Origin of the sequence: Vibrio sp. L5-1 (assembly GCF_021728315.1) — a bacterium.
Classification (GTDB): domain Bacteria; phylum Pseudomonadota; class Gammaproteobacteria; order Enterobacterales; family Vibrionaceae; genus Vibrio; species Vibrio splendidus_K.
Genome location: NZ_JAKKCQ010000005.1, coordinates 173,015 through 230,685 on the forward strand (window position 1 = coordinate 173,015; position 57,671 = coordinate 230,685).

Below are 57,671 nucleotides of genomic sequence, written 5' to 3' on the forward strand. Positions count from 1 at the left end.
TCAGTGCATTCTCGCTTTCCGTTTTACTCCATTTTCAATCCGAAGCACCAGAAGAAATCTCAATTCAAGTCACCCCTTATAAAGATTTATTAACTCATCAAGAGGGGGCATCAAACTCATATACAGATTCAGATTCAAGCTCAAGAACACTGGTAAAAGTGCATTACTTCGTGAAGGTTGGAGATACGCTCAGCAACATCTTTTCGTCATGGAAACTGCCTTATGAGACAGTTCAAAAAGTGATGGAAGCGGATCTTGAGTCTTTGAAGCTCGATACAATAAAGCCTGGCGATCACCTAGAGTTGCTTTTGGATAGTGACTCTAAACAACTCGTAGAGCTGATTTTCCATGAAAATCTCGTAGAGCAAGCTGTCTTCACTAAAAATGATGACGGAAGCTTTAATTACCAATTTCATGAAATGCCTGGCGAATGGAAAGAAAAGCTCTATACGGGCACCGTTCATGGCAGTTTTTCAACGTCAGCATACAAAGCGGGATTAACAACCGCCCAGATAGCCAATATTACTCGAACGTTGAGAGACAAGATTAACTTCTCAAAGCAGTTAAGAGCGGGCGATGAGTTTAATGTGTTGGTCAATGAGCAATACACAGGCGACCATCTAACAGGAAAAACAGAGGTCCAAGGCATATCGATTACGTTACGAGGTAAGGAGGTGGCCGCGTTTCTTGCTCCGGATGGACGTTTCTACGACAGAGAGGGTAACAGCCTTGAGCAAGCGTTCAATCGCTACCCAATAGACAAACAATTCCGAAGAATTACTTCGCCATTTAACCCGTACCGTAAGCACCCAGTGACCGGACGTATATCTCCGCATAATGGTACTGACTTCGCAACACCCGTAGGGTCGCCAGTTTATTCAACCGGTGATGGTCGAGTTATTGCTATTCGTAACCACCCGTATGCGGGGAAATACATAGTGATTGAACATAACAGTGTTTACAAAACTCGCTATCTGCACTTGAGCCGATTCTTGGTTAAGAAGGGGCAACAGGTTAAGCGTGGGCAGAAAATTGCGTTGTCTGGCACGACTGGTCGCGTAACCGGGCCGCATTTGCATTTTGAAGTACTGGTGCGTGGAAGAGCGGTGGATTCGATGAAAGCGAACTTACCTTTAGCGAGTTCTATCTTACCTGAAAATAAAGGTGCATTCTTGGCGAGAGTTGCCTCGTTTGATGACATGCTCTCAGGGCAAAAGGTTGCACGAGTAACATCAAGCTAAGTATCAGCTTATAACCGTTCTAACCCTCTGGCGGCTATTCATCAAAGGGTTGGAACGAGTTTTCATTAGGCTGCCTGATTGCTCAGTATCCTAATAGATTAAGTGCTCAAGTGCTCAAGTGCTCAAGTGTTGAGATCTTAAGTGACTAAGTGACTAAGTGGCTAAGCGATTGAGCGACTAGGCGATTAAGCGACGACAACCGCCGTGCCGCTCGCCGATACCATTAGCATGCCATTACCCGTTCCTAGTACCTCGTAATCGATATCTACGCCCACAACCGCGTTCGCGCCTGCTTCAATGGCTTTTTGTTCTAGCTCTTTGAAGGCGTAGTTACGTGCTTTCTCTAGCTCTTTTTCATAAGTGCCAGAACGCCCACCAACAAAGTCACGGATTCCTGAAAACATATCTTTGAAAACGTTAACGCCTAGAATGGCCTCTCCGGCGATAACTCCTTTGTAATCGACAATGCGTTTGCCTTCAACAGATTGAGTGGTGGTAATAATCATAATGGCCTCTTGTAAGCTTGATGAGCTTTTACTCGCTGTATGGATTGATAGTTTGGTCTTATTCTTGAATAACATCGCTCAGTGATGTCTCTGAGCGTGTGAACTCATGTCTTAACCATGTTCTCAGTTTTAGCACACTTTCTTGTTTTAATTTGTTTTTTGGGCAAACAAAATAGAAATCTTGGTGTGGATTCGCGACGGGTTCGCCCAACTCCACTAGCATCCCATGGCTGATGTCATCTTTCACAAACAAGCGATGCGTAACCAATACGCCTAACGAACGAATTGCAGCTTGAACCGCTTGAATAGAGACATCAAACGTTAGATTGCTATGGAATGTGGGCATTGGGATTTGGTAATTGTCGCACCAGACTTGCCAGTCGTGTTGTCGCCTGAGGTTAAAAACGCCAATGGTCGGGTTTTGTTTGACGAGTTGCTGGACGTTTAATCCGGTCTGGTTTTTCAATAGAGCAGGGCTGCACACCAAGACCAGGTCATCGTCGCCGAGCTTTTCGCTGTAATATTGTTCCCACTCGTTTGGCTTGCCATGTACGAGGGCAATATCGACACCTTCTTGTTCGATATCGAAAGGGCCGGTTAATGTCGAAATACGGATATCAAGTGAGGGAGCAAATGCTTGGAATTCGGGGACTCGAGGGATCCACCAGTGCATCGCGAGTGAGTTCACCATGTTAAGAGTGATACGGTGATCGTTAGGCGTTCTGGCAAGCTCTTCGGTGGCTTCTATCACTTGCTCAAGTGCGGGCGCGACCTTTCGATAATATCGCTTACCGGCGGCATTAAGAACAACACGACGACCTACTCGCTGAAATAGCGGTTTATTAACCAGTTGCTCTAGTGATTTGATGGCTTGGCTTACTGCAGAATGACTGACAAACAACACTCGAGCAGCGTCGGTCATGCTGCCGGTTTCAGCAACAGCAATGAAAGCATAAACGGATTTAAGCGGGACGAGTTTCTTCATTGGTAAGTTTTCCTTACAGTTATGGTTAATATTACTCGCTATTTTTCATCACGTCACGCTTCTAAAATAGGTGTCATAGGAGGTGATAATTATGTCTGATATTACCAAGGCGACGACTTTCATGTTGTTGTCGACGTTCAGTTTGTCTTTGAGTGGCTTGATGGCCAAGTATCTATCTGAAGTGATGCCAATCTCGTTACTCAGTTTTGTGCGTTTTTTGTTACCCAGTCTGTTCTTATTCTTATTCTTGATGTTCTACAAAATAACGAAACCTTCACTCGATATGTGGAAACCTTTAGTGATGCGGGCGATCTTTATGGTGGCGTGTCAGTGGTGTTTCCTTACTTCACTACAAACCTTAACGCTGGTTGAAGGTGTGGTGTTATTCAGTACGGGGCCTCTGTTTATTCCATTGTTAGAAAAATTAATATTCGGAACCAAGATTCATACAACGACTATCGCATGTTTAGCAATTACATTCTTCGGCGTAGTGATGATGGCAGGGGATTGGTCGCGGTTTGAGTTTGGTTCGGAGTTCTTTAGACCTGCACTATTGCTTGGACTTCTAGCGGGTGTGTTTAATTCTGGCTCGCAAGTGAGTCTGTACCGAGCATCTAAAACCAGCCTGACACCAGCAGAGCTTAACGCATGGACCTTTTTAGTCGCAGCAATACTCGTTATACCTATGCTCGTGTTTACTTCTGTTTCTGCTGTACCAGATATACTTAAGGGGGACAGTGTGTATGGAGCTTTAACGACTTTGCTGTCGTTTGATGGCTTGCGTTGGATTGGACTTGGTGCATTTGGACTCGCACTGTTTACCATCAATACTCAAATTTTCCGCTCCAAGGCTTATAAGCTTGCAGATAGCGGTTCCCAGTTGGCACCACTGATTTTTACTAACATGCTGTTTAGCGCCTTATGGCAGGGTTTGTTCTTTGATGATGTGTTTTCTACTCAGCAGATGATTGGCATTAACCTGATTGTTGTGGCGAGCATTACCAACACGCTATTAGCGAAGAGACACAGCAAAGCAAAAGCCAAGCAAACACCGCGAGTCACAGTGGCTGTAGCGACGGTAGCCACTGTAGTGGACGTTGCGGTGCTGGATTCTGCGGCTAAAAGCTAATCATTGATCTTATAGCCTAAAGACTAAATGGTTAGCTCAAACTTAAAATAATGAGCGTATGTACTCTTTTACTCGGTCGATGTGTTCGTTTGGTTCAATCTCGCAACGCTGCTTAGTCTCTAGGAATCGCTCAGCGTATTTGTCGTAGATTTTGTTTTCTAAGAACAGCAAATACAGCTTGGGATCGATATGACCGCTGGTGGCCATGTCGGTCATGATGTTGAGTGATTCGCTTAGGAGTTTGCCTTTCTTATACGGGCGATCACTAGAGGTGAGCGCTTCAAAGACATCAGCAATGGCCATCGCTCTGGACGGTAGAGGTAATTGGTCTTCGCTTAAGCCTCTAGGGTAGCCCTTGCCGTCGATACGCTCGTGGTGTCCGCTGGCGATATCCGGAATATTCTGGAGGTAAGACGGATAAGGCAGCTTGTTAAGCATGGTGAAGGTTTGAATAATATGATCGTTGATCATGAAACGTTCTTCATCGTTTAACGTGCCACGACGAACTTTCAAGTTGTGCAGTTCACCTTGGTTGTATTTGACTTCTCCTGGCTTAAGCACAAACGCTTCTTGCCATACATCAGCAGGGCTAAAGCCATTGTCCCACGGTATTTTATGCTCAGGCTTATCGGCAAGTAGCGGTTCCATCACCGGTAGTATTTGGTCTTTTCTTGCTGGCTCAGCTTCACTCTTCTCTGTCGTGTCTTGTTGTTCATTAAACCTCTCTTTTTCAGACCATGATAGCCCCAATTGATCATCCAGCGTGCGTTTCCATTGGCGCTTGGCTATTCGGTCTAAGCGTTCTAGTTGTTCGTCCGTCATCGACTCTCCACCAAGGTTGCACTCAGCAACGAAGGCAAATTCTTCATCCAATTCTGACAAGCTTTGTTCGAGGACCTTAAGCTGATCCTCTTGAAGCGCTCCGTTCGCTATGGCTTTCCAGTAGTCGGTTTCCGCTTGTTGCTTTAACAATTCGAAACGCATTCGCACTTCGTGGATTCGGTCGTAAATGGTTTCAAGTTTTGTCGCTTTGTCTACGACATACTCGGGTGTGGTTACCTTGCCGCAGTCATGAAGCCAAGCGGCGAGCATTAACTCTTCCCACTGTTTACTATCCAATGAGAATTGCGGGTAATAACGGTCATCATCAATGGTTGCTTGAGTCAGCCATTTGGTGAGTTCAGGCACTCTCTGGCAATGCCCACCCGTGTAAGGTGATTTGGTATCAATAGCTGATGCAATCAACTCGATAAAGGCATTAAGCATGTCTTTCTGTTGCTGCATTTGGTCAATGTTATCTTTGGCTATTTCTGCAAAGCTGAGCAGTTCTCGTAAGAAGGCGTGCTTGTCTGACTGCATCTTGGTAATCGGTCTTTCATAGCCAATTGCGACGATACCCACCAACAACTTCTCACGATTTAATAGTGGAAACAGGTACAGATCTGAATTGAAGATCGAATCTTGGTAATAGTTGAGAACATTGTCTTCTCGGTTTAAGTGGATGGTTTCTCCAGATTTAAGTTGGCACAGCAACCAAGGCGTGTGCTTGATGAAGTCATTGATGTCGGCCTTAAAGGGAAGAATGGCGAGGTTCGCGGCCGTATCAAACACATCTTTCTCTTTTGATTGAGTGAAGAGGACAATGGTTTCTGCTTTAGTAATTAAATAGCTTTGATGAGCAATATTTTTGGCTAAGATCGAAAATTCCTGATTACCTGCCGTGTCTCGAAGTAGCGTAATAAGATCATGAAGTGTGTGTTCCATCAGCTCAATTGAGTGGGCGAGGTTAGCCACTTCTTGAATCATGCTTTTGGGATAATGAGTTCGCCTGAAGTCAAATCGTGCGATGTTGTCGGTGAGTTGCATCAGCGTATTGAGAGGCTGAGACAGTCTATTAGCAACAAACCATACGATAGCGAAGCAGATGAACAACATCCCAATCGCGACGGCGACTTGCTTGTCACGCATCGAGATAAGATCAGAGAGCAACTCATTGTGTGGCGTAGCCTCTGCCAAATATAAAGTGACATTCTGAGTGAGCTCAACAGGCGTTAGCGTCAATGCCCAAGTGTTTAAGTTGTACTCAACGTTTTTTAGGTTGAGGTTTAATTTCTCTTCGTCGGAGATAAGTGGTGCTATGACGGATGCTTTCAATGCTTCCATCTGTTCACGCTTAGGCACATTAAAAAAGCTTAGGTCTTGTTCACTGCCAGAGAGTTTCCCTGTCGTTTGGTTATTCGTTTTCTCAGTTTTACTTGTGTCATTAGGCTGGGAGGTAAGCTTGGGGATTGATAAATCAAGTTGATGTTGGCCGAGAAGATTGAAATGTTGATCGAACAGAGCGAGTCGGGTTTGTGGAGAGTAAGCCAATTCACTGATCTGGGAAGAGAGAGATTTCAACGTGAAGTCGGCACCAACGACATGCTTGCCATCCAAAGAACGTCTAGAAAGCGTGATGCCATTGGTTTGCAGGAAGTAGAACAGGTAGGGCTCAGAGAGTTGTATTGAGCCGTCAGGCTTTGCGTTACGAAACCAAGGTCGAGTCGTGGGGTTGAACTTACTCTCGGCTTGTCGGGTACTGATCACTTGGTGTGCGCCATCGAGAAAGGTAATAAAGTTTTCACCATCTAGATTGGTGCTGCTGACCATCATGGTCGCTTTAGCGGGAGCGTTGTTATCGGCTCTCTGTTTAATGGAACTCAGAGGGCGAAAGATTCTGAAATCACCATCTTCAGAGCCATAGAACAGAGCGACTAAGTTAGTATTTTGTTTGAAGATGATATCGACCGAAGCAAGCCAAGATTCTTTTTCGACGGAGGAGGTTTGATGAGCAACAAACGGGCTCACTGCCATCACGTTTAAGGTTGTGATGACTGGGGCAATAGCTTGTTTAAATACCGATTCCAACTTATCGCGATGTTCATTACTGACTTCGCGCACGGTGCCTAAAAGCAGTTCTTGAGAGTGCCGATAACTTATCGAAATCAGTACGGTACCGACAAGAGTGGTCAAAATTAAGAAAAGGCTAGTGATGTGGATACTCAGCGGATATCGTCTTCTTCTCATCTAACACTCCAGTTTGTAGACTGGTTTAAGTATTGACGAACTTGGGTAGGTTGCAAAAAATTGGCGTAATTACCGAGTATGTACGATTTTACTTAGATAAGAAAAGCGTTAGTGTCTTCTGGTTAGTCACGTATTATCGTGCTGTGTAAATGAACTCACAAGAAACCCTTATGTTTAGGTGCTAATTGTCACTTTCAGCTGATAAACTGGTCGAATTGTTGCCATTAAGCATTCCTTTTCAGAAGCACTCCTTTTCAGAAAAAGGTGCAGGCACTCCTTTCCAGAAAGAGACTCAGAGTTACTTTCTGAAAAACGTTTTTTGACCAAGCGAAGAGAGCATTGATTCATGGAACTCAAAGTAGATACCCACACCCACACATACGCAAGTGGCCATGCTTACAGCACGCTGATCGAAAACGCTAAATCGGCGAAGCAAAACGGTTTAGCCATGTTTTGTACTACTGATCATTCTGAGTCCATGCCGGGCGCGCCACACTATTGGTTTTTCAGCAATCAGCGTGTGCTCCCTCGTTTTATTGAAGATGTCGCAATTATTCGAGGTGTCGAGTCAAACATCATGAATACACAGGGTGAAATCGACATTCATCCGAGTGTGGATAAGAACTTGGATTGGGTGATCGCGAGTTTTCATGAGCCAGTATTTCGTCCATCGGATGTCGCTACCCATACAGAAGCATTGTTGAATGTGATTAAAGGTGGTCGAATTGATGCACTTGGTCATTTAGGAAACCCAAATTTTGATTTCGATTTTGAAGCTGTGATTCAATGTGCGGCGGAACATAACGTTGCGATCGAAATTAATAACACCACGCTTAAAGGCAATAGTCGCGTTGGCAGTGTTGATCGTTGTTACGAGATCGCAAGAATTGCTAAAGCGAAAGGTGCGTTTATTACGACAGGTAGCGATGCGCATTTCTGCATAGATGTGGGCGGGTTGGATCTCGTGTCTTCACTACTTGATGAGGTGGGCGTGGATTCGAGCAAGGTTATTACCCATTCACCACAGCAATTCTTAGCTTTTTTGGCATTGCGTGGTCGTCAATCGATTGCCGAGTTTTCGGTATTTGAATGATGGTTTGCCTAGTACTTGTCAGTAATTAGCTAGCTAGTTTGCATTTCGACACAATCAATTTTTGTACCCGACGGATTTTTGTATACACTAGCCGAAAATAATAAAGTCGAAGTGCCACAATAACGATGGCGCTATCTTCAAAGACATCGCTTCACCTGGAGAAACAATGAAAACTCGCTCAATCCTTTTATCTGGCTTAATCGCTGCTTCGCTATTGTCTGGCAACGCTTTTGCTAATGTTGACCTTAAGAAAAACATGCAAGAAATGAAGCTTGCGTTCAAACAAGCGGCAGAAGCTCAAAACATTGAAGAGATGCAAAAGCCTATCGTACGTATCGACACGCTAGTTGCTGAGCTCAAAACGGGTGTTTACCCAATTGAGAAAGAAGAACACTTCATGGAAGGTTTCAAAAAGATCAGTGCATCGATTGATAGCATTGAGAAGAAGCTAGACCAAGGTGAATTTGAATCTGCACAGCAAGAGCTTCGTACTATCGATGGCCTTCGTGAAGAGTATCACGAGAAGCGTAATCCAAGCATTTGGAGCAAGATCTTCGGTTAATTTGCTAATCAATTGAGTTTGCTAGATACGTAACAAAGAGCAAAGCCTCAAGATTCGATTTCTAAAACGCTGTCTTACATTACCCTCTCTAGAGGAAGGTGTAAGGCGGCGTTTTTTATTGTCTTTTTTCTAAACAGTTTACTGCTATTTTCTAGACATGTTACTGCTAATAGGTGCGTAACATTCTTTTGGCTCTTTGGTTGTAACCAGTTTTTAACTAAAAAGAGTGTGCGTTAGCTTCAATTTTTTAACCTGATGTTAATCTTTACGTTTACCTATATAACAAGTGCCTCATAATAAGGAAAATTTATAAAGATTAGGAATAATGCGCCGAACTTCGTTCAACTTCTCCATGTTACTTGCTACAGCATTAAGCTGGGTGCTAGTGACATTAATGCCTGTTATCAATGCTCATGGTAATAGTGCGGGAGTATGGGCGTCGTTATGTACGGTCAACGGCTTTGAACTGGTTCAAATTGAGGAAGGCGAGCCCAATACTCACAAAGGAAAGCCGTGTCCATTTAGCCATTTTTCCACGTTTCACCAAGACGAACTTCCAACTACACTACTGACAACTCGACTGAGTTCTATTGTCTCAGACAGCTACGCTTTTTTGGCTCTAAGCGAACGCTACACGAGGCAAGCCCCGCGCGGCCCTCCCTTTGATATTGCTTAAACCTAACCTTCTAAAATAATTAAAAAACAAAGTATTAAGTAAAGTTAAACATGCTCAGATTACTTTCTGATTCTTCAGAAGGTATGTTTGCGTGTGTCAAAGGAAATAATAATGTTGAGAAATGAATCTCAAAGCTCTGCGAAAGCACAAGCGACTTCGCAGTCTACAAGCAGTGCAACAACCGGTTCGAGAACCAATATAAAAAACAAAGACCGCAATAAAACTCTCTACTTCCTCACTTGGCGCTGGCACTTCTATGCCGGGCTATTCGTTATCCCATTCATGTTGATGTTGAGTATTACTGGTTTGGTGATGTTGTTTGATGATGAAATTGAACTCGCTTTCCATCAAGACGCGATTGAAATTGTTGCATCGGGCGAACCGATCAAGGTGTCGCAACAATTAGCTGCCGTACAGCATCAATACCCACAAGGTACGGTGACACAGTTTGTACCGAGTAAAGTCCCTGATCTTGCGAACCGATTTTCTGTATCGCTTGAAGATGGCACTTCCGTTTTCGCCACGGTGAATCAATACACTGGTGAAGTGGTAGGAGAAATCCCGCGCAGCGATAGCCTGTACCAACTGGCGAATGACATTCACGGCACTTTGTTGATTGGTGATTGGGGTGATTACCTAATTGAAGTCGCAATAAGCTTGTCTATTCTGTTACTCATCAGTGGCATTTACTTATGGCTTCCTCGAGATAACGCTAGCCGCGCTGGTTTTCTTAAGCTTCGATTTGGTTCAGGAACGCGTATTTTAATGCGTGATCTGCATGCGAACATCGGTGGAACACTGTCATTCATTCTTCTGTTATTTATTCTTTCGGGATTGTCATGGACAGGTTTTTGGGGCGGTAAGCTAGTGCAAGCATGGAGTACTTTTCCTGCTCAAATGTGGGACGACATTCCTCTGTCTAACGAAACGCATGCTTCTTTAAATCACGGGTCTGAGGAGGAAATGCCTTGGAACCTAGAGCAAACGCCACTGCCTTTGTCTCAAGATAAGCCAGCAGAACACGTCCACCAAGTAGAAGAAGCGTCTGAAGCTCATGATCATTCTAAGATGGGTGAGGATCATTCTCAGCATGTATTATCTGCGAGTAATTTCTCGATTGATGATGTGATAGCAAAAGCTCAATCTCTTGGTTTTACGCAATATAAAGTCAATTTCTCGCGCTCAGAAACGGGCGTTTACACCGTGGCTGCGAATACCATGGGCGGTGACATTATCGATCCAACCCAAGATCGCACGACTCACCTCGACCAATATTCAGGGCGCATCCTAGGAGAGGTGACGTGGCAAGATTACAATTTATTCGCCAAAACCTTAGCCGTGGGTATTTCTCTGCACCAAGGTGATATCAGTATCATCAACAAGCTTCTAAACGCGTTGTTCTGTTTGGCATTCATTTTGGTGTCAGTGACTGGTGGAGTAATGTGGTGGATGCGCAGACCTTCAGGCCAGAGAAAGTTGGGAACGCCACCGAAGTTTGGCGATGCAGGCTTATGGAAAGCGGGTTTAGTGACTGTGGTTATTATTTCGATATTGTTTCCACTCGCGGGTGCAACGATTGTGACTGCCATGCTATTGGATTGGTTACTGTTTTCACGCGTTGAGAAATTCAAGACCGCGTTGAGTTAATTGACATGCAAACGGACTTTCTCGACTTGAGAAAGTCCGTTTTATTAATCAGATGATTGCTTCTTTTGTGAGGGAGGCTTTAGACTTGATTCAGCGCTAGATTTGATAAAGCTTTAGATCTGATAAAGCTCTAGCGGCAGGCCGTCTGGGTCTGCGAAAAACGTAAATGATTTCCCCGTATACTCATCAACTCGAATCGGTTCGACTTCAATACCTTGTTCTTCCAAATAGCTTTTGGCATGTTGAACGTCATCAACACAAAAAGCCAAATGTCTCAGCCCTTGAGCTTCCGGAAAGCTTGGTCTTTCAGGTGCGTCAGGGAAGCTGAATAATTCTATTTGAGCGCCATTAGGCAGTGCCAAGTCAAGTTTGTACGATTGACGCGCTCCACGATAATTCTCCGCAATCACTTCAAGCTTTAAAACTTCTGTATAAAAGCGTTTAGAGACTTCATAGTCTGAGCAAATAATGGCGGCGTGGTGTATTCCTTTCAGCATTAGTTTATTTCTCCTGCCAGCTTGTCACCCAAGTGTTCCATCGCATAATCAATGAACACACGCAATCGGGCAGGCATGTACTTGGTTTGAGCAAACTGCATCGCGATAGCGCCATGGTAGTTACTCTTGATAGTCCAATCTTCCAGTACTTGCACTACAGAACCTTCAGCCAATGCATCTTGAATCACGAAGTCATGGAAAATACCCACGCCAAGCCCTTCTTTAACACCTTTCAATCGCATCTGAGAGTGGTTCACAGCGTAACGTCCGCTGACGGGGACTGTATAAAACTCATCATCTTTAAGGAAGTCCCAAATGTGGTCTTTATCTGTTTCTGCAAGGTATAAGCAGTCGTGCTCAGAAAGCTCGGTAGGGTGGTGAGGGATTCCTTTGGCATCTAAATAGTCGGGGCTCGCACAAAGTACAAGGTTCGTTTTTCCGAGTTCTTTCAATACCAAACTCTCGTCAGGTTTGTCGGTAAGGCGAAAGGCAATGTCGATGCCTTGGCGCAATATGTCGATGTCGCCATCGGCGGCTCTTAATTTGAGTTGAATCTCAGGGTACTGATTCAAGAATGGAACAACGAAAGGCTGTAGCACTGAGTTCAAGAAGGCTTCTGGCGCCGCTACTGTTATTGAGCCAGCAGGTTCAGTATGATCGGAGGTAGACAGCTCAACCGCTTGTTGCGCCGCATTAATCATGACCACGCTTTGGTCGTATACCAATTGACCGGCCTGTGTGATGATCAATGTACGAGTGGTTCGCTCGAACAGCTTTACTGAGAGTGCTTTTTCTAGACGTGTGATCAATTTACTCAACGCTGAAGGTGTCACGCCTAGCTGCTTTGCTGCAGCGGTAAAGCTACCTTCATTCACAACTAAGATAAACGAGGCGAGATCGGGAAGTAGGGCGATGAGTTTTGGGTTAATCATAAGTATCCAGTTAGACTGATTTCAACGGTGGCCATAACCTTGATTGTGAGTGATATCTTCTAATTTGTGAATCAATTTCATCAATTGATACGCGCAATAGTAGTCGTGATAGAAGCCGTTCTTTTGTTGTTCCTATTTCATATTACTCAGTTATTCACATCTCAAGTCAATATGGCGATTCCGTTGCTTCAAATTGGTTGTTAGATGCTTTTGTTATATGAATGTAAATACTTGTGATTGCTTGTTAAATTTAATTTAAACGGTGTTAGTATCCTCCCAACTTGTGCTGAATCGAATCAGCCATATTTCATCGTTCGAAGAGAGCTTTCAACTTCAACTTCGAGTTCGGAAGAGCAAAAACATAATCAGAGGTAAGTATTTTGCAACGTACTGATATCACCCCAACGCAATCTCCCGCGTTAGCCGCGTTAATTAATAACGATTATGAGCTTAATTTCCAAGAGTTTATGGACCAAATACAGCTGGCGAATAAACCCATGTCTCTGGCTTCCATTCGGTTCATATTGGATCACATCGAGCTGAGTAAAGAAGAGATCAAGTCGTTGGCGAGTTTTGATAAAGAAACATACTGTCGACAAAGGCTTTTCAAAAATGACCACTGTGAAGTTTTAATTTTGAGTTGGCTAAATGGACAAAGAAGTAAAATACACGATCATTTGAATACGTCTTGTGGCGTAAAGGTTCTACATGGGCAAGCAACGGAAACCTTGTTTGAAACGGCGGCTAATGGTCACATTTTTGCTTCTCAGTCGACTCATTTCCAAGAGGGGAGTGTGACCGTCAGTAAAGATAATGATATCCATCAGATATCGAATCTACAGGCTGGAGATGAACCGCTCATTACGTTGCACGTGTATTCGCCCCCTTTAAGCCAATTCCATCTCTATCAGCTAGAGAGCGGTAAGTCGGAGTTGCTCGACATACAACAAGAGTGCTGGGCCTACGAGATTTAACATTTATCTGTAGCGACCTGCCTACAAATACCAACCAAGTTCTGGGGGAGTTTTGGTTAAACGAGGTTATGCCCAATGCATCATGTCATAGTAGAGATAAGTAAACTACACTAGTTAAAAAGCTAGGTAAGTGACAGATGAATAAAGACAATTTCCCAATTGAGCTAAAGCGACTTCGTGAATCAGCGTCCATTTCACAGGAAGAATTTTCAGAATTGCTTTCCAATTCTCATCGAGCATTTTTTGGTGTTAATCAAGTAATGGTCAGTCAGTGGGAAAGGGCAAAGACGCTGCCTAGTTTTGTTCGTCGCCTTGGTATCGCGAGTTTCTTTCAGGTCGACTATGATTTTTCGGTAGAAGAAATGGTGCAAGTCAAAGCCGCAACAAAGAATATGGAACGTCCGTCTAATGCCGATATTGGCTACGACTATGAGGTCACAAGCGTAGAGTCATACAACATGGGTTCGCTTCCTGCGAAAAGGCTTAAGTCGATTCAAGGGATGCACCTCAAACTTCACTTCATCGACGTTAAGGCTCATCACCTTACTTATATCAGAATGACCAATACCGAAGTCGTCGATTGAACTTTTTATGCCGAGAGATTGATAACGTTTTATTTGCCCGCAAAGTTGGTCATCTAATTGATCATTTTCACTGAGTTCAAAGGTAAGCTGTTTTGCTTTAAACGACATGTTCCAAAGCAATTCATGAACCTTTTCTACGTTATCAGGGTTGGCGAGCACCTTATTGCTGACATTAACCGCCAAGTTTAAGTGAAAACAGAGAGATTTAATTTCTGTTAAAGACTGTTCGAGAACGCAAGAAAAGATCTTTTCTTCGTAACCCAACGCAAACGCACGATCAATAAACACGCCCGGAGCGAAAACCCCTTCTTCTGGAATATCTAAACGAAACAGTGCTTCGACCCCTGTAACTTTCTTGACACTAGGCTCAACCTTTGGCTGATAAAAACAGGTGTACCAGTCGTTTTCGAAGGCTTCTTGTATGGTGTGATCGGATAGGGTCATGTGCTTGTTTCTCATCTTGTCTCATTTGCATAGCGGCGTAACGGTCGAACATTCTGAGAGAAGCGGAGAATCATCACTATATCGTTCTGAGATGAAAAATTGATATTTGATATGAATTAGAAATAAATATTACATTTTCTGTTATTACCTTTCATATCAATTGGCTAGATATTGTTAGTATTAAAGTGTGATCCTAAGCCAATAAAAGCTCGCATCACATTTTTTTGTAACTGGAGGGATTATTTACAAAATTGGTCATGTTACACTTGTCCCGTTATAGGAGAGTGCCCCATTTATGAAAAATTACAGTGACATCTTAGCTTTAATAGTTGATGACTCCCCAGTTATCTTGTCGAGTATTCGAAGAATGCTGATTAGTTTGGGTTTAAATGATAAGAATATTTATCATGCAAAGGATCCTAAAGCCGCTATATGGCACTGTAAAAAAATGAGCTTTGATCTAATTATTTGCGATTATAATTTTTATACTCGATTAAATGGCAAACAAGTTTTTGAAGAACTGCAACATTATAGCTTAATCAAGCCTAAAAGTAGTTTTATCGTGATAACTGGAGAGTCGTTGTCGAAGATCGTTCGTTCAATAATTGAATTGTCGCCAGATGAATATATTTTGAAACCTTTTAATTCTGTTTATTTTACAAATAAGATAAAAAGGTCACTCGCGAGAAAATCTGCTTTATATAAATTGTACCAGGCAAAAAATCAAAAAAACTATACGATTGGTTTATCATTATGTGATGAGTTGGAATTTAAATACCCGCAATACCATTTTTTAATACAAAAATTTAGAGGAGAGTTCTACGCATTGTTAAACATGTTTAATGAAGCGAAAGAGCTGTATGATTCAATTATTGTTGAGAAAGACGTTGAGTGGGCAAATGCAGGTTTAGCTGATAGTTTAATAGAGCTTGGTGAGTTTGCTAGAGCTCAATCTATTGTCGAAAAAATGCTAGCAAAGGTACCTAACTCGACACAAGCCATGACGTTAAATGCAAAATATGACATTTATAATGGTGATATTCCTAAAGCGATAAAACAGTTTTCTATTATTTCAGAATTGACTCCTGGTAACCCTGAAAGGGAACTAGTTATTGCAAACCTATGTGTTTCTCAAGGTGATTATAGAAACGCTGCTGCAAGGTTTATGATGTATTATGAACTTAATATTGATACATATCGAGACAGCTTAGAGTCACGCTATAATTACATTCGATGTATACTATTTATTTATGACTCAATTGAAAAAAATAGCCTAGTAATAAATGAAGGCCAAATAGAAGAAGACCCTAAAAAATTAAAAATAGAAGCATTAAATGAATTTAGGCAGATATCACTGATTAAGGATAAAAATAATAATCGAACTGATGAGCAACATGATTATCAGCCTAGTTATGATGTTGATCAAGAGCTCATTATGTGTCATTTATCCATTCTTGAAGGTAAGTTGAGTGAGGCAATTACGATACTTAAGCACATTTATTCAAATGACTTAGTGTTAGGATTTTACAATAAATATCACTTTAACTATTTACTATGCTTACTTTCCTTTAATAAGGAGTTTGGTGAATGCATTAGATCAATTAAAGTGTTATTGGATGAGAGTGATTCCAGTCCTATGCTGTTAAAATCACAAGTTGAGTTACTTAAATCCTTGACCCAACAGCATAGAACGCAAACTGATGCTGTTAACACTAATATGGATAAAGTTACTCATTTAATTAAGTCAAAAGAGCTTGTCGCTGCTTTAGATTGTTTGATTGATGTAAGGTCTAAGAATACTTATATTCGAGAAGTTAACTTACAAATCATCGAGTGCTTGACCCAAGCTTGGCCTTCGAATTTCAGAGCAAGGGAAGTGAAAACCTTATTGAAATCATGCTTTAAGGTATGTCGAGAATTGTATAACGAAAAAGAATTAGAAACGTTAAATGTGCTTCGCAACTTTGAGTTGGCTGAAAGCCGAGTTGCGAAACATGCTCTAGATTAACAGTTAAGTATTGTCCAAAATAACTACTGACTTTGATAAACAGTTGTGAAGCTTCTCTAGTGGTATCGGTGCTCCTGTAAAGTAACCTTGGCATTGTTCAAAGCCGAGTTCTTTTAAAATGTTCCAAGTCGCCATATCCTCAACGCCTTCTACAACGGTATTCATCTCAAGAGAGCTGGCTACCTGGAGGAGCATTTTTACTAAGGCTTGATATTTAGGCTTAGAAGGTAAGTCGGTAATAAAGCGCCTATCGACCTTCATTTCAGTAAAGGGTAGATCTAGAAGCTTATCCAACGAGGCATATCCGGTCCCAAAATCGTCTATTGATAGTTTGAACCCGTGTATCCGCAATCTTGCTAGTGTAGCTAGCGCAGTTGGATTGTTTTGGTATGCGTGAGACTCAGTGAGTTCTAATGTTAACTTATGATGCGAAAAGTCATGGAGAGCACAAACATCTATGATTTGGTCACATACATTAGGGATTTCTAGATTGCCTTGTGTCATGTTAATAGATACAGAAATATCATAATGGTAAGCGGCAACTTCTTTTACAGCATTGTTTAGTACGACAAAGAACAATTCATCCATCATGTCATTTTCTTCCATACACTCAATGAAAGATATAGGACTTAATGTACCTAAATCTTCATGCTTGACCCTAGCTAGAGCCTCAACTGCGACGAGTGTATTATTTGAAAATAGAACCTTAGGTTGGTAGTGATTTATAATGTTATTATTTAAAAATGCGCATCTAACATCACTCAGAGTCAGTTGAGGTGGTGTTTGATGATTTTTTTCTTCTTGAATTTGATGGTGAAAGCCATCAATTGATTCTAATAGTTTTGACTTGATATCAGATTTTCTTAGCAACGTATGATATTTGAAATTTAATAGAGAACAGATATTAACGGTTAATTCACTAATGTCGTCCTCAACAGCAGTGACAATAACAACACCAAGAGAATTATCTATTTCTGATAATTGAAGAAGAAATTTGATTCCGTCCATCTTAGGCATATTGATATCACAGAAGATTAAGTCGATCTTTTTTGCTTCAATGAGCTTTAACGCTTCTAATCCATCATTAGCGACATATGTTGTCTTATGACCGAGTAAACTCAAATCAATTTTCAACCTTGTACTTTGGATCAAATCGTCTTCAACGATGAGGATGCTTAACTCATCCATCACACATGAGCCTTAGTTAGAAGGTTTTTTACATCTTTGATTGTTGCTGTCATAGCGAGTTTAAGCCTCTCTATTTTTTCTTTATTCTTCTCTGTGTCTATTTCATTTTGCAACGATTGTGCAAGTTCAGAAACAGAACTGATCCCTAGCATATTCGCAGAGCCTTTGATTTTATGAGCCAAACTTCTAACGTCATCTGTCGTGTCTAAATCCTTTAGGTCTTTAGTCATAGAGCTAATAATAACGTTATAGATCTCAATCTTATTTTCTGCGCTATAGTGAGTGAAATTGTCTTCAATTTCCTCTTGGTTATCAAAACTGGAATCGTCATCTGAACTAATGAGAAATTTTGAGATCTTGTTATGAATTGTTTGAGCATCAAAAGGTTTGAGTATTAGCTCATCAAAATTAGGGAAGTCACCAAGTTGGTAATCGCGCTCACCTGAACTACCTACAATATTGATATAGCCGAACTTTACGATATCTTCTTTGATAGCCTTAGCGAGGCTAGGGCCGCTAAGATTCGGCATATGAATATCTGTTATAATCAAGTCATAACCATCTTTACGATTTTGTAATTGAGATAGAGCCTCATTTCCATCATTGACAACATCACTTGATAGTCCCAGCTCTTTAAGTTGGTTCTTCAGTAATAACTGATTCACAATATCGTCTTCAACGATCAATACGTGTCCAATTAGTTGTTGCATTGATTCTTCCTTTATAATTTCTGTTGATGTCTTATCGACCTGTTCTTTAGGCTTTCTAATCTGTAGAAGTAAAGCACTTAGCTGCGAGTTTATATCGTTGAGGGCATCTTCGCTGTGAGAGTATTCATAAGTATCGCAAGCTTGCTGTAGTCGAGTTGCCCCTAAGTTACCAGCCGTGCCTTTTAATTTGTGGATCTCATCGGCATGTTCCATTATTGCCACAAACTCTTCGTAATCGTTGGCAAAGACATCAAGTAACTTAAGGTAAAGGTTGACGTTGCCGGCACTTACTTTTAAGCCTGATATATGATCAATATGCGGAGCGGATTTCAACCATTCAGGTAAATCAAACTCTGATGTTTCAGTTGGAGGCTGTGATGATGGAGTTTGTCTAGAATCCTGTGAGCTAATGCTGTCAGAAAACCACATTATCATCTTGGAGTACATGTCTTCAGTGTTTAAAGGTTTCGCGATAAGGTCATTCATACCTGATTCGATAGCCTTGTGTTTGTCTTGAGGCATGACATTAGCTGTCATCGCGATAATAGGGAGCGAGAGTTTTAGATCATTACGAATGGATGATGTCGTTTGATATCCGTCCATTACAGGAAGTTGACAATCCATCAACACACCGTCGAACTCTTTCGAACGTAAAAGCAATAAGGCTTGTTCTCCGCTCCCACAAATTTCGAGATCTACAACATGTAACAATAGTTCTTTTACTAACTCTTGATTAATATAGTTATCTTCAACAAGTAGAATTTTTTTGCCGTGTAGTTGATGAATGTTTTTAGGTGATTCTATTTTTATCTCTGAATTGTGGTTGACGGCATCCTGCATAGTTATACAGAATGGTATGTCAAAAGAAAAAGTACTTCCTTTGTTAGGTGTGCTTATAACGTGCAAGCTCCCCCCCATTAACTCTACAAGTTGTTTGCTTATCATTAAACCTAACCCTGTTCCCCCGTATAACCGAGCAGTAGAGTTATCTACTTGAGCGAAAGGCTTAAAAAGAGCGTCGATATCCTGGTCAGATATCCCAATGCCAGTGTCGGTAATCTCAAACAACACTCGAGCACTAGTGCCGTTATTTTCGATGCAACTAACATCCATAGAAACATAGCCACTATCACAAAATTTTATGCCATTACCCACAATGTTTAGTAAAACTTGGTTTAGTCTTAATGAGTCACCATTCACTAATTTGGGGACATTTTCATCGCACTGGTAGTTCAAACTCAACCCTTTGTGATGGGCGTTCACCGACATGAGTTTATGGCAATCGTTTAACAGTTGCTTTAGGTTAAATTGGCTTAACTCAATAGTGAATTTGCCTGACTCTATTTTTGATGTATCAAGAATATCGTTAATGATGTGGATCAGTTGGTTAGATGCAATATCGATGCTCTCAATGTACTTTTGTTGTTTTTCATTTAGGTTAGTCTTTAAAGCTAGCCCTGTCATACCCATAATCGCGTTCATTGGCGTTCGGATTTCATGACTCATATTAGCTAGAAATTGAGACTTTATTTTATTTGATGAGATAGCACTATCGCGAGCATACTTAGCTTCATTTGTTAGCTTTATCAAGTTGGTAATAGAATGAAAAATCAAATAACCGAGTAGCACTAAGCTTATTACAAAAAGGAAGGATAAGATGGTTAAGGTAAACGACGTGAACTTTAAGCTATCAACTTTTTCTACGCGTTCGTTTCTTATTGAGATTATCCTTGCTTCAGCTTCTAAAACCGAAGGAATAGCTTTCTGAGAATTTTTGACGAGTTTTTCATTGTTCTCGATTAGTTTTCCGACAAGTTTGATATAAAATTTTGTGTCACCTAGTAGCTTGGATAGGGCATCGAGATTATCTGTTTGATTAATGATTGGCATTAGTTGCTTTATAGAACGCTCAATTCCGAATAATAGATCGAGTGTTTCTTCCAAATCTATTGAGTTAATTCTTTTCCCCGATGTCAAATAATTAACGATTCTTTTGTTGATGGAAGTTCTATCAAATATCAATTGATTTACTAATCTGATTACTTTGGGGTCGCCGTGTTGATAGTTAACGTTAACCACCATTTTGAACGTTTGATTTAGTTTATTTGCTCGTTCAGCGTATTCTTTGACGATGGTTTTTCGTTCTTTATCTATTTCAACGAATTCGAGAAAGCTTGCCTGGTACTCTCCAAGAAGTTCTAAGATTATGTCTTCATTGTTGTCATTTAGATCCTGGGTGAGTAAGTTGGATTGCTCTATGTAATAAAGTGTTTTATCTAATCTATCACTATTAGGGTCTCGTACGTAACCGAGAGCGTTCAAGCGTGCTCTATCTAAAGAGAAGATGAGCTCTCCGGTTGTATATATTCGGTTTAGCGTATCAAATAACTTCGTTGTCCCTGTCCAAGTTCCAATTGCAATAGCGACTAACAATGTCATGACTAAAACGAATCCGATTATGACCGCTCTGATGCGGCTTTCTTTTTTTTCACTCTTGGAGAGCTGTTTGAAATTCGTGATAAGTTTAGGCATGTAGTCAACACTCAACTCAATTGTGGGAAATAGTATTTTGGCATAAAAACAACAACATTCTATCTATGACTTATCGATAATAAAGGGATTTCTCAGATCTTTTTATATGTTTGAAATCTGTGCTCAGTATGTTGTTTGCCCAGTGGTGATTTATAAAACACATTTGCTCTATAGATTTGCTTTATATGGCCTCTTAATAATATTAGTGCCTGTGATTCATTAATGTTTTTCCAACTAGAGGGATAATCGAAAAGGGCATGTTCAACTAGAATAGAGGTATAAGTTTTACAGTGTAAATGATCGAATTGAAATCGTTTGCATCCCCTACATAATGCGGCGCACGATGCTGCTGAATAATAACTAGGAAGGAATAGACAATGTCTTCTGCATTTTACCAACAGATTCAAAATCAAATCGAAGAAGTTAAAGAAGAAGGTCTTTACAAGTCTGAGCGCATTATCACTTCTGCTCAAAAAGCAGCGGTTTCTATCTCGACTGGTGAAGAAGTACTAAACTTCTGTGCAAACAACTACTTAGGTCTTGCTAACCATCCTGCTCTTATCGAAGCTGCTAAAGATGGTATGGATCAGCACGGTTTTGGTATGGCTTCAGTACGTTTCATCTGTGGTACTCAAGACTCTCACAAAGAACTAGAGCAAAAGCTATCTACGTTCCTAGGTAAAGAAGATACTATCCTTTACACATCTTGTTTTGATGCGAACGCTGGCCTATTCGAAACGATTCTAGGTAAAGAAGACGCAATCATCTCTGACGCTCTAAACCACGCATCTATCATCGATGGCGTTCGTTTGTGTAAAGCTATGCGTTTCCGTTACTCGAACAACAACATGGAAGAGCTAGAGCAACAACTTATCGCTGCTAAAGAAGCGGGTGCTCGCAATACATTGATCGTAACTGACGGTGTATTCTCTATGGACGGCGTAGTGGCTAACCTTCCTGCTATCTGTGACCTTGCTGATAAGTATGGTGCACTAGTGATGGTTGATGACTCTCACGCTGTGGGCTTCATGGGCGAAAACGGCGCGGGTACTCACGAGTTCCACAACGTTGTTGACCGTATCGACATCATCACAGGCACGCTTGGTAAAGCAATGGGTGGCGCTTCAGGCGGTTACACTGCTGGTAAGAAAGAAGTGATCGACTGGCTACGTCAGCGTTCTCGTCCATACCTATTCTCTAACTCTGTTGCACCTGCAATCGTGTCTGCGTCTATCCGCGTTATAGATCTTCTTGCAGAATCTGGCGTCCTACGTACTCAATTATGGGAAAACTCTGCTCACTTCCGTACTCGCATGGAAGCTGCTGGTTTCACTATGGGCGGCGCTGATCACGCAATCATCCCAATCATGCTGGGTGATGCAAAAGTCGCGGCTGAATTTGCAGAGCGCGCACTAGAGAAAGGCATCTACGTTGTTGGTTTCTCTTTCCCTGTAGTACCAAAAGGCCAAGCTCGTATCCGTACGCAAATGTCTGCTGCACACTCTCGTGAGCAACTGGATCGTGCAATCGATGCGTTCATTCAAGTTGGTAAAGACATGGCTATCATCTAATTTTAAAGGGATGTCTTATGCGTCCTTTGATTAGATAGAGCAACACCTAATAGAACATATAGATTTTTGATTCTCGCCTTACAGTTAGGCGAGATGAACTGGATAACATTATGAAAATTAAAGCACTTTCTAAGCTTAAGCCTGAAGAAGGCATCTGGATGACCGAGGTTGAAAAACCTGAAATGGGTCATAATGATCTTCTTATCCGTATTAAGAAAACCGCAATTTGTGGTACAGACGTACACATCTACAACTGGGATGAGTGGTCACAAAACACAATCCCAGTACCTATGGTAGTAGGTCACGAATACGTGGGTGAAGTTGTTGGCATCGGCCAAGAAGTTCGTGGTTTTGAAATCGGCGACCGTGTATCTGGCGAAGGTCACATCACATGTGGTCACTGTCGTAACTGTCGTGGCGGCCGTACTCACCTTTGTCGTAACACAACAGGTGTTGGTGTAAACCGCACTGGTGCGTTCTCTGAGTTCCTTGTGATTCCTGCGTTCAACGCATTTAAGATCCCTGCAGAGATCTCTGACGATCTAGCATCAATCTTTGACCCGTTTGGTAACGCAGTACACACAGCGCTTTCTTTCGACCTAGTAGGCGAAGACGTGCTAATTACTGGTGCTGGTCCAATCGGTATCATGGCTGCTGCTGTTGCTAAGCACGTTGGTGCTCGTCACGTTGTAATCACTGACGTAAACGAATACCGCCTAGATCTTGCCCGTCAAATGGGTGTAACTCGCGCAGTAAACGTAATGGAAGAGAAGCTTGAAGACGTAATGGCTGATCTTGGCATGACTGAGGGCTTCGATGTAGGTCTAGAAATGTCTGGTAACCCATCTGCGTTCAACAGCATGCTGACTAACATGAACCACGGCGGTAAGATCTCTCTACTAGGTATTCCACCATCAGACATGGCAGTAGACTGGAACCAAGTCATCTTTAAAGGCTTGGTTATCAAAGGTATCTACGGTCGTGAGATGTTCGAAACTTGGTACAAGATGGCTTCTTTGATTCAGTCAGGTTTAGACCTAACGCCAATTATTACTCACCACTACAAAGTAGACGACTTCCAGAAAGGCTTCGACATGATGCGATCTGGTATGTCTGGTAAGGTAATTTTAGACTGGGAGTAGGTTACTACCGGTTTTGAATATTAGAAGGCAACAGATAAAACTGTTGCCTTTTTTGTCGCCATTTTTAATCGATAACTAATTTAAATAATTGATTATTTTTTGTTTTTTTATATAGTGGCAAGCTTGATTCAGTCAGGGTTAGACCTATCACCAATCATTACTCATCACTTTAAAATTGATGATTTTCAAGCAGGCTTCGATGCTATGCGTAGTGGGCTGTCTGGCAAGGTTATTCTTGATTGGGAATAGATAAAATCAGGCTCTAAATAGCAAAGGGCGAAAGTGAAAACTGTCGCCTTTTTTACGAATAAAACCGCTAAATAACGGTCGATTACAGTGTGTGTCGCCATTTTGTCGCCATTAATTTTCTAATGGATTGAGGTGTATCGCTTGTATCAAATGTTCTGGTGCAAAATGGGAATACGCCATTGTCTGCTCAATTTTAGTGTGTCCAAGAATACGCTGTAGCACCAAAATATCCCCTTTGTTCATCATAAAATGCGAAGCAAAAGTATGCCGTAAAACATGCGTCGCTTGTCCATTCGGAACGTGGTCAGGTAGAGTGATCCGCACCATTAGTTTTGGACACTGAGTTAAGTGAGTACAATCACTAACGAGGTGAACAATGACAACTAAGAAAACACGAATCAAACATGCTCCTGAATTCAAAGCCGAAGCGCTTAAGTTAGCAGAAAAATCGGTGTCGCAACTGCTGCACGACAGCTATCGTTATATGAATCTCAAATCTATGATGGCGTAAAGCCATCAAAAAAGACGCTAAAATCAGTGATAGAAAAAAAGAACTCGCCACTGAAAATGCCAAACTAAAACGATTATTGGCTGAGCAAGCAGAAGAGCTAGATATCGTAAAAAAGGCCGCCACCTACTTCGCGAAAAATCTAAAGTAAATTGCTATGAGTTTATGCTCGAACACCTGATGCAATATAGGATTGTCCGTATGGCTAAGGTGTTTGGGGTTTCTAGAAGTGGGTTTTATTATTGGATTGATAATCGCCATAAAGTCACTCAACGCAAGGAACACCGCGAGAAGCTTGATTGCAAAGTTCGAGAAGTCTTTGATGATAAAAAGTAACGCGATGGTGCAAGGCGTATTCAAAAAGAACTTGAAGAAAATGGTAAGAAACATGATTTAAAAACCATTGTCGCGAGCATGAAGCGCCAGAGCTTAGTCGCGAAGGTGCCCGAAAGTTCAGATGTACGACAGACAGCAAGCATAGGCTTCCTGTTGCCCCGAACTTGCTTGAGCAAGACTTTAATGCGACAGCACCGAACCAAAAATGGGCTGGAGATATTACCTATCTAGCGACAAGTGAAGGTTGGATGTATTTAGCGGTCGTTATCGACTTGTACTCATGGCAAGTAGTTGGTTGGTCAATGAGTAGCAGAATGACCGCTACTCTGGTCTGTGATGCGCTATCAATGGCATTGTTCTGCAGAGGCATGCCCGAAGGGGGGTATCCATAGTGATAGAGGTAGCCAATATTGTTCAAAAGACTACCGAGACTTAATCTCAGCCCATAATCTAAAACAAAGCATGAGTAGAAAGGGAAATTGTTGGGATAACGCCTGTGTTGAAAGCTTTTTCCACTCAATGAAAGTAGAAGCAGTCCAATACGAGCCGATAATGACGCGAGAAGAGATGCGCCAAGCACTTTTTGAATATATCGAAGTTGATTATAATCGGACAAGAAGGCACAGTGCTCTTGGGTATCTAAGCCCAGTTAACTTTGAAAAACAATATGTCGCTTAATGCGGTGTCCAGTCTAACTGGTGCAGAACAATGTACTTGGATACCTCTGGAACATACTTTGAACGAAGCTTTGCAAAATCCGTGGGCCTCGATCCAACACTGCTACATTTTACTATGAAGCCTCAGAATTTATACTGAGGCTTCGTTCTATCCGGGGGCAGGGTATTTCGACTCGACCCATTCAAACCCCACTGACTATAACTTGAGCTTTATTCGCGGAAAATTATGGCATTGCTGATATTAATCCTTTGAGTTTCAGAAGCAGTTGTGGTGAATCAAGCCTGTAGAACTATAAAGCTATATATTTACTACATGGAAATTTTTTAGGTTTTATTTCTTAATTAAGCGCTTGAAATTAAATTGTTATTTAAATTTCAATTCACCCCTTCACAGGTCGGAGGTGAGAGTGCATGAGGGAGCTGCCTTTTTGAATTGACTCTTCAATATCTTCAAAGTTTACGTATAAAATGAGGTGACAAAATAGCCCTCCTCGGCACACCATTAATTTTTGCAACGTTGTAGAATGCGAAGTTATTCAACCCATCTTGGATTGCATCTACGCTCTGCGTATAAAGCATCAAATCATTGTTGAAAGAGAACTCCAGTGAGTGATGCCGACCTGTTTAGCTTGTTGTTAACATCTGAAAAGAAATAATCTGTTGTTTCAACCCATAAACCGTTGTATCTCCCTACTATTACGAGTGAGGGATAAATAGAAGTCGGCCGTTTTACCAAGCGAGTGATTATTCGATAGAGGTACATCAAACATACCTTCACTATGATGTAAATATCATCAATTTGCCATGTTCGGCTACGTGTTCCAGTACCATCGCAATTGTTTCGCAATTGTTTCGCAATTTCAGACGCATTCTTTTACACCCGTAGATAATCCTAGAATGGTCAACATTGACGCCACGTAGCCTGTAAACTCTTAGTAGGGATGAACGACAGTTTGCTCGTTTTGTAAGTCTGTTATCGCTTGAATCACATTCTCAGGTTTTTCTGATAAGCGATTGAAAAAGTGTGTATACCACTCTTTTCCGTAGCACAGATAAATTCTCGTCTGATATCCCCGGTCTTTTATTTGTTTTAACAACTCAGGACGAACTCCATGCAACATTTCAAAGGTTATCGACGCCTTTGAGAGCTGTTTGTTGCCGAGGATGGCTTCGATCAACGCTTCGTCACAAGAGGCAACAAGAACGGGAACTTCTTGCTTGGCAAGCTGAGTGAGATACTCAAGATACTTTTCTCGTATATGGGCTTTTTCCTGAATAGCGATACGCTCTGAAACTGAATAAACACCTTTCACCAGCCTAACGATACCCCGAGCAAATCGTGGCTCAGTTAGATCATCTTGTGTTCGATGTAAGTATGCTTGCAAGGTAATACCTAGGTTATCGTACTTCTCTGACAGCGCGTAATAAACAAACAAAATATCATCGACTTTATGGAATTCTTCCATGCTGATGATTACGTTGCACTGGGTCTTTTGAGCAGCGCAACAGATTTTTTCTAGATTTTCTAGAGCGAAATCGCGGTCCAATACGAGCCCAATCGTCGAAAGATCGAGACACAGGTTTGTCCCTGGTGTCAGCCGCTCACAGCGGCTGGCCAAGTGAACAAATTGCAGTGTGTTTATCTCACAAAGTTCTCGTGTTTTACTGTCTTCTCCCCCCATGTACTCGAGTGACATCGCGTACCCTTTCGCCTCGTAACGCGACGCCAATTTTATCGCTTCACTCTCATGTTCAACGATGTATCGTTTTGCGGGTTTTAGAAGAGCCTCATAGGCCATTGGGTCCTGATTGAATGTGCTGATCAGGTTTTCATTACGTGCAATGTGCTTTAACATGCGACTAAAGAAATTCACCTTCTAACTCCTAGTATGACTGTGCGTTGTTATTAAGTACGTGGCAAACGATTTGTACAAAGTGCTCGGTGCACTCATTGATGATGAAGTGACCACTTTCAAACAAGTATTGATGTACGGCTCCTTGCGTGTACTTAGCCCATTCGTCTAGATGCTGAGCGGTTGTAAATGTGTCATTTTTACCAAATAACAGATGCAAGTTTGATGTCAGTGTGCCATTGGGTACCATTACGTAATGCTCTGAAGCCACAGCATCGGCTCTAAGACATTGGGTAAGTTCCGATAATTCAGCCCTAGCCACCTTTTGCGTAGGCTGGCCAAAACTAAACAACTTATTAAGAAACTTATCATCGTCTTTTTCATCGCTAATCTTGGTCTCAGGAACCACATTGGGGCTTCTTGAAGCGACTACTATCAAGTTATCTACAGCCACACCTTTAAGTTGAAGCTGTCGAGCGGTTTCATAGGCTAAGAGCCCGCCCATGCTATGCCCGACGAACGTAGTCGGTATGTCTCCAAAGTTGACGAGTTCTTGGGATAACGATTCGGCCATCTCGGCAATTGAGGACATTGGCGGCTCCGATTTCCGGTTTCCATGCGCTGGTAAGTGGACCGAAAACACTTCAACGTGCGATCCAAGACGTCGTACCCACGGCTTAACATCATAGGGAGATCCTCCCGCGCAATGGAAAAACACTAATCTTTGCCGTGGTGTTTTTACGGGGCGGCATTTGAGCAGCCACAACTCATCGAGAAATCGCGCCAGCTCATATTTAGCAGACTCTGTCGTAAGTTGGCCGTTTGTTTCAAGCAACGTGACTAAAGAAGATAGTGTGGTATTGGAGTAGACTTGGGGAGACGTCAGCTCAATCCCCGTCACCTTCTTGATCTCAGACACGATTTGGATAATGGCCAAAGAATCGCCACCACTGTTCAAGAAATCTTCCTCTACACCCCCTTCAAAGGTAGGAATGGCTTGACGAACGATAGCCGCTACCGCGTTCATCGTGGTGCTATGTTCCTCGGAATCGCAGTCCTTTGTTATTAGCTCAATGTACTCTTTCAACTTAGCTTCATCGACTTTGCCACTCAGCGTCAATGGGATCTCGCGTTCATGAATGACTTTCGACGGCCACATGTAGTAAGGTAGCTTATCTTTGATTAACGAAAGAAGCGATTCCGGGACAATGTGCAGCTCTGGTTGCGTCGTATAGAAGAGGTAAAGTGTACCTTTATCATGGATAACAGAGCATTGCTCGACCAGATGAATGGAAGAAGCCGTATTTTCAATTTGTAGTAACTCGACTCGATGCCCATTGATATTGACTTGTCGGTCATTTCGCCCATAAATATCAATGTTACCATCATTTCGAAATCGGCAGACATCACCCGTATTGTAAGCATTCACGCTTTCTCCCCATGGAAGATCAACATTAACAAAGCTTTGTTTCGTCACTTTATCCAGATTTAAGTACCCTTGAGCAACACTTGGTCCAGCAATAAACAACAGTCCTGGCATTCCTAGCGGAACAAGCATATGTTGCTCATCTAAAATAAACGCTCTCACATTGGGCAATGGCCTTCCGATCGAAGGATTGATTTCCTCATTGTCTTGGCATCGATAGGTGGTGACGGCCACAGTCGTTTCCGTCGGCCCGTAACCATTGATGACTTCAATACCTGCTCGAGTAAATGCTAAGGTGACGGCATTGCTGAACTTCTCCCCCCCCAATGACAACAAGCGGAGCGAGCGCAATTGCGAAAGGTGCTGTTTGAGATAATCTAACAGCACTGGCGGAATTTCCGCGACGGTTACCCCTTTCTGTAACATAAACGTCGCTATCTTTTGCGGATCGGCCTTGTATTCATCGGGAAGGATCGCCAGTTTAGATCCATTAAACAAACTACAAAACATGTCGAAGACAGATACATCAAACGCAAGAGAGGCAAACTGAAGCACGGTATCGTGCTCAGTAATTCGATAGTCTTTTGAGATCCCCGCAACAAAGTTGGCCAACGCGCCGTGCGATATTTTCACGCCTTTGGGATTACCCGTCGTACCAGAAGTGTAGATGATGTAAGCCAGCTCACTCGGGCGATAAAGCAAGTCGGGGATGTTAAAGTTGCACCCTGAAACAGTTTCGACTTCTTGAACCAGCAATGACGGAGTCGACGGTCTGACCGTCCACTCGATGAGGTCAGTGATCAGAAGTTTGGCTTGGCTATCCCCAAGGATGTACACCAACTGACTCTCAGGGCTCTTGATGTCGACGGGGATATACGTAGCCCCTAAAGAGAGTATCGCAATGATGGCGGCGACGGCCTCAGGACTGCGTTGTAAATAGAGACAGACCCTGTCTCCTCGGCGGATCCCTAGCCTTTCAAGCTTTAGGTAGAACTGCTTTACTTTCTCGTGAAATACATCGTGCGACAGTGTCTCCTTGTGATTCATGATGCAAGTCCGCTCATGACCAGCCGCGATAATCGCCAGAATTTGAGGAAGAATAGACGGCATATTTATAGGTAAACTTTCTCCAAAAGAGAAGGAATGCAATGTGTCCAACTCTTCCCCAGTTGGCAGAAACACCGCCGCGTCATCCACATTTTCTCTACGAGTAAACGCGCGGGCACAAGCGTTCACTTTCCCCATAATGCCAGTAACCAGTTTCTCGTGGTAAACATTGGGATTATATCCAATGTTGACCTTAATCCGCTCTTTGCATTCAGCGATCTGCAACACCACGTCACAGTTGTCGATGTGTTCGTGTGAGTTATACGAGAAACCAAAATTAGAGGCCGCTTCATGGTCGTCCACTTCTCGGAGGCAGGACGGTTCGACGTACAAGGGAAGTCGTCCAGCTAAAGGGATGGCCTTATCGGTAAAAGCTTGCTCTTGACTGAGGTTTTCTGGCAAGTTAACCGCAAGCGTTACCTGTGTGTCCAACAGCTGAGCACGCAAACCAAAACTGTCCGCAGCAGAATAGCGAGCTAACACTAACATGTATGACAACACGATCTGAGAGACCACACTCTCACTACGATCAAAGATAAACTCTGACTTTGTCTCCAGCCACGCAAACGGCTTGTCTTCATAAAAGTCAGGCGGAACCAGCCAGTTTTTTACTTCAACTTGGGAGGAGGGTGTTTTCGCATCAATAAGATTGATGATTTTTTGGCGTTGAGTAAATGGCAGCTTGGTGACCCTGTCATAAATCTCATTCATTCTAGTTTCCATCCGAGACTACCTTGTTAATTCTCTCTGAAAGATCCGTGGTTTTTGCGAAGAATTCATAGACTGCCGACTCCGCAGTCAGGCCATGGCAACCGTGGATGTGTACCGTGGTTCTAAAAATCGCGAGCAGTAAGGATTTAATCGCATCAAGCCCTTGATTTGGATAGTTGGACCCATGATAACCCTGTTCAAAAACGGTGTACTGAGCCAACAGTGAGGCATAGTTAAGTCGTAAATATTGATGTTCATGCAGGTGTTTTCCAAACTGTTTTTTTTTGATTAACCTGCGTTTACATAGACTCAGTAAAGTATGGCAATAGCCTAAAGAAAACGACATCAAATCCATTCGGGCTTGGCGCATCAGTTGGTGATAATCCGCTTCACTCAACTTGACTTGAGCAATACGTTGACTATCATCAAGGTGTAGGTCTTTGGCGCGCAGCAAATCGCCGACTAACCCTGTTGGGTTGGCCCCTTTAGCCTCTATGAACAACTCATCCGCAAGGATCCGATAGAGATAGACGTTTTGCTCGTGGAAAAACACGATACAAAGTGATGGGCTCCCCATTTGCGCTCGGCCAATGAGACCTTCTAATCGAAACCCGTTATTATCCTTCGTAATTGCTACATGAGAAGCAGAGCGATGATCCAAGATAATCGGTGTGACAGCATCTAAATCTAAATCGCGCTCTCGCGATGGACATAGTGACAACACGTCAATGAGTCTGAACTTATCAAGCTCCTGTAAATATGGCGCTTTACGCGCGAACTGATTCACTAAAATTCGTCGATGCTTTTCACCCAAATCAAACCCACCAAGAGACCTTGGCTTATGGAAAATGAGGCTGTCCTCACTGAGTGAGGTGCCCATAAATGAATGCGCATCCGTCTGAAAAAAATCGTCGGCATAGAGTGTATTGAAGGAATCTTCTAACGTTGTCTCAAATACAATATTCATGTTACACCTTCTTCATAAATGGATTTCCTCGCAATGGTTTCAAGCATCATCTCAGAGCTGCCTGCAGACAGTAACAATCCTTGCGACTCGCGATAAGCAGCACTAATGTTGTTATAAAACTGTGGTTCGTTAACGAGCACGGCTGTTTGGTCAAGGTTATCGTGGACATAATTTATGATCTTTACCGCCAATTCACTTGAGATTAGCTTCGCAATTGACCCTTGATACTCGCTAACTTTTCCGTGCTCAAAAAAATCACTCAAGACCGCATCGACGTGCTTTCTCGCACAACGAAGCTCAAACTCTAACGTTTTGACATAATCTTCATCCCAAGGGCCATCATGAAAGTAGGCGCTTGATGCAAGTAAGAGATGAAAAAATCGCTCGGCTTTGATGTAGTAATCAAAACCGGTTCGTTCAAGGGAAATGGCTTCCGTGATAAGGGCCCACCCCTTATCTATTTCTCCAACAATATCCTCGGCAGAGACTATTAGATTGTCGAACCTTACCCGACAGAAATTTTCGTCACTGATCGAGTCCAAAGGCTCAATACTGACGCAGTCATCATTAAGTGGGATTATGAACAACGTAAGGCCATTATGACCGCCACTGTTGGAGTCTGTTCGGATGGCGCACAAAGCGTGATCGGCTTGCTGTGATTTGAGCGAGTAAATTTTTTCCCCATTGATGACGAACGTGCCGTCATCGGATACAACCGCATGACTTTGCAGCGATGCAAGATCAGACCCAGACGTTGGTTCTGTATATAAAATGGAAAAAAACGTCCGCCCTGCTGCGATCTCTGGCAAAAACCTCTTCTTCTGAGATTCGCTACCCGCTATATTGAGTAGGCCACCGACAAAGTGCACGCTAAGTAAATATAATGTTTCAGATAAGCCTCGGCTTACCAGTTCCTCAAGAACAAATAAATTGGCTGGCTGGCCTAAGTCCAGCCCACCGAATTGCTGGCTCCACGAGGGAGCTAGCAATTGCTCTTGACCAAGTCTTTGATACAATTCTCTAAGATCGGGTTCCAACCTAGGATCCCGTAACTCATTGGTTTCTACATAATCATTGACTATGCGTTTAATTTTGGATTTAAAGTCAACATAATTCATGGCTTTGGACAATAACCTTTCCTAGAGTGAGTGGAGTAATGTTTTCGGATCTATTCATCCGCTTAAATCATAGAAAGATAGTAAGAGTCTTCTTGTTCTCTAAACTTGAGCCTCTCCGCTTTGATGTTGTTCTTGTCCTCACCAAGTAAAAACATTTGTCCTGGGGTATTGGTAAAATCGATTGTTTTTTCGATCGTGTTACCTGCGCCCCAGTAAAAACTATGGAAGTGGGTGTAATTCTCGACGAGCTCATCAGTAGGGAAGGGTTGGACAACAGTGCCTTCTCTATCAGAAATAAAGAAAACGCAACTGGAGTTGGTTTTGAGTTTGCGACGACCTTTCTTAACTCGTTCCTTGAACGTTTCCGGATCTAAGATCGACTCAAACAATACGGATAATTGGTTATGACCCATCGCTTTAGTGTAGGCGGATAAATCAATACGTCCCGGCATGCGAGCACCAGTTTCTAGTAACGTTGGACCTTCGCTCGTGATCATCACTTCACTGTGGCCTGCACCGTTTCGAATACCCAATGCGTCTAAGCACTCGTAGATGTAATTTGCCAATAAGTTAAACGTCTCGCTGTCCTCGATAGGACACAACAATTCGTTGTAGTCATGTACTGGACTGTTGTCGATACGCACTCGATACACTCGGATGATCTCACTGACAAAGTGCTGCCCATTGAGACTAACAGTGTTAACGCAGTATTCAATTTCATCAGAGTCGAGATAATACTGAGCTAGGACTTCCTTGTTGGTATTTCCGTAGACATCCTTGTTGAGGTAGATGTTGTCAAATGCGCACTTAATCTCTTCTTGATTGTGGCAAATTCGCACTCCATCTGATGAAGCACTTTCTAGCGGTTTAATAATATAAGGATAGTTGTTCTCGTCGTTGTCTATCCAAGAAAAGATGCCATCCACATTGTCGGATTTGAACTGAACGATCGAGCGAACACCAGCCTTTCGCAGAGCTTCTTGCATTTCAAACTTATTGCGTCTCGCTTTTGACAGACCAAAGATGTTTGAGTATGACAAGTTTAGCTGATGGGAAATGATGTCCGACAGTTCCACTGCATGGTCCTTACCCGGTAGCACGCACAAGATATTTCGACCTTTGAGCTTCTCAAGAACCTTCTCAATATCACCACCCCAAGTAACATTACCTATGTAGTCACCTCCACAATAGGAGCTCAATACCCCTTCTGACGCCGAGAACGATTCCACATGCAGCGACTCAATCCCAAAACTGCTTAAGTACTTAGCGTAATGCGCTCCGGTCCCGTAGCCATCAACGATAATGAAACAATCTTTCTTTTTATACATTTTATTTAACCTTTAAGCTGAATTTAAATTCTTCTCGTTTTTGCCGACAAAGAAGAGTGCACCGACAACGCTGAGCGCTGACAGCGTTAGAAACATCGTATTGCTGCCATGGCTTTCAAGGATCAGTAAGCTGACCCATGGGCACAGGAAATAACCGAGTGTTTGTAAATTTTGCGCACCAAAATACGCGCCTTTCATCTCGTCCGGTGCAATTCTATCGATGACAACGGACTGATTAGGGATAATGAGAATTTCCCCAACCGTAAATACCACCATAGCGAGGGTGAGGTGTGTAATATCCCCAGAGAGGAAAAAGCCAATTTGACCTAATGCCAATAAAAAGCCTCCGAGAAAAATATTCACAGTCGGCGAAATCTTTTCTGTATAGCCAATGAGTAATGGTTGGACGAAAATAATACAAAGCGCGTTGGTCGTAACCATATAAGAAAGAAACTTCGTACTATTAACATGATCCTCCGTCAGAATAAAGTATTGAGATAAATAGACCGTAAACTGGCTATAGACAGTGCTCAAAACGATTCCCCCGATAATGAATAATAATAAGCATTTATCCTGAACTAGAACATTAATTATATTAATCATGCTAGGAGATTCTATTTTTTCCTCTTTCGGCTGTTCACTATTAACAAAAATTAAATAGTAAAGAAAAACTAAAAAGAAAATAAAAGATGCAGCTAAAAAGATAGATTTATGTTTTTCTCCTGTTAGCCAAACTCCCAATAAAGGCCCGACAGCCCAACCTACATTAACAAGAATGTAATTAATTGAGAATGCGCGAACTTTGTTTTTTTCATCCACTTTTTCTGAGATGATTGATTTTGAGACTGGTGAAAATATTGAATAGCCTATATTAAAAAATAGGTTAGATACATAAAGTAGTAACAACGAATCAAAAAAATACAGTCCAGATAATGAAATTGAACAGGATAATAATGAAACCAACAACATGACACGCTTGCCCAAAATGTCAGAAAGCGTGCTTCCTATTGCGCCTATCGCGGTTGAAATAAATATCGCACTGCCTATAAATAATCCAACATCACTGGGTTTAAGACCCGCTTCTAAACTTAGGTATATTGCAAAAAAGGGAATACTCATTGCTCTTGCAACAGTCAATGCTAATGAGGAAAGCATGAGACTTTTTACAATTTTAGGTATCCCAATAAAGTCTTTCACCAAGCCTAAAAATTTCATAGTGAAGGCTCACATGTTAATGTCAGCTTTTCCTGATAGTGGGCAATGATGTCAAGCAAGGTCTGGCTGACCACTAAGGCGTCTTCTTCTTTCACATGAAAATGGGTTACCAACCTCACTTTATCGTCGTCCCATGCAATCATTTTTAGCCCTTTCTCCTCAGCAAGAGCAACGAAGTCTTGTGCCGTAGTACCAAGAGACTGCGCTGAGATGTACATCATGTTGGTCCCATGGTAAATCAAGTCCACACCATTTAACCCTCGGAGGCTCAGGTAGATAGCGTTCATCTTATCATTATCATCACCCACCAATTCCCAGTGATGCTTCAAAGCGTAGTGTGCAGGAGCTGCAACAACACCAAACTGGTGCATGTCACCACCAATCCATTTCCGGTACTTCCTGGCGCTGTCAATGAACGACTTTTTCCCGACCATGATGGACCCTAATGGTGCACAGAGACCTTTGGAAAAACACATCGACATACCATCAACATACTGTAGGTATTCGCTCGGATGAACGTTGCTGTAGGCAGACGCATTGAGTATTCTTGCGCCATCAAGGTACAAAAATATGTCACGTTGTTTAGCGTAACGGCTAATCTCTTTTATTTTTTCTAATGAAAAAACCGAGCCACCTTTTGAGCCAACGGTATTCTCCAAGCAAATAACTTTAGGATGAGGGTAGTTATTATTCCATCTTGATTTTGTATTAATAGCCTTATCAAGATTATCAACGTTATATATTCCATCCTCCGTGTTAATTAGGTTGAAACACACGCCGGCTAATCTTGAAGATGACCCAGATTCAAAAAAATTGATATGATAGCTAGCATCTAAAATAACTTCATCTCCTGCATTAGTTAGAGAAAGTAAAGCTATTTGGTTACTCATCGTTCCGCCACACGTCAGTAAAGCATCTTCAGTTCTGAAAAATTTCTTACAATATTCTTGCAGCTGATTTACAGCTCGATCGTCCCCAAAGCAGTCATCTCCAACTATAGCATTTCTCATGGCCTCTCTTATATTATCCGTAGGTTCTGTAATGGTATCACTTCGAAGATCTATATATTTCATACTGTGCTCTTTGATTGAAATTAATTTTGGGTGAAATAGTTGAAAATCAAACTATTTTTAGAAGTCACATTCGATTAAGTATTGTTCACTGCTATATTCGAAAGATGCGCAGATAGTATATTTTATTTTTTTAACATCAAGCTTAATATTTTATGTACTTTTAAAGAAACGTATATTTATCAATTAATAATGTAATTTATTTAATAATTTATTATTATAAATGGTGATTTTAATCAAGGTTTTTATTAGAAATATTCACAAAACTGATAGTAATAGGTATAAGTGTGACAAATATCAAGAATTGAAGGTTATTAATGAATAAAACACATAACTAGTTGTTTGACTTATCTATTTAATAAAAAATTGTGCATGCAATAGGTTTTGATGTGATGGACGCACCTCCCTTCTGGCTTCTTTGATTCAATCTGGCCTGGATCTAACACCAATTATTACTCACCATTACAAAGTGGACGACTTCCAGAAAGGCTTCGACATGATGCGATCTGGTATGTCTGGTAAGGTGATTTTAGACTGGGAGTAGGTTACTACCGGTTTTGAATATCAGAAGGCAACAGGCAAAACTGTTGCCTTTTTTGTCGCCATTCTGTAGCCATTTTTAATTGGTAATAAATTTAATCTATTGATATTTAATGGTTATTTTTGTTTTTGTATATAGTGGCAAGTTTGATTCAGTCAGGGTTAGACCTGTCACCAATCATTACTCATCACTTTAAAATTGATGATTTCCAAGCAGGCTTCGATGCTATGCGTAGTGGGCTTTCTGGCAAGGTTATTCTTGATTGGGAATAGATAAACTCAGGCTCTAAATAGTAAAAGGCGACAGTGAAAACTGTCGCCTTTTTGACTAATAAAACCGCTAAATAACGGTCGATTACAGTGTGTGTCGCCATTTTGTCGCCATTAATTTTCTAATGGGTTGAGGTGTACCGCTTGTATCAAATGTTCTGGTGCAAAATGGGAATACGCCATTGTTTGCTCAATTTTAGTGTGTCCAAGAATACGCTGTAACACCAAAATATCCCCTTTGTTCATCATAAAATGCGAAGCAAAAGTATGCCGTAAAACATGCGTCGCTTGTCCACTCGGAACGTGGCCAGGTAGAGCCCTTTTAATGTAGCGCCAGGCATCCTTGTAAGTAGTGTTGAAAATTTCATGGTTGCTCACCGCGATATCTAAGATCTCTTGATATAAAGCAGGTGAGATGGGCACACTTCGATTTCTCTTACCTTTTGTCTCGGTGTAAGTCAGTTTAAATTCAGCTACCTGTGAACGGGTAAGAGTTAGAGCTTCACTTATACGGGCACCGGTGGCTAAGCAAATCTTAGAGATTACAATGAGCTGTGGAATCGAGACTGTAATGACTCGATTGCAATTTTTCAGGTTAACTAAGAACTCTTCAATTTGTGGCTTGGTTAGATATGCTAGGTTCTTCTCACTTGTTTTGATTGTTTCGATAGCTTCAAGTGGATTGGGGTATTTCCATTGATTGTACTTAATTAGTTTCTTGAACATTCCCTTTAGATAAATCAATTCCGTGTTATGTGTTGTTGGTGAAATCTTAATAGATTTATTTTTGCCACGGTAGGGTATTCGCGCTGCACGATAGTCTAAGTAGTCTCGTTCTTTAAAGTGGGAGGCAATTGGATTTCCTAATTCTTCAATTGTCTTGGCTATTAGATCCCGAGCTTGTTTACCCGATTTCAACGTATGACCGTGTATGGTCCACCAAGTGTCTAACAGTTCGCTCATTCTACGGTGATCGGGTTTACTTCCCATCCATGGCTTATCGTCAATCTCCTTCATAGTGTGAAGCTCAAAAGCCTTTGCTTCGCCCTTAGTCGTAAACTTTTTACGAACACGCTTCCCCGTTCGCCCATTCGGGTAACATTCGCAGAGCCAAGATTTAGTAGAACCATCTTTTAAATTGCGGATAGACATAATAAAGCCTAAAATTACTGTATATAAAAACAGTATAATTGGGGCTAGAACGTAGAACAATGTTTTATATCGGACAAAAAGCACAGGTTAGGCTCCTATCTCAAAGTGCTAAGAAAGCTAATAGGTTATTGCTATGTATCAATCAATTCATGTGACTGCTGGATACAGTCACTTCAAAATTAACAGTGATGGTCCAATTGGGGTAAGTAAGAAGAACCAAGGGATGATTGATGCAGTTTTGAAGCTAGGTAACCGTTTTACTGCGCCATTTGGTGGGTTTATAGAAGCAGAGAACGTGATCGGTTTGAAATGGGTGAAGCTAGTTGATATTAAATATCTGTGCACCGATGAGGAAGCCGAAACTATCGAGTACGTGATACAAAAAGACCACTATGTAGTGGGGACGTATCAAGACCGGAAGTTGTATATTTTATTGTTTGGTGGAGAGCCAAAACACCATCAGATTAAAGGTCTTGAACAAGATGGGAAAAACAATGTGTTTGGGTTGTTTTAATGTAGAGGTGATAATTTATAAATCAGTTAGACCAGAAACTTACAGTCCGTACTGTCGGCTTGATCTTCTAAATTAGCAAGTTGGCTAGCTCATTTTTGCCCCAAAGTGAGTTAAATTGAATATTCTACAGAATCTAGACGTGTGAGTTTTCCCTACAAAACCTAATATCAAGTTTATGACTGATTTTCTTAGCATCTTTTTTTTCTATGTATCTATACAGGTTATTAAGTTTGAATGTCGTTTGAGTATGGAAAGAGGCATGTTTTACTTAGTGTTTAGTCTCGCTTTGTTGATAGAAGACGTAATAAGTTACTATTTATTAGTAGGTTTATGATTTTCATATCTTGGATAACACGTATTGTTAAAAGTGATAACATGCCGGCGCGTTTTTATGTGAGGATAGAGTGCACCTCTCAATGTGTTCTCTTTAATTTTTAGTGGCTTATGATAAATTAATGGAAAGCCGGGCAGGCAGAAAAACGAGACTGCCTGTTATTAAGAATGTTAGGTCTAAGGAGAGACAGTGACAATATCATCAGGAATAGCTTTATTTATTGCAATGGCGTTATCCGCGGCAATTCCCGGACCAAGTGTTCTTGCCGTGGTATCTAGGTCTATAGTATATGGTTCAGTACAAGGGCTATTGGTGGTAGTTGGAGTATTGGTTGCTGATTACATTTTTATATTTTTAGCAATATCCGGTCTATCTTTGGTTGCGAGCTTGATGGGTGAGTTCGCCGTCCTAATCAAATACGTAGGGGTTACTTACCTTTTATGGTTGGCTTACGTTACTTGGACTTCTGAAGTTTCAGACTTAACTGCTAAGAAAACAAAGGTAAGTATAAAGTCATCTAGCTTAATCACGGGGATGCTCATGACTCTTTCTAACCCAAAAGCCATTTTGTTTTATATGGGGTTCTTCCCTGCTTTTGTTGATTTAACTGCTCTAACTGCGCTCGACGTCGTCAGCATACTACTTCTGTCTACGATATCCGTGGGTGGCATTCTAGCAACTTATGCATGTGCTGCTTCAAAAGCTAGCTTCATGTTTAAGGGGCATATTGCTAGAAAGCGATTAAACAAGCTTTCAGGTGGCTTCTTAGCTACTTGTGGTGCAATGCTGGCGGTAAAGACGTAACAAGGCGCTTAAGACGGACTAACAAACGCTTGGCATTTTTGGTTCGGTTTAGTTTGGAGTATAAGGTGGTCAATTCAGTTAGGTGGTGGGTTTGTTAGCCACTTAGCTAGGCGTTATTTTTTTAGGAGGCTTCAGTGGATCATAAACTGAAAAAAGAAATCGGGAAAATTGAAAAACTGAAGAAAAACAAAAAATTCGAGTGTCTTTTTCCACATTGTTCAAATATGTCAATTGGCTCGCATTCACAGCAGCGAGGTGGACAACTAAAAGTCATAAGTAGAAATGACGAAGTCTATGCGATGAACTTCAATATGTATGAGGTTTTAACTAAAGGTGAAAGTGCATTTTCTTTAATTAAAACTAGGATTAAGAATGCTTCGATATACCCAGGTTTCTGCCAAAACCATGATGGACAGGTTTTTGCTCCGGTAGAAAAACGTCCTCTCCAGTTTGGTGACTCTCTTCAAGCAGCAACGTTATTTCTCAGAACAATTACATATGAAGTCACTAGTGGAATATAGGGGAATTATGAGTAAGTTTCTTTCGACGTGGAAGCAGAAGTAGACTCTTTGATAGAGCAGTTGAAAAATCGCAACAAATAAAACATACAAGCGTTTAAGGTTTCAAGATACTTATTCTAATCTATATCGAGCGTGTTAGATCTCAAACTCTAACGCGCTTCTGTCCAAAAATGTTTCAGAACTACTTAGAGATTGCACAACGACCAATACTGGGCCAAAGAAGAAGACTGCCATAAGGTAGCCTTTTTCTTTGCAAGTGCCACTCCCCAAGAGGGGAGGCTGATAAGAGGCTCGTTAAGTATCGGTGACGCTATTAATCAAATTAGCTGCAGTGCTCTCAAACAGGTGAGTGCAACAGTTAACGCTTTTCCATTACTAACGCGACTCTACCTACAACCCTTACTTCATCTTCTTCGACGGTTAGAATCGAACCGTTAAAGCTGATTGCTAGTTTTTTGCCTGGTAAGCGCTGGATGTCGTTTAGCGAGAGTAGGCCGTCCATATTAACTAGGTATGTACCGCTTACTGCTTGGTGAGATTCTTTATTTATAAGGAACGTAGTAGTTCCATCTTTGATTGCTATTACATTACTCACATCTAACTCGTCTAGAAGAGTTTTATCGAATGCAAGTATCCCTTTCCCAACCAATTTACCGTCGTCAATAGAGAAACAGTCGATATCGAAAAGAGTTTTCGATTCGTTCTTCTTATTAATATGCTTTTGGGTTGGTGTTTTAGGGTACGGTTCGCCTTTATCTAGAAGTAACCATTCAAGTGAGACTCCAGTGCTCAAATGAGTCCTCACTGCAATTTCAAAGGGAGTAAGGTTTCTCTGTCGCCAAGTCGCGATTGTTGATTTTGGGATGCCAAATACGTCTGCTACATCCTGTTGGCGGTCTGAATTCGTGATATCTATCAACTTCTTGATAATATCCCTACCTCCCAAATACGATATTTGGTCTATTTTAAGTTGCTTGTTATTCATATGTGATCAATAATCGCAATTGAGTTCGGAATGGTGGGGTGCAACTCGTCATTCCGAAATTAAACATTCAATGACTAAACAGGATATCATTATGCTCTCATATCAAGTAGTCCTAAATACGCCTTTCATGACGTACGATCAATACTCTCAGTTCTCTGGAATGCCGAAGCGCACCATTATGGATTGGGTCGCTGATGGTCGCTTACCTATTAAAACTAAAGCAAAAGGTAAAGAAACCCCTCTCATCAATATGGTCATGTTGCTAGAAATGGCAACGCGTGAAACGTTGGAGAGAATGGGGTAAGTAGCCATGTGTTTATCTTTCATAATTTCGTCCAAAGATTTTTGTCCGTTGGGGCTAAACATTCTTGGTTGGAGTTTCGTTGTCGTCTCGTTTGTCTTCAAGTGAGTATTGGTTATGAACGGAACTGACTCAATAGGCGAGTTCTCTCGCACAAAACAAGGGGCCTTTAATGAGGCGTGTTGCGTGTTTGCTAGGTCAGAGAATATGGCTAGGCTGGCAGAGGTTATAGGGATGAGTCCGACCATGCTGCGGAATAAACTTAACCCTGAGCAGCCTCATGTCCTGAGTTGTGTTGAAGCCATCACTCTCGCCAAAGTGAGTGGCAATCATACCATCGTAAACAGCTTGCTTCTTGGGTTGGGGGTGGTCACCGCTCATATAACATCTGATAGCACGGAAGACACCTTTGTTCAAAGCGCATTAGAGAACTCGATCTATTCGGGTGAATTGTCTCGAATGGCGTTGGAGTATGCAGGAAATCATCGCCTAACTCGCACTCAAAAACATAAGATTATTCATACCGCGCACACCAGCATCAGCATTCAGGTAAAACTCATCAGGAGCCTGGAAAAACTGAATCAAGGTGGTTGTCTGCTTAAAGCCATAGAGGAGGCGGCAGACGCTAATGGTTTATTTGTTTCAAACATCAATTCGGAGCAATGATGTCTATTACTCCGTGCGATAAGTCATGTCCTGAAACGTCTGGTCATGGATTGACGGAGGAAGATAAGCGTAGAGGCCTTAGGTATATCAGGCGTATTCGACGCGAGTTATGCGATCGTCAACTTTCTTCATTATGGGTTGAGCAGGCGAGGTTAATGACCCAATTAAGGCGTTCGAACCATGTGTTTGAACAAGTACGACTGCGAATTCGTTTATTCGGCCTTGAGAAGCGAATACAAAGAATCAGACAACGTTGGCTTTGACGCATTTTAATTTTCCAGAGTTGCGTTATTGGTTTCTCAGAAGGTGAGCGTTATTTAGCCGAGGTCAACTTTATGAATCATCATGTGTTTGCGGTCGTACAGGGTAAAGTTATTCAAACCAGTATTGAAGCAGTCTTCAATTTAGTCTTAAAAGGTAAAGAAGAGTGGCGTGATGCAGTCTGTTGTCCTTCGAAAAGGCGTTCGATAAAAATTGACACCCGTGGCGGCTACGAAAGCTCGAAAGGAATGGCTTTGACTGGCTCTCAAATCTTGTCAGAGAGAGTCAAGAGGACTGATTCAGTAACGGCGCTCAACGCTCAAGACAATCTCTCTTGCTTTGTTTTTTCTAAAGGTGAGTATGGGCAAGGTGCACCGAGGGTGATGAGATGACGGCTCACTCTGAATACGCTGCGTCTTCATCCATTTCGTGTTTGAGTCGGCTACTTGAGGAAGCGCCTTATTTTTCGAGGTGCAGTGACAATAAAACCGCGATGCTCATCAGACCTCGAAACTATGCGGTCAGATGGCCGTATATGCAGGTTAATCGTAAAGATATGCAGGCGTGGATGGTGTTTGACATCGATCATGACCATCGAGCTGTCCCCAACCTCTATATTTGGCAAGATGAAGGCTTGCCACCCCCTAATCTAATCGTTCGAAACCGCACCAGTAATAAAGCCCACCTTTTTTACGCTATTGTGCCGGTTTGCACCAGCGATCAAGCACGATCCAAACCCATTCAGTACCTCAAAGCCATTTATCGCGCCTTAGCATTACGACTTGAGGCGGACTTGAGTTATTCAGGCCCTGTTGCCAAAACGCCCTTTCATCCTTGGTGGCAGACGACCGAACTCCATCGGAGTGTCTATGAACTCAATGAGTTAGCGGATTCTCTTGAGCTGGAGACAACGCGGCCATGGCTTCGTCAAGATACTGATGTCTCTTATTCTCGAAACTGTACTTTGTTTGAACACACTCGCCGATACGCGTATGACATTGTCGACGAAGAAAGAGAAAAGGGCAGTTATACGAGCTTTAAACGCCGTGTCGAGAGTTTCGCTCATTATAAAAATACCGGCACCCCGGATAAGCCGCCTCTGAAGTGCTGTGAGGTGTTGGCGGTGGTGAAAAGTGTTTCCCGTTGGACCTGGGATAAATATTGTGCTCGGTCAGACTGCCAACGAGGTGTGATGAGGTTGGATAGTGGATTAAGTCTGCAGGAAAAGCAGCGTAGAGCGGCCAGAAGAACCCATAACCTTCGTAGGACGAAGACCACTCGCCGAATTATCCGCACATGTCAGGTTTTGTTACGCAAAAATCAGGAGCTCACCATTGGTTTGGTGGCGCGTAATGCGGACCTGTGTCGCCAGACCGTCAGTCGTTACATCTATTTGTTTGAATGGGTCAAGTCTGCTTTATCCGAAAATAGGCAAAATGGGCCAGAGCATCGTGGTGATTATGCTGTTCATCAGATATCTGCCCCTATAACGTTATACTGGGCGGAGTATGAAGTAGGGAAGAAGAAGGCGGTGCTTGAGTCAGCTTTTCCTTGAGTTGAAGAATAATGAGTAACTATCGAGTCAAAATAAGATCTCTTGGTAAATTTAATAATGAGTTTGAGTCGACATAACCCCATTTTATGCGATTAATGTCTCAATTCGTGCAAATATGGATTTACACACCCCAGCTTGCTGTATATCTATACAGTACATAAAGAGGGGGGATTTATGTCTTTTAAAGATACAGAGACACTTTCAACAGGAATTGAATTCATTGTTGAAGCCGTGGCGGTGAAGACAAATGGCCAAGATCATTCAGCGTTAGGCTTATACCTGATCAGCTTACTGCTCGAAGATCAAAAGATTTCCCTTGATTGTGATGATAAAAGGAAAAGGCCGGTAGTACCACTTGGTAAGTCGCGTCAAACACATCTTGATATGGGTTGGAAGTGCCCTGCTTTTTAGATTTGGTTGTGTTAGCTAATTGGGTGAACTTGATAGTGATAGTTCTTCAACTCTTCACTTGTTTGGCACAACTCAAATGTGAAATAAGGCTGGGTGACTAAGCACTGAGTGAACCTGTCTAATTCATTCGTATGTATAAACAGCGAAATTGGTGCAATCTGACGGTTTTCATTATCGAAGCAGTTATCGATATGTGCTCTGTCGATATAAACAACGTCCATTTCCTGTTTAGGGGTCTCTTCAATAAGTTTTGTTTCTAATCCGCTCTTCTCGAAGTGTTCTAACAAGGCGTAAAGCTTATCAACGTCGTTTTGACTTTCTATCGCTGAATATTGAGATAAAACGCTCTCTAAGTGTTTTTCGATTGAACCAAACTTATTCTTCATCAAACAAACCGTTTTAAGCTTTTTCTTGATAATGCTATATCGAGCTTGTTTGATTTTTGGCTTCAAGAATTCAATGATGATTTTGTTTCGTTGCTCTTCTTTAACAAAGTGACTGGCAACGTTTACTTTGAAGTAAAGGTGGAGAAGAGTGTTTTCGAAGGTCGACTTAAGAAGTTGATGATATGAATGTTCTGACATTGTTCACATTGACTATTTATTGGTGAGGGTATCTTATCATAAGAATAGCAAGGCTCTAAGGTCGAAACCAAAGTGACGCAACTTGCTACAGTGAAAACGATACAATATATCACTTTATTGGTCTGCTTTTTGAGTAACTTATGAAAGTCGAGCTCGTTACTTCCCTTAAGCGTCAAGCCACCAAAACCCTCGCGGAACTACACGATACCAAAGAGCCTGTGTTAATCACCGAATATGGCAAACCTTCCGCGTATTTGGTTGATGTGGACGACTATCAGTTTATGCAAAACCGTTGGGCTATCCTTGAAGGGATCGCTCGCGGTGAGCGCGTCATCTCAGAAGGCACGTCACTGAGACATGATGAAGCTAAGGACAAAATGTCTAAATGGCTGAAGTGATTTGGAGTGAGCCCGCGTTATCTGACCTTAAGATATCGCGGAATACATTGCCCTTGAAAATCGGGTTGCGGCCAGGCAATTGGTTTAAAATATTTTCGACGAAGTTGAAGGCCTCAATGACTTTCCGGAGTCTGGGCGCCAGCCTCCTGAGCACCTTAATTATAGTAAAGTCGTATCAACCCTTGTCGCGTTTTTTACAAGCAGAGGGTGACAAGGTGTACATCTTGTTTGTAAGGCGCGCGGAGCGAGGTTTACGTCGATTTTTGCTGAGCAAACAGTAAAGCGTTTGTGCCACTTCTGATAAGCTGATGGCCTACATCTATTAAGGCATGATCGTGGCGAAAAAGAAAAAAGCACTCCAATCTAGACGCATCACCCAACCAGGACCTTCGTGGACGGAGGCCAAGCTAGTCACCATTCGACGACATCGTATCGAGGGCACATTAAGCTTCGGGGTGTCGACCATCTCTAGACAGCAAGTCTTACCCGATTACGAACGTGTATGGGAACAAACCATCGTCGAAGAAGCTTACCAACAAGCGATTGTCGAGTTGTTAGATCAGGGCGAGGTCGTGTTAAGAGTAGAAGACTAAATGGGCTGCTCATTGGGATGTTTTCTTTCGGGGATTGCCTTTCAAAAAATTTTTTCCGAAACTTGTAGACTACAGCGTAGTCAACCTTAGTACCAGAGAATCGGGTGTGGGTGGTCTAAATACTCAATGCGTTTATTTACTATATCCGCCGTCTTCCCATTCTTTGCAATACCGTCTTATTAATAACCGAAATGAGAAATCGATGGTGCTCAATGGCGAGCCAGCCAGGTGCTCCTGAGTTTGGTTGTTAAATCTATGGGGTAGAAGGTTCACTCCTTTTTCTTGGCACTCTGTAATAGTCGCAATGAACAATGGGATTTCACTTCCAGGGTTTTGTCAAATTCTGCCCAAGGCGCGATTTGTTGGGGCGTGACTCAATTTTGCTGTGGCGCTCAACCTGTTGGCGATGCTTCTCACGCCAGTAGGTAAAACTGAGCAATTCTTTGGGATTAAGTTCGCGCGCGGTCGACATTGATTTTAAAATCATCCCAATGATGCTCCAGCGGTAAATAACCATGCGCGAGAAGGCTGTTTATTCCCTGGGTTATCCTTATTACTGGTGGCGTGTAAATGCTTTCACTCGTACGTTGATTCTTTAAGTTCGTTCTTATGATCTACGGACGTCGACTTGTTTGTCGATATGCTCGCTCCAAATACGGCACTTGAGGAATCAGATTTATGCTTAAACAGTGTACCAGTCGTAGTTACAATATTTTCAATTTCAGAACTCGACTTTGATTCTAGTCTTGAGGTTAGGTTAAACAACAGGTATTGGTTGGTGAGAAGCCTAATAACTTAATTCAACGTGGATAGAGCTCTCGCGGCTGGTGCCATCTTCTTTAGGGTTTTTATAGCCTTGATATTATTGATTAGTAACGGCTGGATAACTTTTAATGAAAAGTGTATTACATATGTAATACATTGACAGGGCGATGTATGTTTATTATTGTGTATTACACATGTAATACATTAGGTGTCTACTATGAAAACAAAGATCATCAGCGCAGCGAACCAAAAAGGTGGTGTTGGAAAAACCACGACTCTTGTCAATTTAGGAGCTGAGCTTGCACGAAAACGAAAAGTGTTAGTCATTGACCTTGATCCTCAAGGGAACTGCTCCAAAACGTTAACGGGACAACGTGATTTTAAGTTTGAAGATACGGTTGCTGCTTTGTTTGATAAACCTAAAGTTGTGTCCATTGTCGATCTAATTCAACCTGCAAAGCTTAATGGGAACTCCATTGAAAACCTCTATGTTGCTCCCGCTGATGTTCAGTTGTCACGTGTCATCGAAACATCACTGACAAAGATTAATCGTGAACGAATTTTAGAGAAGCAATTGGCGAAGTTAGGTGATACCTATGATTTCATTCTTCTTGATACTCCACCAAACTTATCCCTAACGACTCTTAACGCAATCCAGGCCTCAGACCTTATTTTGATCCCTGTTGATTCTGGTGCATTTTCACTGGACGGCATTAGTCCTTTACTCGAAGCTGTCTCTGAAATTAAGGATGACGAGGGCAACTATCTGATTCTGAGGAACGAGGTCGATTCAAGAAACGCTATTATTAATGAGTTCATTGATGAGGAATTGGAGGTAGTACAAGATAAATTGCTACCAGTATCTGTCCGTCGTTCTGAGCATGTCGGACAAGCTAATGCCGTTTCTTCTCCTGTGCGCTTTTATAAATCGGGCTCTCTTGTTAATAACGATTACCGAAAACTCGCTGCGTTTCTTTTAAATTTAATGTAATACATAGGTAATACACATGAGCAAGTTAAAGAAACGAGGAGCTATAACAGCTATCTCTAGTGACAAGAACGAGGGTTCAAGTAAGTCGACTGGAATTACGACTGTCAAAAAGAAGGTGACGACATCTTATAAGGTGCCTCCTCTGACTCTTAGAATGTCACTGACTGATAAAGAACGGATAACTGATTGGGTAGCAAATCTGCAAGAGCAGACAGAGAGAAATGTGTCTGCAGCGAAACTGTACCGAGCCTTGGCTTTATATCGAGATAAGATCGATGATGAAGATCTCATTGAGTTGATCAACAAAATGAATTAAATATGTATTACATATGTACTACATATCTTATATAAAGGCTCGTTATAGACTTTAAGCGTTGTCATAGGGCCTACCTCGGACTTAACTTCAAACACTGATGAACATGACACTTGAAGAGTCTTGTCACCTGTTCTGAGCCTCATTTCCTTGTAAAGACAAACACTTTAAATGTGTCTTATCACGACTTTTATCGTTGCCTTAGGCGTCACCCTATGGGCTAGGCCTGACTGCCCTAAGAGTCTTAGCGCCTTGTCGCTCCCTCCTCGTTGATCTCTCTGTCTTTGAATAAGTTCGAATAAGGGCTTGTTTTCTTATGCGCCGATTTCTTTCACTCGCCTCATTTTCGGGCTCGCAGGCTGTTAACCGTCTCTCCCCACAACCTGTTTTTCAAGGGAGGCTTCGCCGCTGCGCGCCCTTGCAAAGCAGAACGATGTTGAGATAGCGGACAGCCAAGCGGCTCCGAAAAGTGATACTCAAACAGAAAGGAAACTCTCATGGCGCAACAAAACTCAACCCCAACTCTCTCTAATTCAAATTCATCGACCAGCGTTTCGCCGCTGGGGCACGAAAGCTCACCAAAAAATGATATCTCTAGTCCTTTGGCGGTATTGAAGTTGCGCTATCAAGTCAAAAAGTGTCGTGATGAGGTAAAAAGAAAGTCTGATTTTGTTTCCAAAATCCAGCGTTTGAAAATGTTCAGTCGTCGTCAGTCGCTAGAGCAACTGGCTGATATCGCAGCGTTAAAAGACCAAGGGTTCGTTGACGCTATCAAGCAGCAGTTTCCGCAATTGGTGTCGCGTCGTTTTGCTTTCCATGAAATACGTGACTTTTTCATCGAATTAAATGGCGCTGGCTTTGGTGAATGGTTTCTGCACGAGCGAGTGGATCGCATCATTATGTACACCACTTACGGGTCTGTGTTTCCAGCGTTGCGCTTTGTGACAACAGGGGAGGGAACGTTTAAGTGCTCAGGATTTTGTTTCGATGTGCGTTTTGGCGCTTAGGGGGTCACATGGCCGTTCGTTCTACAGTATCCGCTGACATATCCATGCACGTGATTTGGGTGAATTCAACCGACTTTTACTCCACCGTAAAGGCCGTCAAGGTTCATGAGATTTTGGTGAATGAGTTTGGGTATACCGACTCTTTAATACTAGAGGAAGGCAACCGAGGGAAGGGGGAGAGTATCAGTGTGTGTGATAACACTTGAAGTGGTCAAGTAAAACTGGCCACGGTTTTATGGGTAAACCAGAATTGTCGCTCTGATTCATTTGGTGTTAATCCACCATTGTATTGATGTGGCCGATGTTGGTTGTAATAATCAACCAGATAATCTGTTATTGCTTGGCACGCCTCTGTAAAACTTCTATCGCCATTCGTTGGCACCCATTCCGTTTTTAAGCTTCTGAATACTCGCTAGATCTTTCAGTATTAACGGGAATAGCTCTCTCGCTATATAACGTTTTAAGATGCGAGTTATTTCCTTAGTTGATAACTCTTCTGCTGTTCTTCGTGCAACATAGTCTTTTGTTCTGGGATCACTACGCATTCTAACTATTGCCACGGTCCAAAGAGAGTTATTCGCACTACGGCTACCTCCTCGATTCAACCTATGCCGGGTAGTTTTCCCCGATGACACTGGAATTGGATTAGACATAATGACCCACACGAGGTGCTAGCCTCCAATTTCGTGGGTTAGCGTAAAGCCAGAGCCATAATTAGTGTGTTCGAACAACTAAATTTGGAGGCTAGCATGAATAACGATAGCATAATTTTCATAGGCTTAGATACGCATAAGTCATTTATCCAAGTCGCCGTCTTGCAAGAACAACGCGGGACTAAACTTGAACATTTGGGACTGATAAAGTCTAACAAGTACGCACTCATTAAACTCACACAGCAACTGCAATCTAAATACCCAAAAGCCACCCTCCATTTTGTCTACGAGGCCGGGCCTTGTGGATACTGGACATACCGATTGCTCACCAGCCTTGGGCATTGCTGCTGTGTCATCGCCCCTTCCCTTATTCCTAAGAAGTCAGGGAATAGAGTCAAAACAGATAAGAGAAATGCTGTAAAACTTGCCCAGCTTTTTAAGGCTGAAGAGCTAACACCTATTTATGTTCCTGAATCTGAAGACGAGGCGATAAGAGATTTATCAAGGGCTCGAGAAACCGCGATGAAAGACCTTAAAGATGCAAAGTTCCAATTCAAAGGCTTTCTTCTAAGCAATAATGTACAAGCAACTGTGAATGATAACTGGTCTAAAAGCATCTACGGTGGCTAACCGACCTCATTATTCCCCATCACAGCCAACAAATTGTATTGCAAGAGATGATCATCACCATCAGTGAGAGGATGCAAAGATTACAACGGTTGGATAACGAGTTATTACACCAAGTCAAAAACTGGCGTTACTACCCTGTTGTCAAAGCCATCCAGGCCATGCGGGGGGGGAGGCGACTACTTGTTGCTCTCGGCATCATTGCCGAGCTAGGCGATCTACGTCGCTTCGACCATCCAAGAAAACTTATGGCTTATGTAGGCCTCGTACCGACGGAAAGCTCAAGTGGCGGAAAAATGAAACGAGGGAGCCTAACCAAATGCGGAAACAGCCGAGCACGACGATTGATTATTGAGGGAGCACATACTTATAAGCACAAAGCTAATATCTCCGTCGAACTGCAACTGCGACAAGAAGGGCTGCCCAAAGAAATTGTCGATATTGCTTGGCATGCTCAGCAACGATTATGTCGCCGCTATCAACGATTACTACAAAAAGGCAAACATCGAAATGTCGTCTCCGCCGCTATCGCAAGAGAAATGATCGCGTATATCTGGGCTATCGCGAGAGAGGTGGTCGTGAGCGCAGTCGATCCAAAAACACGGATTGCAAGGCTGCCTGCATGAGAAAAGAATTAGTGTTAACGCATTTGATGGAGCATCGGGTGTGGCACAAACACCGACGGCGTTAGGATGGCAATAAAGCTCGCGCTTTATTGAACCATGAGCATAGACTGAAGACAGGTGCCACGACGAAATAAGTAAGGTAGGCGCTACTCATCACGCGATGAGTAATCCACGTATATCAGCATGAGAACCGACGAAATTACTTGCTTCATCTATGCGTTAACACTATCTCAAAATAAACAAAAGGCTCTGAAATGTGGGAGCAGAAACTTCTACGCTCTTATTGACAGTAGGGGTCATATCAACGCCACACAAGGCTGCAAACGATGATTCTTTCCTTAATCGGTTGGCGTTGTCTACAGTCGCAACTAAGAGCGTTGCAGCCACATTTGTGCCGACCCCAAACCTTGACACAAGGCTTTGAGCTGTGTTCAAAGTCAGTTTTTCAAAGCATTATCAAGAGATTTTACTTGGTCATTAAGGAAGTTCCAACGTTGTGCCAACAGCACAAGCGAAATCATTAATGGCTCGCTACTATTAGAGCACCGAGCTAAGCGTGCGGTTGCACACGCACTAGGCTTTGGCTGGTAAAGGGACTGTTTTAGCTCATCAGGACCTGATACAAGAAGAGCTCGTATATGATTCATCGCCTGAGTTCTTGCTTTGACAGCGCTATTGCGGGTCATTAGCAGGCTCCGTAATGACTCGACTGGTCCTGCATGGTTTTTAGGAATGACTGCTGCTTCTCCAGATAATACGCTTCTAGCCGCATTCTCTGAATCTATAACGTCTGTTTTGCCTTTCAGACGTATCTCCATTTGATTCATTCGCATCACTTCATATACATCAATACCATTCTTATCAAGAATTTAGTCAGTTCAGCACCAGAGCTTCCCGTACCTTCGATGCCAGCTTTTTGAAGGAACCCGTAAGACTTACACCATGCTAAGTGCTCACGATAACCTGCAAGATCGACACTAAATGACTTACTTTTAACAACCTGACTAAGCTCATTGATAAGTGTTGCAACATGAAGATCCAAATGAGTATCTACACCTAAATACAATTTGTAGCGGGGATCGTTACTGTTCATTTAATCACTCTCCTGTGTGAATCGCCCAGCAGGACGGGACACTGGAGATGCAATACAAAGCTCTTATTAAGTTACAACTGAGTCGATAGAATTGAATAGACTCTTTGAAAGACAGGTCAATACAAAGACATTTCAGCCAATCCCAGCACGGGTCAGTACAAACAGTCTGTACTTATATTCTAATCTCAGTATCCCAATAGTTACCTCGACGGCCCATGCTTTGAGTGATTCTATATCTCCATAGTAGTTGACGATATTTCTTACTCGTATAGTGTGGCAACCTTAGTCCGAGTGGAACATCACGCCAGGTGGTCTCCCTCAGCTCTCATAAGCCATGGTTAACGCCTTCCCAGTCAATGCGCTATCTGGTGAGTGATATATTGCACAACCAAGGATTTTTTGAGCGAATAAGCCAATGACAACAGCTAGATAAGGCCATCGTTGCCCCGTCCAGATGTAGGTCACATCGCCACACCAGACTTGGTTTGGCTCAGTTACCGCGAACTGACGATTAAGATGGTTAGGTATAGGAGCCTGCTCCTGCTGTGTTTTTCTGTACGTATGTTTTGGCAACTGACTAACTCTAGTTCTTTCATGAACTTACTCACACGGTAACGACTAAGCGGAATACCTTTTGTTGTCACTATGTCTGCAATGGTTCTCGCTCCGGGGGAACCATTGCTAATCTCATGAGCTTGTCGAACTTCGGCGCGAATAAGTACACGCTCTGACGCTAGAGCTTTATTTCTATTTACCCAATAACGATAACTACTGCGATGAACCCCGAACACTTCGCAAAGCTGTTTCACCGCATAACTCTTCTTGAGTTTCTAGATCATCGAGAACCGTTCAGGGAGTCTGACATCAAGAGAGCAGTAGCGCTTTCTTAGCCAACGATTGAAGTTGCTTTTGATAGCTACCATCCAGGCGGCCTGCGGTCAGATCATCAAGCAAGCGAGTTAATCGGTAGTATCTGACCGTTTGTTGTTGGTCGCAGGAGCTGGTTGCAAGTGCGCAGCCAAGATACGTTTTACCTGCTCCTGTTGGGCCTGTGCTCAAGATGTTCTGGTGCTTGTGCGGATAACTCCCCGTCAGAAGTTCGCTCATCTTTTTGCGATTGAGGTTTCGTCCCTCTTTGTAGATGAGTTGGCTCGGTTGCGCATACACTCTCAGTTTAGCTTGTCGTTTTAAGCGTTGGATTTTGCTCTGACTACGGTTCAAGATCTCGCTTTCCAGAAGAAAGCTTAACCTCTCCTTGAAGTCCAGCTCTGCGTAAGTAGTCAGTTGCTCTTGTTGCTGTCGCCGCATGGCTCAAGCGGAGGTTTTTGAGTTGATGATTGAGTGCGTTCATATCCTTTCTCCTAGTGATAACAGTTTGGGCCTCGAACATTACTGTGAACAAGGTTCGGCGTATTCGCTTTGTCTTTACTCAGTTGCCTTTCACGATTGTTCTTGAGTAGATTGTTGACGAAAGTGTAATTGGGTTTTGTCAGTATTAGTGAATCTTTACAGGCTTGCTTTAGGCGCGACTCTCCATGGGCTTTGCTTAGGTTGAGTAAGCGCTCAGGCGACCACTTTTGATTTTGATGATTACTCGGCATGTGCTCTGGTTGAGGGCTGTTTCCGCGCTCCCTTTGGCTACGTGGGTGCTGGGCGACCAAGTTACCTTGATGGTAAATTTGCACCAGACGGTTGGAGGCTTCTAGCTCAACATGGTGACCAACAAGTTGATGAGGAACCGAGTAGTAGTGACGGCGATATTCGATGTGATAGTCAGGCCCGACTTTGGCTTGTTTGGTTTCGGTATATAGGTATCGCTGCTTAGGTAGCGGCTTCAATGCAGGTTTATCGAGTTTGTCGAACAGCGCTTTAAGACTTGCACCATACTGTTTCATCTCACGTTGGTTTAAGTCATTCATAAGCTCACGAATGGCGAGGTTCGGTTCTTTGAAGGTATGGAAGGTTTGGTGTCGTAGCCGCATCATGATCCAGAGTTCAACTAGGGGCACGGCATTCTCTGCTTTGGCTTTGTCTTTCGGTTTGTAGGGGCGAGCAGGCATCACAGCGGTTTGATAGTGATTTGCCAGTTTTTGATAGCTGTCGTTAAGTCTCGGCTCATAGCGATTGGTTTTGGTGACCGCGCTACGCAGATTATCGGGAACCAAGATCTGTGGTATACCGCCGAAGTGTTCGAACGCATTCACATGCGCCTCTAACCAGTAAGCCTTACCTTGACTAGGGAAGGCTTCAACATAGGTGTAATTTGACGCGCCTAAGGTCGCCACGAACACTTCGGCTTCGCGCACTTCACCTGTATCAGGGTTTACCACTTGAAGCCGAGGCCCGCAGTAATCGATAAACAGCTTGTCACCTGCGACATGGAGCGGACGCATGTTGCGCTTTTTGGTTTTGAACCAGCGAGTGAAGTGCTCGCAGAACTGAGTGTAAGCGTAAGCTTGTTCTTGCTCATGGTATTCCTGCCAGAGCAACATCTTCGTCATACCTTTACGTCTGAGTTCGACAGCGTATTGAGTGAAGTCTGACATGACTTTATCGCGACTGGCTTTCTTGCCGTGATACAGAGCTTGAGTGATATCAGCACCGCTACAACTTTCAGGCAGAGGCCAACCAAGTTGGCTTTGTTTAAAGCGAGTAAGGAGTTCCGATATGGTGGACGGGCCGAGTTTAAGGCAAGAAGCGATGCTGCGATTGGAGAGACCGCAGCCGTACTTAAGGCGTAATACCTCTTTGATTTTGTTCATTGGAGTTCTCTTTTTTGCCACGGTCGCTTCCTTACTTTCTTGTTTAAGAAGTAAAGAATAGCGAGCTATTGATTTAAAAGAGAAAAAGGTAGGGTTTCGGACATTCCGATCGCGGTTTTCGCTATTCCGAACACCGATTTCGGAGATAGGTCAAAAGTGACCGGATAATCGCGGAATCAGTGTTCGGTTTAAACCGAAATAGGTGATCGGATAATCCCGAAATATGCAAAATCTAAAACGCGCAAAACCATTTAATGTGGTTGTTGTTGCTTTAGTTAATAAGCTCGCAAAAATAGCGTGGTCTGTTTTGGGCACAAATAAAGAATTCTCACTAAAAATTTAAACCAGATTTGCAATGATGATAAGTGAGGACAAAATGGTTAGACCACCAGATTGAAACTTGTTGAGTGAACAAGCAAATTAAAATGCTTCGATGGTTATGAAGACAATCTGGCGCGGATCTCATCGCAGAGCGAAGTTGTGTAGTGACTTCATAAAAACTCTGAATACATTGGCGCAAATCAGCACGTTATTATTTACTTGCAAATGCGGGGCGTACCATACCTTCAGTCACTCTTATAGTGGTGAACAACGCTTCATACGACTTCAGGTCGCACGGACATAAACGAGTTAATGATGTTTAATTACTCTTAATTTTTCTGCTCATATTTTTAGCTATCCTGCGCTAAATCAGAAAGTGTCAAAGTCCAAGATTACTGCTTTAAAGAGCGTAAAGCCTCACCTAGTAGGTCTTCTGGCGAAAGGTTAGAGTGAGTCTTTATTATACTTTCGATTCTCCTTGTAGACAAAATTTCACAAGCCTTTCCTTGACCATCAAAGTCCTCTTGTCTTTTGCCGTATGCAATATACACATTAATGAAAGTGCATTCCCTCTCTCTCTCTGAGCAGTTAATTTTGCGGAGTTTTTTTTGAAGACCTTCAAACATTCTATCGAGGATTTGGTCACTATTTGCCTTAGTAAAGTGGCTATAGACTTCAGAGATAGTGCTATTTATTGATAGCTCAAACCTATGTACTTCTGGTTTCATTTAAAATAACTCAAGTATTATTGGGATTTGTCTTACACATACTATAACCAAAAACACTAAAAGTTATTGGTTAATTAATTTAGTCAACTTTGGCTCTTTTTGTTATTAGCTCTTGTCGACAAAGTTAACTGCTTCTAGTTATAAAATACATCATTCCCAAAGCATTGCATTCTTTTGAGTTGGTATCAATGAGATACCAACTTTCTTTTTTAGAGCCTCATGTTGCAACAAAACTGACTTCCACACTCATTGTTTAGGGTGTATCAACATGAACAGTTAAGTGTAACTATTGCCATGTCCTCAGTTTCTGTGCATCAGTTTTTTTACTTTATCCCCTTTGATTCAGTCAGTTCTAGACATAACGTGAATTCTTCAAGATTGATGATTTCCAAGAAGGCTTTGATGCTATGCGTAGCTGGCTTTCTGGCAAGGTTATCCTTGATTGGGAATAGATAAAATGATGCTCTGAATAGCAAAAGTCGACAGTGAAAACTGTCGATTACTACGTTTGCCGCCATTAATTATCTAAAGGATTGATGTGTACAGCTAGTATCAAATATTCTGGAGCAAAATAAGAATACGCTGTAACACCAAAATATCCATTTGTTCATCATAAAATGCGAAGCAAATGTATGCCGTTGAACATGTGTCGCTTAATACAGTGTTCAGTCTGACGAAAGGAAATCATTTTAGTTATTAGTGTCCTTTGACTTTGAACGTAGTACGACAATGTCTACACATGTATTTTGCTTTTACACCTAGAAACTTTTCTATCAAAGTCCGGCGTATCTTTACAATCCATTTTTCCTTACAACAACATGTCATAACAATAACTAAAGTTACTCCTGATACAACAAATCAACTTATGAGATTATTGACTGAAATACAAAGAAGATAGTTAGCACCGAGAGATTTTTTGATTAAGAGTTGCTTATAAAGCAAGTATCTTTAAATGGACTCATTGATTTTCAAGCATCAACACAGATACGCCAACTAATACGGTGTCTTTCATTCATCTCGATCTTTGGACGGATTGTTATTAGTCCTTTGCCGCGTTCCAAGTAAGAAGATGACTATAGTCCTCGCTGCTCATTTGTATTCGCTAAATCATCTTTTTACAACTTAGCTTGATATACCATACTGGCCGAACATCGATTCTTGTCGATAAAGAGATCATGCATAGTGGTATTTTAACGCTACGATTTGCGCTAATAGAGAAGGGCGACATCAATAAGACGGTATAACGATTTCGGCGTTAATTCCTGACACTTCATACTGGTGGTAAGGTTTTAGCATTACGGATCTCCCCACTATCAGCCAACTCTTTGTGGATACGCATTGAGCTACCACGACCTTTACTATTGTCAAAAGCTATTTTGAACTTTTTATCAAGCTTTTGGTGTATTGCCTCACGCTGGGTGATCTTGTGGCGATGCTTAATTCAGTAATAAAATCCACTTCATGAAGCTTCTAACACCATAGCTATGCGGAGAACATTGCAGGTATTCGAACATAAACTCATCGTAATCTACTTTAGTTTTTTTGCGATGTATGGGGTCCACTCATTCTCTGCCAAACTTAAGCATCGGCAGGAAAAGTAAAATGAGGTGTCATCATGCTAAGAACTAACGGAATCGGCATAGACTTAGAGAAAAATCCATTTTAGGTTTGCAATATAAGCCGCCAGGGAGAGTTGCTCTGTAACAAAGCTATCAGCAGGCAGAAGCTTAAGGAGCTCTTTGCTAAAGCCAAACCATCCCTTGTTGATCTAGAAGGCTAGGCTACTTGTCACTACAGGGGGAGATACGCTGAGTCCTTCGGCCACGAAGTGCGTATAATTAGTC

Annotated in this window: 45 protein-coding genes and 15 pseudogenes (2 of these 60 running past the window's edge); 33 read left to right on the top strand and 27 right to left on the bottom strand. The window is 42.2% G+C overall.

Annotated elements, in window-relative coordinates:
* Positions 1 to 1,241, top strand: the 3' portion of a protein-coding gene (locus L3V35_RS18455; protein WP_237300424.1) for a peptidoglycan DD-metalloendopeptidase family protein. Its footprint begins 37 nt before the window's first position; 1,241 of the gene's 1,278 nt are visible here — the last part of the coding sequence; its start codon lies beyond the left edge, outside the window; its stop codon occupies positions 1,239 to 1,241.
* A 185-nt stretch (positions 1,242 to 1,426) separates the two neighbouring features.
* On the opposite strand, the gene L3V35_RS18460 is transcribed toward L3V35_RS18455, so the two are convergent.
* Together L3V35_RS18460 and L3V35_RS18465 are read right to left on the bottom strand one after the other, a co-directional pair.
* Positions 1,427 to 1,747: a heavy metal-binding domain-containing protein gene (locus L3V35_RS18460; protein ID WP_004730185.1), complete on the bottom strand. Its 321-nt coding sequence runs from the start codon at positions 1,745 to 1,747 to the stop codon at positions 1,427 to 1,429.
* 58 nt (positions 1,748 to 1,805) lie between these two features.
* Positions 1,806 to 2,732 (bottom strand): LysR substrate-binding domain-containing protein, encoded by a 927-nt coding sequence (locus L3V35_RS18465; protein WP_054547064.1) that lies wholly within the window; start codon positions 2,730 to 2,732, stop codon positions 1,806 to 1,808.
* A 91-nt stretch (positions 2,733 to 2,823) separates the two neighbouring features.
* Here L3V35_RS18465 and L3V35_RS18470 point away from each other — a divergent pair, with 91 nt between their 5' ends.
* The gene (locus L3V35_RS18470) at positions 2,824 to 3,861 is read left to right on the top strand and encodes an EamA family transporter (RefSeq protein ID WP_237300425.1); all 1,038 of its coding nucleotides are present in this window, start codon (positions 2,824 to 2,826) and stop codon (positions 3,859 to 3,861) included.
* A gap of 42 nt (positions 3,862 to 3,903) precedes the next feature.
* On the opposite strand, the gene L3V35_RS18475 is transcribed toward L3V35_RS18470, so the two are convergent.
* Complete coding sequence (locus L3V35_RS18475) at positions 3,904 to 6,927, bottom strand: HD domain-containing phosphohydrolase (RefSeq protein ID WP_237300426.1); 3,024 nt, start codon at positions 6,925 to 6,927, stop codon at positions 3,904 to 3,906.
* Positions 6,928 to 7,273: 346 nt separating this feature from the next.
* On the opposite strand from L3V35_RS18475, the gene L3V35_RS18480 reads away from it, so the two are divergent.
* The 4 genes from L3V35_RS18480 to L3V35_RS18495 all read left to right on the top strand — a co-directional run bounded on the left by L3V35_RS18480 (position 7,274) and on the right by L3V35_RS18495 (position 10,905).
* Positions 7,274 to 8,020, top strand: a complete 747-nt coding sequence (locus tag L3V35_RS18480) for a phosphatase (RefSeq protein WP_054547061.1) — start codon at positions 7,274 to 7,276, stop codon at positions 8,018 to 8,020.
* Between the two features lie 166 nt (positions 8,021 to 8,186).
* Positions 8,187 to 8,582, top strand: coding sequence for a cytochrome b562 (locus tag L3V35_RS18485; RefSeq protein WP_004730193.1), 396 nt, complete (start codon positions 8,187 to 8,189; stop codon positions 8,580 to 8,582).
* A 325-nt stretch (positions 8,583 to 8,907) separates the two neighbouring features.
* Positions 8,908 to 9,258, top strand: a complete 351-nt coding sequence (locus tag L3V35_RS18490; protein ID WP_017082430.1) for a hypothetical protein — start codon at positions 8,908 to 8,910, stop codon at positions 9,256 to 9,258.
* Positions 9,259 to 9,369: 111 nt separating this feature from the next.
* The gene (locus L3V35_RS18495; RefSeq protein ID WP_237300427.1) at positions 9,370 to 10,905 is read left to right on the top strand and encodes a PepSY domain-containing protein; all 1,536 of its coding nucleotides are present in this window, start codon (positions 9,370 to 9,372) and stop codon (positions 10,903 to 10,905) included.
* Between the two features lie 113 nt (positions 10,906 to 11,018).
* On the opposite strand, the gene L3V35_RS18500 is transcribed toward L3V35_RS18495, so the two are convergent.
* Entirely contained in the window at positions 11,019 to 11,402 is a 384-nt protein-coding gene (locus tag L3V35_RS18500; protein WP_146456102.1) for a VOC family protein, read from the bottom strand.
* Entirely contained in the window at positions 11,402 to 12,334 is a 933-nt protein-coding gene (locus L3V35_RS18505; protein ID WP_004730200.1) for a LysR family transcriptional regulator, read from the bottom strand. The genes L3V35_RS18500 and L3V35_RS18505 overlap by 1 nt, the downstream gene beginning before the upstream one ends.
* Before the next feature lie 380 nt (positions 12,335 to 12,714).
* On the opposite strand from L3V35_RS18505, the gene L3V35_RS18510 reads away from it, so the two are divergent.
* On the top strand, positions 12,715 to 13,308 hold the full coding sequence (locus tag L3V35_RS18510) for a cysteine dioxygenase family protein (protein WP_237300428.1): 594 nt from the start codon (positions 12,715 to 12,717) through the stop codon (positions 13,306 to 13,308).
* Between the two features lie 137 nt (positions 13,309 to 13,445).
* Positions 13,446 to 13,886 (top strand): annotated as a pseudogene (locus L3V35_RS18515) (helix-turn-helix transcriptional regulator); the annotation flags it as partial.
* Here L3V35_RS18515 and L3V35_RS18520 read toward each other — a convergent pair.
* A pseudogene (locus L3V35_RS18520) lies at positions 13,788 to 14,351 on the bottom strand (EAL domain-containing protein); the annotation flags it as partial. The pseudogenes L3V35_RS18515 and L3V35_RS18520 overlap by 99 nt on opposite strands.
* A gap of 280 nt (positions 14,352 to 14,631) precedes the next feature.
* Here L3V35_RS18520 and L3V35_RS18525 point away from each other — a divergent pair.
* The gene (locus L3V35_RS18525) at positions 14,632 to 16,344 is read left to right on the top strand and encodes a response regulator (protein WP_237300429.1); all 1,713 of its coding nucleotides are present in this window, start codon (positions 14,632 to 14,634) and stop codon (positions 16,342 to 16,344) included.
* Between the two features lie 3 nt (positions 16,345 to 16,347).
* Here L3V35_RS18525 and L3V35_RS18530 read toward each other — a convergent pair whose 3' ends face one another.
* Positions 16,348 to 17,532 (bottom strand): EAL domain-containing response regulator, encoded by a 1,185-nt coding sequence (locus L3V35_RS18530; RefSeq protein WP_237300430.1) that lies wholly within the window; start codon positions 17,530 to 17,532, stop codon positions 16,348 to 16,350.
* Positions 17,532 to 20,774 (bottom strand): response regulator, encoded by a 3,243-nt coding sequence (locus L3V35_RS18535; RefSeq protein WP_237300431.1) that lies wholly within the window; start codon positions 20,772 to 20,774, stop codon positions 17,532 to 17,534. Before L3V35_RS18535 ends, L3V35_RS18530 begins: the two co-directional genes overlap by 1 nt.
* Before the next feature lie 377 nt (positions 20,775 to 21,151).
* Here L3V35_RS18535 and L3V35_RS18540 point away from each other — a divergent pair, with 377 nt between their 5' ends.
* The 3 genes and pseudogenes from L3V35_RS18540 to L3V35_RS18550 all read left to right on the top strand — a co-directional run.
* A complete protein-coding gene (locus tag L3V35_RS18540; protein WP_237300432.1) occupies positions 21,152 to 22,345 on the top strand; it encodes a glycine C-acetyltransferase in 1,194 nt (397 codons plus the stop codon).
* A gap of 110 nt (positions 22,346 to 22,455) precedes the next feature.
* The gene (tdh, locus tag L3V35_RS18545) at positions 22,456 to 23,487 is read left to right on the top strand and encodes an L-threonine 3-dehydrogenase (protein ID WP_004730216.1); all 1,032 of its coding nucleotides are present in this window, start codon (positions 22,456 to 22,458) and stop codon (positions 23,485 to 23,487) included.
* A gap of 105 nt (positions 23,488 to 23,592) precedes the next feature.
* Positions 23,593 to 23,736 (top strand): annotated as a pseudogene (locus L3V35_RS18550) (L-threonine 3-dehydrogenase); the annotation flags it as partial.
* 111 nt (positions 23,737 to 23,847) lie between these two features.
* Here the strand turns inward: L3V35_RS18550 and L3V35_RS18555 are convergent.
* A pseudogene (locus tag L3V35_RS18555) lies at positions 23,848 to 24,048 on the bottom strand (tyrosine-type recombinase/integrase); the annotation flags it as partial.
* A gap of 64 nt (positions 24,049 to 24,112) precedes the next feature.
* On the opposite strand from L3V35_RS18555, the pseudogene L3V35_RS18560 reads away from it, so the two are divergent.
* Positions 24,113 to 25,258, top strand: a pseudogene (locus L3V35_RS18560) (IS3 family transposase).
* A gap of 931 nt (positions 25,259 to 26,189) precedes the next feature.
* On the opposite strand, the gene L3V35_RS18565 reads toward L3V35_RS18560, so the two are convergent.
* From L3V35_RS18565 to L3V35_RS18595, 7 genes are read right to left on the bottom strand one after another with little or no spacing between them, the layout of a single operon-like run.
* A complete protein-coding gene (locus tag L3V35_RS18565; protein ID WP_237300433.1) occupies positions 26,190 to 27,131 on the bottom strand; it encodes a proline dehydrogenase family protein in 942 nt (313 codons plus the stop codon).
* Between the two features lie 10 nt (positions 27,132 to 27,141).
* Positions 27,142 to 30,354 (bottom strand): amino acid adenylation domain-containing protein, encoded by a 3,213-nt coding sequence (locus L3V35_RS18570; RefSeq protein ID WP_237300434.1) that lies wholly within the window; start codon positions 30,352 to 30,354, stop codon positions 27,142 to 27,144.
* Position 30,355: 1 nt separating this feature from the next.
* Entirely contained in the window at positions 30,356 to 31,321 is a 966-nt protein-coding gene (locus tag L3V35_RS18575) for a hypothetical protein (RefSeq protein WP_237300435.1), read from the bottom strand.
* Complete coding sequence (locus L3V35_RS18580; protein WP_237300436.1) at positions 31,318 to 32,451, bottom strand: acyl-CoA dehydrogenase family protein; 1,134 nt, start codon at positions 32,449 to 32,451, stop codon at positions 31,318 to 31,320. Before L3V35_RS18580 ends, L3V35_RS18575 begins: the two co-directional genes overlap by 4 nt.
* 50 nt (positions 32,452 to 32,501) lie before the next feature.
* On the bottom strand, positions 32,502 to 33,767 hold the full coding sequence (locus tag L3V35_RS18585) for an ATP-grasp domain-containing protein (RefSeq protein ID WP_237300437.1): 1,266 nt from the start codon (positions 33,765 to 33,767) through the stop codon (positions 32,502 to 32,504).
* A gap of 12 nt (positions 33,768 to 33,779) precedes the next feature.
* Positions 33,780 to 34,982: an MFS transporter gene (locus L3V35_RS18590; RefSeq protein ID WP_237300438.1), complete on the bottom strand. Its 1,203-nt coding sequence runs from the start codon at positions 34,980 to 34,982 to the stop codon at positions 33,780 to 33,782.
* Positions 34,979 to 36,055, bottom strand: a complete 1,077-nt coding sequence (locus tag L3V35_RS18595) for a GntG family PLP-dependent aldolase (RefSeq protein ID WP_237300439.1) — start codon at positions 36,053 to 36,055, stop codon at positions 34,979 to 34,981. Before L3V35_RS18595 ends, L3V35_RS18590 begins: the two co-directional genes overlap by 4 nt.
* Positions 36,056 to 36,461: 406 nt before the next feature.
* On the opposite strand from L3V35_RS18595, the pseudogene L3V35_RS18600 reads away from it, so the two are divergent.
* Positions 36,462 to 36,596, top strand: a pseudogene (locus L3V35_RS18600) (L-threonine 3-dehydrogenase); the annotation flags it as partial.
* A 128-nt stretch (positions 36,597 to 36,724) separates the two neighbouring features.
* Positions 36,725 to 36,865 (top strand): annotated as a pseudogene (locus tag L3V35_RS18605) (L-threonine 3-dehydrogenase); the annotation flags it as partial.
* 111 nt (positions 36,866 to 36,976) lie between these two features.
* Here the strand turns inward: L3V35_RS18605 and L3V35_RS18610 are convergent.
* Complete coding sequence (locus tag L3V35_RS18610) at positions 36,977 to 38,014, bottom strand: tyrosine-type recombinase/integrase (protein WP_102332073.1); 1,038 nt, start codon at positions 38,012 to 38,014, stop codon at positions 36,977 to 36,979.
* A 133-nt stretch (positions 38,015 to 38,147) separates the two neighbouring features.
* Here L3V35_RS18610 and L3V35_RS18615 point away from each other — a divergent pair, with 133 nt between their 5' ends.
* The 3 genes from L3V35_RS18615 to L3V35_RS18625 all read left to right on the top strand — a co-directional run bounded on the left by L3V35_RS18615 (position 38,148) and on the right by L3V35_RS18625 (position 40,187).
* On the top strand, positions 38,148 to 38,528 hold the full coding sequence (locus L3V35_RS18615; protein ID WP_102332045.1) for a hypothetical protein: 381 nt from the start codon (positions 38,148 to 38,150) through the stop codon (positions 38,526 to 38,528).
* Between the two features lie 523 nt (positions 38,529 to 39,051).
* A complete protein-coding gene (locus L3V35_RS18620) occupies positions 39,052 to 39,666 on the top strand; it encodes a LysE family translocator (RefSeq protein WP_237300440.1) in 615 nt (204 codons plus the stop codon).
* Positions 39,667 to 39,800: 134 nt separating this feature from the next.
* Entirely contained in the window at positions 39,801 to 40,187 is a 387-nt protein-coding gene (locus L3V35_RS18625) for a hypothetical protein (protein WP_237300441.1), read from the top strand.
* Between the two features lie 358 nt (positions 40,188 to 40,545).
* On the opposite strand, the gene L3V35_RS18630 is transcribed toward L3V35_RS18625, so the two are convergent.
* The gene (locus L3V35_RS18630; protein ID WP_102332048.1) at positions 40,546 to 41,172 is read right to left on the bottom strand and encodes a phage repressor protein CI; all 627 of its coding nucleotides are present in this window, start codon (positions 41,170 to 41,172) and stop codon (positions 40,546 to 40,548) included.
* Positions 41,173 to 41,263: 91 nt separating this feature from the next.
* Here L3V35_RS18630 and L3V35_RS18635 point away from each other — a divergent pair, with 91 nt between their 5' ends.
* From L3V35_RS18635 to L3V35_RS18655, 5 genes are all read left to right on the top strand, one after another.
* Positions 41,264 to 41,476 carry a hypothetical protein gene (locus tag L3V35_RS18635; protein ID WP_029203682.1) on the top strand — a complete coding sequence of 71 codons (213 nt, stop codon included), beginning with the start codon at positions 41,264 to 41,266 and terminating at the stop codon, positions 41,474 to 41,476.
* Between the two features lie 114 nt (positions 41,477 to 41,590).
* The gene (locus L3V35_RS18640) at positions 41,591 to 42,139 is read left to right on the top strand and encodes a phage regulatory CII family protein (RefSeq protein ID WP_102332049.1); all 549 of its coding nucleotides are present in this window, start codon (positions 41,591 to 41,593) and stop codon (positions 42,137 to 42,139) included.
* Between the two features lie 335 nt (positions 42,140 to 42,474).
* Entirely contained in the window at positions 42,475 to 42,792 is a 318-nt protein-coding gene (locus L3V35_RS18645; RefSeq protein ID WP_102332050.1) for a hypothetical protein, read from the top strand.
* Positions 42,789 to 43,955 (top strand): replication initiation protein, encoded by a 1,167-nt coding sequence (locus tag L3V35_RS18650; protein WP_102332051.1) that lies wholly within the window; start codon positions 42,789 to 42,791, stop codon positions 43,953 to 43,955. Before L3V35_RS18645 ends, L3V35_RS18650 begins: the two co-directional genes overlap by 4 nt.
* A gap of 174 nt (positions 43,956 to 44,129) precedes the next feature.
* A complete protein-coding gene (locus L3V35_RS18655) occupies positions 44,130 to 44,366 on the top strand; it encodes a hypothetical protein (protein WP_102332052.1) in 237 nt (78 codons plus the stop codon).
* 11 nt (positions 44,367 to 44,377) lie between these two features.
* On the opposite strand, the gene L3V35_RS18660 is transcribed toward L3V35_RS18655, so the two are convergent.
* Positions 44,378 to 44,950 (bottom strand): DUF2913 family protein, encoded by a 573-nt coding sequence (locus L3V35_RS18660; RefSeq protein WP_102332053.1) that lies wholly within the window; start codon positions 44,948 to 44,950, stop codon positions 44,378 to 44,380.
* Between the two features lie 140 nt (positions 44,951 to 45,090).
* Between L3V35_RS18660 and L3V35_RS18665 the strand changes: the two genes are divergently transcribed.
* From L3V35_RS18665 to L3V35_RS18695, 7 genes and pseudogenes are all read left to right on the top strand, one after another.
* Positions 45,091 to 45,348, top strand: a complete 258-nt coding sequence (locus tag L3V35_RS18665; RefSeq protein ID WP_102332054.1) for a type II toxin-antitoxin system Phd/YefM family antitoxin — start codon at positions 45,091 to 45,093, stop codon at positions 45,346 to 45,348.
* A pseudogene (locus L3V35_RS18670) lies at positions 45,336 to 45,629 on the top strand (type II toxin-antitoxin system RelE/ParE family toxin). Before L3V35_RS18665 ends, L3V35_RS18670 begins: the two are co-directional and overlap by 13 nt.
* 48 nt (positions 45,630 to 45,677) lie before the next feature.
* A complete protein-coding gene (locus L3V35_RS18675) occupies positions 45,678 to 45,941 on the top strand; it encodes a hypothetical protein (protein ID WP_237300442.1) in 264 nt (87 codons plus the stop codon).
* A gap of 982 nt (positions 45,942 to 46,923) precedes the next feature.
* On the top strand, positions 46,924 to 47,697 hold the full coding sequence (locus L3V35_RS18680; protein ID WP_102332058.1) for a ParA family protein: 774 nt from the start codon (positions 46,924 to 46,926) through the stop codon (positions 47,695 to 47,697).
* A 16-nt stretch (positions 47,698 to 47,713) separates the two neighbouring features.
* Complete coding sequence (locus L3V35_RS18685) at positions 47,714 to 48,013, top strand: hypothetical protein (RefSeq protein ID WP_102332059.1); 300 nt, start codon at positions 47,714 to 47,716, stop codon at positions 48,011 to 48,013.
* Positions 48,014 to 48,507: 494 nt separating this feature from the next.
* Complete coding sequence (locus tag L3V35_RS18690; protein ID WP_102332060.1) at positions 48,508 to 49,017, top strand: hypothetical protein; 510 nt, start codon at positions 48,508 to 48,510, stop codon at positions 49,015 to 49,017.
* An 8-nt stretch (positions 49,018 to 49,025) separates the two neighbouring features.
* Positions 49,026 to 49,223: a hypothetical protein gene (locus L3V35_RS18695; protein WP_237300443.1), complete on the top strand. Its 198-nt coding sequence runs from the start codon at positions 49,026 to 49,028 to the stop codon at positions 49,221 to 49,223.
* A gap of 5 nt (positions 49,224 to 49,228) precedes the next feature.
* Here L3V35_RS18695 and L3V35_RS18700 read toward each other — a convergent pair.
* Positions 49,229 to 49,435 (bottom strand): annotated as a pseudogene (locus L3V35_RS18700) (integrase core domain-containing protein); the annotation flags it as partial.
* 10 nt (positions 49,436 to 49,445) lie between these two features.
* A pseudogene (locus tag L3V35_RS18705) lies at positions 49,446 to 49,664 on the bottom strand (transposase); the annotation flags it as partial.
* Between the two features lie 102 nt (positions 49,665 to 49,766).
* Between L3V35_RS18705 and L3V35_RS18710 the strand changes: the two are divergent.
* Positions 49,767 to 50,923, top strand: a pseudogene (locus tag L3V35_RS18710) (IS110 family transposase).
* Positions 50,924 to 51,360: 437 nt separating this feature from the next.
* On the opposite strand, the gene L3V35_RS18715 reads toward L3V35_RS18710, so the two are convergent.
* The 5 genes and pseudogenes from L3V35_RS18715 to istA form a co-directional block, all read right to left on the bottom strand.
* Positions 51,361 to 51,750 carry a hypothetical protein gene (locus tag L3V35_RS18715; RefSeq protein WP_237300444.1) on the bottom strand — a complete coding sequence of 130 codons (390 nt, stop codon included), beginning with the start codon at positions 51,748 to 51,750 and terminating at the stop codon, positions 51,361 to 51,363.
* Between the two features lie 5 nt (positions 51,751 to 51,755).
* Positions 51,756 to 52,016 carry a hypothetical protein gene (locus L3V35_RS18720; protein ID WP_237300445.1) on the bottom strand — a complete coding sequence of 87 codons (261 nt, stop codon included), beginning with the start codon at positions 52,014 to 52,016 and terminating at the stop codon, positions 51,756 to 51,758.
* A gap of 190 nt (positions 52,017 to 52,206) precedes the next feature.
* A pseudogene (locus L3V35_RS18725) lies at positions 52,207 to 52,906 on the bottom strand (IS3 family transposase); the annotation flags it as partial.
* Positions 52,890 to 53,367 (bottom strand): annotated as a pseudogene (locus L3V35_RS18730) (ATP-binding protein); the annotation flags it as partial. The pseudogenes L3V35_RS18730 and L3V35_RS18725, both read right to left, overlap by 17 nt.
* A 10-nt stretch (positions 53,368 to 53,377) precedes the next feature.
* Complete coding sequence (gene istA, locus L3V35_RS18735; protein WP_237300446.1) at positions 53,378 to 54,799, bottom strand: IS21 family transposase; 1,422 nt, start codon at positions 54,797 to 54,799, stop codon at positions 53,378 to 53,380.
* Between the two features lie 208 nt (positions 54,800 to 55,007).
* On the opposite strand from istA, the pseudogene L3V35_RS18740 reads away from it, so the two are divergent.
* Positions 55,008 to 55,121: pseudogene (locus L3V35_RS18740) on the top strand (IS110 family transposase); the annotation flags it as partial.
* Positions 55,122 to 55,491: 370 nt separating this feature from the next.
* Here L3V35_RS18740 and L3V35_RS18745 read toward each other — a convergent pair.
* Complete coding sequence (locus tag L3V35_RS18745; protein ID WP_237300447.1) at positions 55,492 to 55,827, bottom strand: hypothetical protein; 336 nt, start codon at positions 55,825 to 55,827, stop codon at positions 55,492 to 55,494.
* A 1,675-nt stretch (positions 55,828 to 57,502) separates the two neighbouring features.
* Here L3V35_RS18745 and L3V35_RS25555 point away from each other — a divergent pair.
* Positions 57,503 to 57,671: pseudogene (locus tag L3V35_RS25555) on the top strand (transposase) (it continues 754 nt past the right edge of the window).

Excerpts from the sequence above, each read along its gene's own strand:
- L3V35_RS18460 (WP_004730185.1), bottom strand. The coding sequence starts at position 1,747 with ATGATTATTACCACCACTCAATCTGTTGAAGGCAAACGCATTGTCGAT.
- L3V35_RS18465 (WP_054547064.1), bottom strand. The coding sequence starts at position 2,732 with ATGAAGAAACTCGTCCCGCTTAAATCCGTTTATGCTTTCATTGCTGTT.
- L3V35_RS18470 (WP_237300425.1), top strand. The coding sequence starts at position 2,824 with ATGTCTGATATTACCAAGGCGACGACTTTCATGTTGTTGTCGACGTTC.
- L3V35_RS18475 (WP_237300426.1), bottom strand. The coding sequence starts at position 6,927 with ATGAGAAGAAGACGATATCCGCTGAGTATCCACATCACTAGCCTTTTC.
- L3V35_RS18480 (WP_054547061.1), top strand. The coding sequence starts at position 7,274 with ATGGAACTCAAAGTAGATACCCACACCCACACATACGCAAGTGGCCAT.
- L3V35_RS18485 (WP_004730193.1), top strand. The coding sequence starts at position 8,187 with ATGAAAACTCGCTCAATCCTTTTATCTGGCTTAATCGCTGCTTCGCTA.
- L3V35_RS18490 (WP_017082430.1), top strand. The coding sequence starts at position 8,908 with ATGCGCCGAACTTCGTTCAACTTCTCCATGTTACTTGCTACAGCATTA.
- L3V35_RS18495 (WP_237300427.1), top strand. The coding sequence starts at position 9,370 with ATGTTGAGAAATGAATCTCAAAGCTCTGCGAAAGCACAAGCGACTTCG.
- L3V35_RS18500 (WP_146456102.1), bottom strand. The coding sequence starts at position 11,402 with ATGCTGAAAGGAATACACCACGCCGCCATTATTTGCTCAGACTATGAA.
- L3V35_RS18505 (WP_004730200.1), bottom strand. The coding sequence starts at position 12,334 with ATGATTAACCCAAAACTCATCGCCCTACTTCCCGATCTCGCCTCGTTT.
- L3V35_RS18525 (WP_237300429.1), top strand. The coding sequence starts at position 14,632 with ATGAAAAATTACAGTGACATCTTAGCTTTAATAGTTGATGACTCCCCA.
- L3V35_RS18530 (WP_237300430.1), bottom strand. The coding sequence starts at position 17,532 with ATGGATGAGTTAAGCATCCTCATCGTTGAAGACGATTTGATCCAAAGT.
- L3V35_RS18535 (WP_237300431.1), bottom strand. The coding sequence starts at position 20,774 with ATGCCTAAACTTATCACGAATTTCAAACAGCTCTCCAAGAGTGAAAAA.
- L3V35_RS18540 (WP_237300432.1), top strand. The coding sequence starts at position 21,152 with ATGTCTTCTGCATTTTACCAACAGATTCAAAATCAAATCGAAGAAGTT.
- tdh (WP_004730216.1), top strand. The coding sequence starts at position 22,456 with ATGAAAATTAAAGCACTTTCTAAGCTTAAGCCTGAAGAAGGCATCTGG.
- L3V35_RS18570 (WP_237300434.1), bottom strand. The coding sequence starts at position 30,354 with ATGAATGAGATTTATGACAGGGTCACCAAGCTGCCATTTACTCAACGC.
- L3V35_RS18575 (WP_237300435.1), bottom strand. The coding sequence starts at position 31,321 with ATGAATATTGTATTTGAGACAACGTTAGAAGATTCCTTCAATACACTC.
- L3V35_RS18585 (WP_237300437.1), bottom strand. The coding sequence starts at position 33,767 with ATGTATAAAAAGAAAGATTGTTTCATTATCGTTGATGGCTACGGGACC.
- L3V35_RS18590 (WP_237300438.1), bottom strand. The coding sequence starts at position 34,982 with ATGAAATTTTTAGGCTTGGTGAAAGACTTTATTGGGATACCTAAAATT.
- L3V35_RS18595 (WP_237300439.1), bottom strand. The coding sequence starts at position 36,055 with ATGAAATATATAGATCTTCGAAGTGATACCATTACAGAACCTACGGAT.
- L3V35_RS18610 (WP_102332073.1), bottom strand. The coding sequence starts at position 38,014 with ATGTCTATCCGCAATTTAAAAGATGGTTCTACTAAATCTTGGCTCTGC.
- L3V35_RS18615 (WP_102332045.1), top strand. The coding sequence starts at position 38,148 with ATGTATCAATCAATTCATGTGACTGCTGGATACAGTCACTTCAAAATT.
- L3V35_RS18630 (WP_102332048.1), bottom strand. The coding sequence starts at position 41,172 with ATGAATAACAAGCAACTTAAAATAGACCAAATATCGTATTTGGGAGGT.
- L3V35_RS18635 (WP_029203682.1), top strand. The coding sequence starts at position 41,264 with ATGCTCTCATATCAAGTAGTCCTAAATACGCCTTTCATGACGTACGAT.
- L3V35_RS18640 (WP_102332049.1), top strand. The coding sequence starts at position 41,591 with ATGAACGGAACTGACTCAATAGGCGAGTTCTCTCGCACAAAACAAGGG.
- L3V35_RS18645 (WP_102332050.1), top strand. The coding sequence starts at position 42,475 with ATGAATCATCATGTGTTTGCGGTCGTACAGGGTAAAGTTATTCAAACC.
- L3V35_RS18650 (WP_102332051.1), top strand. The coding sequence starts at position 42,789 with ATGACGGCTCACTCTGAATACGCTGCGTCTTCATCCATTTCGTGTTTG.
- L3V35_RS18655 (WP_102332052.1), top strand. The coding sequence starts at position 44,130 with ATGTCTTTTAAAGATACAGAGACACTTTCAACAGGAATTGAATTCATT.
- L3V35_RS18660 (WP_102332053.1), bottom strand. The coding sequence starts at position 44,950 with ATGTCAGAACATTCATATCATCAACTTCTTAAGTCGACCTTCGAAAAC.
- L3V35_RS18665 (WP_102332054.1), top strand. The coding sequence starts at position 45,091 with ATGAAAGTCGAGCTCGTTACTTCCCTTAAGCGTCAAGCCACCAAAACC.
- L3V35_RS18675 (WP_237300442.1), top strand. The coding sequence starts at position 45,678 with ATGATCGTGGCGAAAAAGAAAAAAGCACTCCAATCTAGACGCATCACC.
- L3V35_RS18680 (WP_102332058.1), top strand. The coding sequence starts at position 46,924 with ATGAAAACAAAGATCATCAGCGCAGCGAACCAAAAAGGTGGTGTTGGA.
- L3V35_RS18685 (WP_102332059.1), top strand. The coding sequence starts at position 47,714 with ATGAGCAAGTTAAAGAAACGAGGAGCTATAACAGCTATCTCTAGTGAC.
- L3V35_RS18690 (WP_102332060.1), top strand. The coding sequence starts at position 48,508 with ATGGCGCAACAAAACTCAACCCCAACTCTCTCTAATTCAAATTCATCG.
- L3V35_RS18695 (WP_237300443.1), top strand. The coding sequence starts at position 49,026 with ATGGCCGTTCGTTCTACAGTATCCGCTGACATATCCATGCACGTGATT.
- L3V35_RS18715 (WP_237300444.1), bottom strand. The coding sequence starts at position 51,750 with ATGAATCAAATGGAGATACGTCTGAAAGGCAAAACAGACGTTATAGAT.
- L3V35_RS18720 (WP_237300445.1), bottom strand. The coding sequence starts at position 52,016 with ATGAACAGTAACGATCCCCGCTACAAATTGTATTTAGGTGTAGATACT.
- L3V35_RS18745 (WP_237300447.1), bottom strand. The coding sequence starts at position 55,827 with ATGAAACCAGAAGTACATAGGTTTGAGCTATCAATAAATAGCACTATC.